At 73.6% G+C, this 57,671-nt stretch carries 48 protein-coding genes, 1 tRNA gene and 2 pseudogenes (2 of these 51 only partly in view); 37 read left to right on the forward strand and 14 right to left on the reverse strand.

Annotated features, from left to right (window positions below):
* The 12 genes from ACQEUR_RS04055 to ACQEUR_RS04110 form a co-directional block, all read left to right on the forward strand.
* On the forward strand, window positions 1-350 hold the 3' portion of the coding sequence (locus ACQEUR_RS04055; protein WP_433025332.1) for a cation diffusion facilitator family transporter. It extends 289 nt beyond the left edge of the window; 350 of the gene's 639 nt are visible here — the last part of the coding sequence; its start codon lies off the left edge, out of view; the stop codon is at window positions 348-350.
* A gap of 113 nt (window positions 351-463) precedes the next feature.
* On the forward strand, window positions 464-796 hold the full coding sequence (locus tag ACQEUR_RS04060) for a PadR family transcriptional regulator (RefSeq protein ID WP_433025335.1): 333 nt from the start codon (window positions 464-466) through the stop codon (window positions 794-796).
* Window positions 793-1,806, forward strand: coding sequence for an HAAS signaling domain-containing protein (locus ACQEUR_RS04065; RefSeq protein WP_433025338.1), 1,014 nt, complete (start codon window positions 793-795; stop codon window positions 1,804-1,806). Before ACQEUR_RS04060 ends, ACQEUR_RS04065 begins: the two co-directional genes overlap by 4 nt.
* Before the next feature lie 208 nt (window positions 1,807-2,014).
* Window positions 2,015-2,701: a dienelactone hydrolase family protein gene (locus ACQEUR_RS04070; protein ID WP_433025341.1), complete on the forward strand. Its 687-nt coding sequence runs from the start codon at window positions 2,015-2,017 to the stop codon at window positions 2,699-2,701.
* 19 nt (window positions 2,702-2,720) lie between these two features.
* Window positions 2,721-3,461 carry a uracil-DNA glycosylase gene (locus ACQEUR_RS04075; protein WP_433025960.1) on the forward strand — a complete coding sequence of 247 codons (741 nt, stop codon included), beginning with the start codon at window positions 2,721-2,723 and terminating at the stop codon, window positions 3,459-3,461.
* 21 nt (window positions 3,462-3,482) lie between these two features.
* On the forward strand, window positions 3,483-4,250 hold the full coding sequence (locus ACQEUR_RS04080) for a DUF4129 domain-containing protein (RefSeq protein ID WP_433025344.1): 768 nt from the start codon (window positions 3,483-3,485) through the stop codon (window positions 4,248-4,250).
* On the forward strand, window positions 4,247-4,831 hold the full coding sequence (locus tag ACQEUR_RS04085; RefSeq protein WP_433025347.1) for a hypothetical protein: 585 nt from the start codon (window positions 4,247-4,249) through the stop codon (window positions 4,829-4,831). The genes ACQEUR_RS04080 and ACQEUR_RS04085 overlap by 4 nt, the downstream gene beginning before the upstream one ends.
* Entirely contained in the window at window positions 4,828-5,841 is a 1,014-nt protein-coding gene (locus ACQEUR_RS04090; protein ID WP_433025350.1) for an AAA family ATPase, read from the forward strand. The genes ACQEUR_RS04085 and ACQEUR_RS04090 overlap by 4 nt, the downstream gene beginning before the upstream one ends.
* 29 nt (window positions 5,842-5,870) lie before the next feature.
* Entirely contained in the window at window positions 5,871-7,325 is a 1,455-nt protein-coding gene (locus ACQEUR_RS04095) for a DUF58 domain-containing protein (RefSeq protein WP_433025963.1), read from the forward strand.
* 155 nt (window positions 7,326-7,480) lie between these two features.
* On the forward strand, window positions 7,481-8,029 hold the full coding sequence (locus ACQEUR_RS04100; RefSeq protein ID WP_433025352.1) for a hypothetical protein: 549 nt from the start codon (window positions 7,481-7,483) through the stop codon (window positions 8,027-8,029).
* A gap of 112 nt (window positions 8,030-8,141) precedes the next feature.
* A complete protein-coding gene (locus ACQEUR_RS04105) occupies window positions 8,142-9,512 on the forward strand; it encodes an NAD(P)/FAD-dependent oxidoreductase (protein ID WP_433025355.1) in 1,371 nt (456 codons plus the stop codon).
* A gap of 221 nt (window positions 9,513-9,733) precedes the next feature.
* Entirely contained in the window at window positions 9,734-10,474 is a 741-nt protein-coding gene (locus ACQEUR_RS04110) for a class I SAM-dependent methyltransferase (RefSeq protein ID WP_433025358.1), read from the forward strand.
* 46 nt (window positions 10,475-10,520) lie between these two features.
* Here ACQEUR_RS04110 and ACQEUR_RS04115 read toward each other — a convergent pair whose 3' ends face one another.
* The gene (locus tag ACQEUR_RS04115) at window positions 10,521-12,359 is read right to left on the reverse strand and encodes a hypothetical protein (protein WP_433025361.1); all 1,839 of its coding nucleotides are present in this window, start codon (window positions 12,357-12,359) and stop codon (window positions 10,521-10,523) included.
* Window positions 12,360-12,459: 100 nt separating this feature from the next.
* Here ACQEUR_RS04115 and ACQEUR_RS04120 point away from each other — a divergent pair.
* The 4 genes from ACQEUR_RS04120 to ACQEUR_RS04135 all read left to right on the forward strand — a co-directional run bounded on the left by ACQEUR_RS04120 (window position 12,460) and on the right by ACQEUR_RS04135 (window position 14,941).
* A tRNA-Leu gene (locus ACQEUR_RS04120) sits at window positions 12,460-12,540 on the forward strand.
* 204 nt (window positions 12,541-12,744) lie between these two features.
* A complete protein-coding gene (locus ACQEUR_RS04125; RefSeq protein WP_433025364.1) occupies window positions 12,745-13,560 on the forward strand; it encodes a Bax inhibitor-1/YccA family protein in 816 nt (271 codons plus the stop codon).
* A 195-nt stretch (window positions 13,561-13,755) separates the two neighbouring features.
* Complete coding sequence (locus ACQEUR_RS04130) at window positions 13,756-14,511, forward strand: Bax inhibitor-1/YccA family protein (RefSeq protein WP_433025367.1); 756 nt, start codon at window positions 13,756-13,758, stop codon at window positions 14,509-14,511.
* An 88-nt stretch (window positions 14,512-14,599) separates the two neighbouring features.
* Entirely contained in the window at window positions 14,600-14,941 is a 342-nt protein-coding gene (locus tag ACQEUR_RS04135; protein WP_433025370.1) for a hypothetical protein, read from the forward strand.
* A 37-nt stretch (window positions 14,942-14,978) separates the two neighbouring features.
* Here ACQEUR_RS04135 and ACQEUR_RS04140 read toward each other — a convergent pair whose 3' ends face one another.
* From ACQEUR_RS04140 to ACQEUR_RS04150, 3 genes are all read right to left on the reverse strand, one after another.
* On the reverse strand, window positions 14,979-16,244 hold the full coding sequence (locus ACQEUR_RS04140; RefSeq protein ID WP_433025373.1) for an acetyl-CoA C-acetyltransferase: 1,266 nt from the start codon (window positions 16,242-16,244) through the stop codon (window positions 14,979-14,981).
* 85 nt (window positions 16,245-16,329) lie between these two features.
* Window positions 16,330-17,127 (reverse strand): SGNH/GDSL hydrolase family protein, encoded by a 798-nt coding sequence (locus ACQEUR_RS04145; protein ID WP_433025376.1) that lies wholly within the window; start codon window positions 17,125-17,127, stop codon window positions 16,330-16,332.
* 28 nt (window positions 17,128-17,155) lie between these two features.
* Window positions 17,156-18,241 (reverse strand): SGNH/GDSL hydrolase family protein, encoded by a 1,086-nt coding sequence (locus ACQEUR_RS04150; protein ID WP_433025379.1) that lies wholly within the window; start codon window positions 18,239-18,241, stop codon window positions 17,156-17,158.
* A gap of 255 nt (window positions 18,242-18,496) precedes the next feature.
* Between ACQEUR_RS04150 and ACQEUR_RS04155 the strand changes: the two genes are divergently transcribed.
* Together ACQEUR_RS04155 and ACQEUR_RS04160 are read left to right on the forward strand one after the other, a co-directional pair.
* A complete protein-coding gene (locus ACQEUR_RS04155; protein WP_433025383.1) occupies window positions 18,497-18,901 on the forward strand; it encodes a YkvA family protein in 405 nt (134 codons plus the stop codon).
* A gap of 149 nt (window positions 18,902-19,050) precedes the next feature.
* On the forward strand, window positions 19,051-20,421 hold the full coding sequence (locus tag ACQEUR_RS04160) for a cystathionine beta-synthase (RefSeq protein ID WP_433025386.1): 1,371 nt from the start codon (window positions 19,051-19,053) through the stop codon (window positions 20,419-20,421).
* An 86-nt stretch (window positions 20,422-20,507) separates the two neighbouring features.
* Here the strand turns inward: ACQEUR_RS04160 and ACQEUR_RS04165 are convergent, their stop codons facing one another.
* Entirely contained in the window at window positions 20,508-21,035 is a 528-nt protein-coding gene (locus ACQEUR_RS04165) for an N-acetyltransferase family protein (protein WP_433025389.1), read from the reverse strand.
* A 44-nt stretch (window positions 21,036-21,079) separates the two neighbouring features.
* Between ACQEUR_RS04165 and ACQEUR_RS04170 the strand changes: the two genes are divergently transcribed.
* Window positions 21,080-21,391 carry an MmcQ/YjbR family DNA-binding protein gene (locus ACQEUR_RS04170; protein WP_433025392.1) on the forward strand — a complete coding sequence of 104 codons (312 nt, stop codon included), beginning with the start codon at window positions 21,080-21,082 and terminating at the stop codon, window positions 21,389-21,391.
* Between the two features lie 37 nt (window positions 21,392-21,428).
* On the opposite strand, the pseudogene ACQEUR_RS04175 reads toward ACQEUR_RS04170, so the two are convergent.
* Window positions 21,429-22,340 (reverse strand): annotated as a pseudogene (locus tag ACQEUR_RS04175) (ribonuclease Z); the annotation flags it as partial.
* Between the two features lie 554 nt (window positions 22,341-22,894).
* On the reverse strand, window positions 22,895-23,557 hold the full coding sequence (gene msrA, locus ACQEUR_RS04180) for a peptide-methionine (S)-S-oxide reductase MsrA (RefSeq protein WP_433025395.1): 663 nt from the start codon (window positions 23,555-23,557) through the stop codon (window positions 22,895-22,897).
* 274 nt (window positions 23,558-23,831) lie between these two features.
* Between msrA and ACQEUR_RS04185 the strand changes: the two genes are divergently transcribed.
* A complete protein-coding gene (locus ACQEUR_RS04185) occupies window positions 23,832-28,163 on the forward strand; it encodes an AAA family ATPase (protein WP_433025398.1) in 4,332 nt (1,443 codons plus the stop codon).
* 4 nt (window positions 28,164-28,167) lie between these two features.
* Here ACQEUR_RS04185 and ACQEUR_RS04190 read toward each other — a convergent pair whose 3' ends face one another.
* Complete coding sequence (locus ACQEUR_RS04190; RefSeq protein ID WP_433025401.1) at window positions 28,168-28,584, reverse strand: HIT family protein; 417 nt, start codon at window positions 28,582-28,584, stop codon at window positions 28,168-28,170.
* Between the two features lie 23 nt (window positions 28,585-28,607).
* On the opposite strand from ACQEUR_RS04190, the gene ACQEUR_RS04195 reads away from it, so the two are divergent.
* From ACQEUR_RS04195 to ilvA, 6 genes are all read left to right on the forward strand, one after another.
* Window positions 28,608-29,066: a barstar family protein gene (locus ACQEUR_RS04195; RefSeq protein ID WP_433025404.1), complete on the forward strand. Its 459-nt coding sequence runs from the start codon at window positions 28,608-28,610 to the stop codon at window positions 29,064-29,066.
* Between the two features lie 222 nt (window positions 29,067-29,288).
* Window positions 29,289-29,675, forward strand: a complete 387-nt coding sequence (locus ACQEUR_RS04200; protein WP_433025407.1) for a hypothetical protein — start codon at window positions 29,289-29,291, stop codon at window positions 29,673-29,675.
* A 127-nt stretch (window positions 29,676-29,802) separates the two neighbouring features.
* Window positions 29,803-30,945, forward strand: a complete 1,143-nt coding sequence (locus tag ACQEUR_RS04205; RefSeq protein WP_433025410.1) for a cystathionine gamma-synthase — start codon at window positions 29,803-29,805, stop codon at window positions 30,943-30,945.
* Window positions 30,946-31,058: 113 nt separating this feature from the next.
* Window positions 31,059-32,459, forward strand: coding sequence for an amidase (locus ACQEUR_RS04210; RefSeq protein WP_433025413.1), 1,401 nt, complete (start codon window positions 31,059-31,061; stop codon window positions 32,457-32,459).
* 106 nt (window positions 32,460-32,565) lie between these two features.
* Window positions 32,566-33,384 (forward strand): DUF4328 domain-containing protein, encoded by an 819-nt coding sequence (locus ACQEUR_RS04215; protein WP_433025416.1) that lies wholly within the window; start codon window positions 32,566-32,568, stop codon window positions 33,382-33,384.
* A gap of 16 nt (window positions 33,385-33,400) precedes the next feature.
* Window positions 33,401-34,636, forward strand: a complete 1,236-nt coding sequence (ilvA, locus tag ACQEUR_RS04220; RefSeq protein WP_433025419.1) for a threonine ammonia-lyase — start codon at window positions 33,401-33,403, stop codon at window positions 34,634-34,636.
* 23 nt (window positions 34,637-34,659) lie between these two features.
* Here the strand turns inward: ilvA and greA are convergent, their stop codons facing one another.
* Together greA and ACQEUR_RS04230 are read right to left on the reverse strand one after the other, a co-directional pair.
* On the reverse strand, window positions 34,660-35,157 hold the full coding sequence (gene greA / locus ACQEUR_RS04225) for a transcription elongation factor GreA (RefSeq protein WP_433025422.1): 498 nt from the start codon (window positions 35,155-35,157) through the stop codon (window positions 34,660-34,662).
* 226 nt (window positions 35,158-35,383) lie between these two features.
* A complete protein-coding gene (locus ACQEUR_RS04230; protein ID WP_433025425.1) occupies window positions 35,384-35,818 on the reverse strand; it encodes a DUF4307 domain-containing protein in 435 nt (144 codons plus the stop codon).
* Window positions 35,819-36,017: 199 nt separating this feature from the next.
* Here ACQEUR_RS04230 and mca point away from each other — a divergent pair, with 199 nt between their 5' ends.
* From mca to purE, 6 genes are all read left to right on the forward strand, one after another.
* Complete coding sequence (gene mca, locus ACQEUR_RS04235) at window positions 36,018-36,899, forward strand: mycothiol conjugate amidase Mca (protein ID WP_433025428.1); 882 nt, start codon at window positions 36,018-36,020, stop codon at window positions 36,897-36,899.
* 51 nt (window positions 36,900-36,950) lie between these two features.
* Window positions 36,951-37,253: a hypothetical protein gene (locus tag ACQEUR_RS04240; protein WP_433025431.1), complete on the forward strand. Its 303-nt coding sequence runs from the start codon at window positions 36,951-36,953 to the stop codon at window positions 37,251-37,253.
* Window positions 37,254-37,468: 215 nt separating this feature from the next.
* Window positions 37,469-40,051: a putative bifunctional diguanylate cyclase/phosphodiesterase gene (locus ACQEUR_RS04245; protein WP_433025434.1), complete on the forward strand. Its 2,583-nt coding sequence runs from the start codon at window positions 37,469-37,471 to the stop codon at window positions 40,049-40,051.
* Window positions 40,052-40,099: 48 nt separating this feature from the next.
* Window positions 40,100-42,094, forward strand: coding sequence for a thioredoxin domain-containing protein (locus tag ACQEUR_RS04250; protein WP_433025437.1), 1,995 nt, complete (start codon window positions 40,100-40,102; stop codon window positions 42,092-42,094).
* Window positions 42,095-42,113: 19 nt separating this feature from the next.
* Window positions 42,114-43,289 carry a 5-(carboxyamino)imidazole ribonucleotide synthase gene (locus tag ACQEUR_RS04255; protein WP_433025440.1) on the forward strand — a complete coding sequence of 392 codons (1,176 nt, stop codon included), beginning with the start codon at window positions 42,114-42,116 and terminating at the stop codon, window positions 43,287-43,289.
* On the forward strand, window positions 43,286-43,795 hold the full coding sequence (purE, locus tag ACQEUR_RS04260) for a 5-(carboxyamino)imidazole ribonucleotide mutase (protein ID WP_433025443.1): 510 nt from the start codon (window positions 43,286-43,288) through the stop codon (window positions 43,793-43,795). Before ACQEUR_RS04255 ends, purE begins: the two co-directional genes overlap by 4 nt.
* A 517-nt stretch (window positions 43,796-44,312) precedes the next feature.
* Here the strand turns inward: purE and ACQEUR_RS04265 are convergent.
* Window positions 44,313-49,512, reverse strand: a pseudogene (locus tag ACQEUR_RS04265) (SCO7613 C-terminal domain-containing membrane protein).
* Window positions 49,513-49,742: 230 nt separating this feature from the next.
* Complete coding sequence (locus tag ACQEUR_RS04270) at window positions 49,743-51,170, reverse strand: UDP-glucose dehydrogenase family protein (RefSeq protein ID WP_433025446.1); 1,428 nt, start codon at window positions 51,168-51,170, stop codon at window positions 49,743-49,745.
* A 397-nt stretch (window positions 51,171-51,567) separates the two neighbouring features.
* Between ACQEUR_RS04270 and ACQEUR_RS04275 the strand changes: the two genes are divergently transcribed.
* On the forward strand, window positions 51,568-54,432 hold the full coding sequence (locus tag ACQEUR_RS04275; RefSeq protein ID WP_433025449.1) for a M14 family zinc carboxypeptidase: 2,865 nt from the start codon (window positions 51,568-51,570) through the stop codon (window positions 54,430-54,432).
* Window positions 54,433-54,642: 210 nt separating this feature from the next.
* A complete protein-coding gene (locus ACQEUR_RS04280) occupies window positions 54,643-55,188 on the forward strand; it encodes an AAA family ATPase (RefSeq protein ID WP_433025452.1) in 546 nt (181 codons plus the stop codon).
* Between the two features lie 39 nt (window positions 55,189-55,227).
* Here the strand turns inward: ACQEUR_RS04280 and ACQEUR_RS04285 are convergent, their stop codons facing one another.
* Window positions 55,228-55,584, reverse strand: a complete 357-nt coding sequence (locus ACQEUR_RS04285) for a hypothetical protein (RefSeq protein ID WP_433025455.1) — start codon at window positions 55,582-55,584, stop codon at window positions 55,228-55,230.
* A gap of 129 nt (window positions 55,585-55,713) precedes the next feature.
* A complete protein-coding gene (locus ACQEUR_RS04290) occupies window positions 55,714-56,043 on the reverse strand; it encodes a hypothetical protein (protein WP_433025458.1) in 330 nt (109 codons plus the stop codon).
* Window positions 56,044-56,301: 258 nt separating this feature from the next.
* On the opposite strand from ACQEUR_RS04290, the gene ACQEUR_RS04295 reads away from it, so the two are divergent.
* From ACQEUR_RS04295 to ACQEUR_RS04305, 3 genes are all read left to right on the forward strand, one after another.
* On the forward strand, window positions 56,302-57,084 hold the full coding sequence (locus tag ACQEUR_RS04295; RefSeq protein WP_433025461.1) for a helix-turn-helix domain-containing protein: 783 nt from the start codon (window positions 56,302-56,304) through the stop codon (window positions 57,082-57,084).
* Window positions 57,074-57,277, forward strand: a complete 204-nt coding sequence (locus ACQEUR_RS04300; protein WP_433025464.1) for a DUF397 domain-containing protein — start codon at window positions 57,074-57,076, stop codon at window positions 57,275-57,277. Before ACQEUR_RS04295 ends, ACQEUR_RS04300 begins: the two co-directional genes overlap by 11 nt.
* Before the next feature lie 128 nt (window positions 57,278-57,405).
* Window positions 57,406-57,671, forward strand: the start of a protein-coding gene (locus ACQEUR_RS04305) for a hypothetical protein (protein WP_433025467.1). 442 nt of this gene lie beyond the right edge of the window; only the first 266 of its 708 coding nucleotides appear in the window; the start codon lies at window positions 57,406-57,408; the stop codon falls past the right edge of the window.

Raw genomic sequence — 57,671 nt, forward strand, 5'->3', positions numbered from 1 at the left:
TGCTCGCCGGGTACGTGGCGGTCGAGTCGGTACGCGCGCTGCTCGGTGCGGACCGGGCCGGGCACTCCACCGTGGGCCTGGTGTTGGCGGCCCTCTCCCTGGTGGTCATGCCGCTGCTCTCGGCCGCGCAGCGGCGGACCGGGCGGGAACTCGGTTCCGCCTCGGCGGTCGCCGACTCGAAGCAGACGCTGCTCTGCACCTACCTGTCGGCCGTGCTGCTGGTGGGGCTGGCGCTGAACTCGCTGTTCGGCTGGTGGTGGGCCGATCCGGCGGCGGCGCTGGTGATCGCCGGAGTGGCGGTGAAGGAGGGCCGGGAGGCGTGGCGCGGCGACGCCTGCGGGTGCTGCTGAGGTGTTAGGCGGGGGCCCTTCCTATACAAAAAGCGATAAGCGGGGGCCCTTCCTTACCGACACAGTGTTCTGTTCTTGACGGTACTGTGGATTGAACAGTAGTGTTTCGGCCCATGGACACGACCCAGTTGCTCAAAGGTGTGCTGGATCTCGCCGTCCTGGCCGTGCTCAAGGACGAGGACGGTTACGGATACGACATCATGCGCCGGCTACGCTCCTACGGCCTTGAAGAGATCGGCGACGCCTCCGTCTACGGCACCCTGCGCAGGCTCTTCCAGGCCGGGCTGCTGACCACCTACGTCGTGCCCAGCGAGTCGGGGCCGCACCGCAAGTACTACGCGCTCAACGCGGCCGGACGCGACCAGCTCGCCCGGTCGGGCAAGGTGTGGCGGGCATTCGCCGGCACAATGGACAGTCTGCTTGACGATAAGGGGATGGCGGCATGACCGTCGTGACTGAGCAGGAGATCGCGAGCTACGTCGGGCGGGTCCGCGCGGCGCTGGCCGACCTGCCACCGGCGGTCCGCGACGAACTGCTCGAGGAGCTGCCCGAGCACCTCGCCGAGGTGGCCGTCGAGGGGGAGGGCTCGCTCACCGAACGGCTCGGCCCGCCCGAGGCGTACGCGGTCGAGCTGCGGGCCGCCGCCGGGGTCGCCGCCCCGGCCGGGGGCGCCAACCTCGACCAGCGGATCAGCGCCGTCGTGGGCAAGGGCCGCGAACGGCTGCGGGCCGTGGACACCCGGCTCGGCCCGGTCCTCGGGTACGCCCGGCTCAGCGAGTTCCTCCGGCTGCTCCGCCCCGCCTGGTGGCTGCTCCGCGGCTACCTGGTCGCGATGCTGGTCACGGTGATGGTGACCGGCGAGCCGTTCGGGCTGCTGCCCCGGCTCGGCGGCAGCACCCTGGCCGCGTTGCTGCTGCTCGCCGCGACCGTGGCCGGCTCGGTCTGGCTCGGCCGACGCAGCGCCACGCTGGGCCGGCGACCGACCTGGGTGCTCCACCTCAGCAGCGCATTCCTGGTCATCTTCGGCCTGGTCGGCTTCTTCGACGCCGACAGCCGGGCCGCCCAGGACGGCTACGGCTACCACGAGGTCTACACCGACCAGTACTCCGGGGTGCGGGACGTCTACGTCTACGACAGCGAGGGCCGCCTGGTCGAGGGGGTGCGGCTCTTCGACCAGAACGGCGAACCGATCCGGCTGGGCGGTCCGTGGTGCGACGAGGCCCGGGAGCGGCTCGAACCCGGCGAGTCGTACGTGGACCCGATGCAGCAGCCGTATCCGTACTGCCCGCAGCACGCGCCGTTCCAACTGCGCGGGCCCGGCCCGAGCGCGACGCCGGCCGCTGTCCCGACCTCCGGGCCGGACCCGGCCGGGACTCCCATCGGTGACCCGTCGGCCAGCCCGTCGGCCGTCCCGACGAGCGAGGCACCGGCGGTGACCCCGACACCGACCAGCTGAACGGGGGCGCCCCGGGGGCGGGGCGGACGGCGACGTGGCGTACACCAGGGCAACAGGAGGTGTACGCCACGTCGCTGTTGGCTTCCGTCCCCCCGGTGGACGTGGCAGGCTACCGGCACACACCCGCGGCGCAAGACCCACCGACCATCGGATATCGGTCGGAAAAACTGTGCGACCAGCCAACGATGACTGACCGACAGGAGGACCGATGGGCGAGATGGTGAGTTACCGCAGCAACGGCGGGACCAGCGAGGGCTATTTGGCACTGCCCGCCGACGGTGCGGGCGGCCCGGCCGTCATCGTCATCCAGGAGTGGTGGGGGCTCGTCCCGCACATCACCTCGGTCGCCGAGCGGTTCGCCGAGGCCGGCTTCGTGGCCCTCGCCCCCGACCTCTACCACGGCACCTCGACCACCGAGCCGGACCACGCGGGCAAGCTCATCATGGGCCTGGCGATGGACCAGGCCGCCCGGGACATCGCCGGGGCCGCCGACTACCTCGCCGAACGGCCGGAGGTGACCGGCAAGGTCGGCTGCGTCGGCTTCTGCGCCGGCGGCAGCCTCGCGCTCTGGTCGGCGACGCTCTCCGACCGGATCGTGGCGACCGCCGGCTTCTACCCCGTACTGCCGTGGGAGCGGATGCGTCCGCAGTGGTCGAACTACGCGGGCAAGGTGGCGGCGATCCACTGCTCCGAGGAGGACGGCACCTCCGCCGCCGAGGGGGTGCAGGCCGCACAGCAGGCGATCCAGGCGGCCGGCGGCGAGTGCACCCTGCACGACTACCCCGGCACCCGGCACGCGTTCTTCAACGACGACCGGCCGGAGGTCTTCGACCAGCCGGCCGCGGCCAGCGCCTGGGCCCGTACCCTCGAACTGTTCCGGACCCGGCTTGGCTGAAACCCGTACCGCGGCGCAGGTGGTCGCCCGCGCCCGGCGGGCGACCGACCTCGCCGACCTCGACGGCGCGGTCGCCGACTGCTTCGCCTGCCCCCGCCTGGTCGCCTGGCGCGAGGAGGTCGCCCGGGTCCGTCGCGCCGCGTTCCGGGACCAGGAGTACTGGGGCCGGCCCGTGCCCGGCCTCGGCCCGGCGGACGCCCGGATCGGCATCCTCGGCCTGGCCCCCGCCGCGCACGGCGGCAACCGGACCGGCCGGATCTTCACCGGCGACCGCTCCGGCGACGTCCTCATCGCCGCCCTGCACCGGGCCGGGCTGGCCAACCAGCCCACCAGCGTGACCGCCGACGACGGGCTGGTCCTGCGGCACACCCGCATGTTCGCCGCGGTCCGCTGCGCCCCGCCGGACAACAAGCCCACCCCGGCCGAGCGGGACACCTGCGCGCCCTGGCTGCACCGCGAGATCGAACTGGTCCGGCCCACGCTGCGGGTGGTGGTCGCGCTCGGCGCCTTCGCCTGGGCGGCGTGGTGGCCGGCGCTCCGGGCCGTGTACGGCGTACCCCCGCCCACCCCGCGACCGCGATTCGGCCATGGGGCACACTGGTCCGGCGACGCCGTTCCGCAGGTCCTCGGCTGCTACCACGTCAGCCAGCAGAACACCTTTACCGGGCGGCTCACGCCAGCGATGCTGGACGAGGTGTTCGCCCGGGCCCGACGCCTGGCCGGGTTGGACGGCGTCCGCCAGGACAGTGGCGCTCGCTAGGAGGGTCGAGGGGCGGTGGCGATGACGGGCGGCCCCTCGGATCGTGCCCGCTCCGGCGACCCCCCGACCCGGTCCACCCTGACCGCCGCCCTGCTGCGCAACTGGTGGCCGCCGGTCGCCGTGGTCGGGTTGCTCGGGCTCGCCGCCCTCGCGTCCGCCAACTCCTCGCTCGGGGTCGGCCGGGTCGAACCGCCGGCCGACATCGTCCCCACCCTGCAACAGCCGGCCGCGCCCGCCGGCGTCGAGGCCACCCAGAGCGCGCCTCCGGCCGCCGCCGGTCCCCACCTGCCGGACTGGATCGCGCTGCTCGGCGCCGCGCTCTGCGGTGCCGTGGTGCTCGGGGTCGTCGTCATCCTGCTCTGGACCCTCGTCCGCGACGTGCTGCGCCGTCGGCCCACGCTGACCAGAAGGCGGCGCGGCCCGGCCCGCCCCGCCGGGCAGGCCACCGAGGAGGTGGTCGCCGCGCTCGACGCCGGACTGGTCGACCTCTCCGACACCGACGGGGACCCGCGCCGGGCGGTGATCGCCTGCTGGGTACGGCTGGAACAGGCGGCCGACGCCGCCGGGGTGGAACGGCTGCCCGGCGACACCCCGACCGACCTGGTCACCCGGCTGCTGCGCGGCGGGCGGCCGGTCAGTGCCGACGTGCTCTCCGCGTTCGCCGAGGTCTACCGGGAGGCCCGGTACGCCACCCACACCGTGGACGAGCGGATGCGCGCGCAGGCGGTCTCCGCGCTGCGCCGGCTGCGCGCCGAACTCACCGCCGAGGTCTCCGAGGTGCCCGGGTGACCTCCAGCGCCAGCATCGACGACCTGCTGCGACACGACGAGGAACCGGCCGGGCCGGTACGCCGGCGCGGCGCCCTGCGCCGGTGGCTGCCGGCCGTCTTCGGCGCGGCGGCCCTCGCCGCCGCGGTCGTCCTCGGGCTGCGCATGGTCGGCGTCGGGGTGTCCGCCCCTGCCGTCTTCGCCGGCTTCCTCGCCCTGATCCTGCTGCGCCGGGTGACCGCCCGACTGGCCCCGCCGCCGCCCGTGCGGATCCGGCTCCCCGGTGGGACGCGCGACTCCGACGAGGCGGACTACAACTGGGCCGCCCGGGACGCCCTCGGCAGCGCCGTCAACCGCTGGGAAACCAAGCTGGCCTGGTCGCAGGGGGAGCCGGAGCGGTTCGCCCGCGGGGTGCTGCCGATGCTCGGCGACCTCGCCGACGAGCGGCTGCGGCAGCGGCACGGCATCACCCGGGCCAGCGACCCGGCCCGGGCCCGGAAGCTGCTGGGCGAGCCGCTGTGGGCGCTCCTCGCCGCCCCACCCAAGCGCACACCCGCGCCGCGCGACCTCGCGGCACTCGTCGCCCCATTGGAGAAGCTATGAACGACGCGGACCAGGTCACCCCGATCGACGTCGGGAAGCTGGCCCATGCGGTGCTCGACCAGGTCGGCACGGTGGTGGTGGGCAAGCGGGACGCGCTGGAACTGGTCCTCGCCGGCATCCTGGCCGGCGGGCACGTGCTGCTGGAGGACCTGCCGGGGCTGGGCAAGACGCTGACCGCGCGCTGCTTCGCCCAGGCGCTCGGGCTGGACTTCCGCCGGCTCCAGTTCACCCCGGACCTGCTGCCCGCCGACGTCACCGGCTCGTTCCTCTACGACCAGCGCACCGCCGACTTCAGCTTCCGGGCCGGGCCGATCTTCACGAACCTGCTGCTCGCCGACGAGATCAACCGTACGCCGCCGAAGACCCAGGCGGCCCTGCTGGAGGCGATGCAGGAGAAGCAGGTCTCGGTGGAGGGCGTCACCTACCGGCTGGACCCGCCGTTCCACGTCCTCGCCACCGCCAACCCGATCGAGTACGAGGGAACGTACCCGCTGCCGGAGGCGCAACTGGACCGGTTCCTGCTCCGGGTCTCGTTCGGCTATCCGGCCCGGGACGAGGAGTGGGACGTGCTGCGCCGCCGGATGGCCCGCCGGCAGGAGGAGGCGGAACTCACGCCGGTGGTGGACGCCGCCGTACTGCGCTCGATGCAGGACGCCCTGGAGAGCGTGGTGGTCGAGGACTCGATCGGCCGCTACATCGTCGAGCTGACCGCGGCCACCCGGGAGCACGCCTCGGTGCTGGTCGGCGCCTCGCCGCGCGGCTCGCTGGGGCTGCTGCTGCTGGCCCGGGCCAAGGCCGCCCTCGCCGGCCGGGACTACGTCGTCCCGGAGGACGTCAAGGCGGTCGCGGTGCCGGTGCTGGCACACCGGATCACGCTCCGCCCGGAGATGTGGCTGCGCCGGGTGGACCCCGCGTTCGTGGTGCACGAGGTCCTGGCGCAGACCCCGGCGCCGGCCAGCGGGGCGCTGCCCAGCTACGCGGGCGGACTGACCGGGACAGCATCGGCGTGAACCCGCCCGCACCGGCCCTGCGACCGGCCGTGCCCGGCCCGCGCCGGCCGGCCGGGCAGACCGACACCGGACCCGCCGCAGAGGCCCCCGCCGAGTGGGCACCGACCCGGGCCCTCGGCCGGGCGGTGCTGCTCACCGGCCTGCTGCTGCTCGCCGGGGCGTTGCTGGGCCGGGTCGACCTGGTCGTCCTGGCCGCGCCGTTCGCCATCGGCACCGCGTACGCGCTGCGCCGCCGTCCGGTGCACCCGCCGGAGGTCGCCGTCGACGCCGAGGACACCAACCTGGTCGAGGGGGGCGCGCTGACCGGCGCGGTCACGGTCGGCAACCTGGACGAGGTCGGCTACGACCTGGTGGTGGTCCGCGCCGCCGTGTCGCCCTGGCTCCGGATCGACGACGTGCGATTCGCGCCGGACGGCGTGGACGCCGACGCTACGGCCGCCGCGCCGGCCGGGGCGGGGGAGCCGACCCCGGTACGGCCGGGGCGGCGGAACCCGCTCGACCGCCCGTACGCGCTGACCGCGCCGGCCGGCACCGCCGTGGACCTGTCACTGGCGGGCGAGTCCCTGCGCTGGGGGCGGCACTCGGTCGGACCGGCGGTGGTCCGCGCGGCCGCCTGCGACGGGTTGCTGGTCAGCCAGCCGGTGATCGGCGAACGCCGCATGGTCGCGGTCTACCCGGTCACCGAGCCGTTCGACGCCGACGAGGCGATGCCCCGGGCCGCCGGCCTGGTCGGCGGGCACCGGTCGCGGCGTCCGGGGGAGGGCGGCGAGCTGGCCGGGGTACGCATCTTCGGCCCGGGCGACCGGCTGCGCCGCATCGACTGGCGGGTCTCGTTGCGGGCCCGGCAACTGCACGTCGCCGCGATGCTCTCGGACCGGGACGCCGAGGTGGTGCTGCTGCTCGACGTGCTCGCCGAGGCGGGTCGGTCCGGCGGGATCCGGGGCAGCGCGTCGGTGCTGGACACCTGCGTCCGGTCCGCGGCGGCGATCGCCGAGCACTACCTGCACCGGGGCGACCGGGTCTCGATGCTGGAATACGGCCCGGCCGCGCGCCGGCTCCGTCCGGCCACCGGCCGCCGGCAGTACCTGACGGTGCTGGAATGGCTTCTCGACGTGCGGGTGGAGCAGTCGCCGTTCGAGCCGTACGACCACGTCTTCGGGCCGCACCTGCTCTCCTCGAACGCGCTCGTCGTGGTGCTCACCCCACTGGTCGACCAGCGGTCGGCGGCGATGCTGGCCCGGCTGGCCCGGTCCGGCCGGATCGTGGTGGCGGTGGACACGCTGCCCGCCTCGGCCACCCCGCCCGGCCGGGCGAAGTGGTCCGAGGTGGCGTACCGGCTCTGGCGGTTGGACCGGGAGAACACCATCGGCCAGCTCCGCGAGCACGGCGTGCCGGTGGTCGAGTGGGCCGGTGCCGGCAGCCTCGACCTGGTGCTGCGGGACGTGGCCCGGCTCGCCTCCGCCCCCCGCCCGGCGCTCCGGTGAGCGCGAGGAGTGAGGGAGCGCAGCGAGTGAGCCCCGCAGTCGCGAACGGAAGCGGGACCGGTGAGCGTGAGGAGTGAGGGAGCGCAGCGAGTGAGCCCCGCAGTCGCGAGCGGAAGGCCGGCCCGGTGAGCGCGAGGAGTGAGGGAGCGCAGCGAGTGAACCGGATCAGGGAGATCTACACCGCGATCGGCCGGGCGACCCTGGCGCCGCTGCTGGTGCGCTGCGCCGTCTTCCTCTGCGCGCTGCTCTCGCTCACGCTGGCGTACCCGGTCCAGGTCTTCGACGTCCGCCTGCTCGGCCTGCTGGTGGTCGCGGCGCTGTTGCCGGCGCTGGCCCCCAAGAAGTTCTGGCCGACCCTGGTGATGCTGGCCGCGGTGGCCGGCTGGGTGGTGGCGACCGGCTGGTTCGACCAGCCGATCGCGCTGTGGCGGCTGCTCGGCCTGGCCACCTTCCTCTACCTGACCCACAGCCTCGCGGCGCTGGCCGCCCTGCTCTCGCACGACGTGGTGGTCTCGCCGGAGGTGCTCGCCCGGTGGATCTCCCGGGCCCTGGCCGTCTGCCTCGGCTCGGCGGTGCTGGCGGTGCCGCTGCTCGCCCTCGACGGGCGGTGGGACGGCGCGGGTTCCGGCCTGGCGCTGCTGGCCGGCCTCGCGCTGGCCGTGTTCGCCGCCGGGCTGCTCGGCTGGCTGCTGCGGCGCCGGTGACCGCCGGCCTCCGGGCCGACGTCAAAGGGGTAACGCGGGTCACTTGGCGTCGTCGCTCACAAAAGGGGCATCTGTCGAGTGTCAAGGCCCCGGCGGGGGAAAGATGGGAGGCGTGAAACCGCAGCGGATCCTTGTGGTGGGTGCCGGACACGTCGGGTTGTACGCGGCCCTGCGCCTGTCGAAGAAGCTCCGGTCGCGGGAGGCCGAGGTCATCGTGGTCGACCCGCAGCCGCACATGACCTATCAGCCGTTCCTGCCCGAGGCGGCGGCCGGCAACATCTCCCCCCGGCACTCCGTCGTGCCGCTGCGGCGCGAGTTGCGCCGCTGCCAGATCGTCTCCGGCACGGTCACCCGGATCGAGCACGCCCGGAAGACCGCCACCGTGCAGCCGATCATCGGCCCACCCCGGGAGATCGGGTACGACCACGTGATCGTGGCGCCGGGCTCGGTCTCCCGTACCCTGCCGATCCCCGGGCTGCGCGAGAACGGCATCGGCTTCAAGACCATCGGCGAGGCGATCTACCTGCGCAACCACGTGCTGGACCGGCTCGACGTGGCGGCCGCCACGACCGACCCGGAGACCCGGCGCTGCGCGCTGACCTTCGTCTTCGTCGGCGGCGGGTACGCCGGCATCGAGGCGCTCGCCGAGATGGAGGACATGGCCCGGGACGCCCTGAAGTACTACCCGGAGCTGAAGCCGGAGGACATGCGCTGGGTGCTGGTCGAGGCGACCCAGCGGGTGCTGCCCGAGGTCGACCGGGACATGGGCGCGTACACCGTGGCGCAGCTGCTCAAGCGCGACATGGACATCCGGCTCGACACCCGGCTGGAATCCTGCGTCGACGGCCTGGTCCGGCTCTCCGACGGGGACAGCTTCCGGGCCGACACCATCGTCTGGACGGCCGGGGTGAAGCCGTCGCCGATGCTGGAGCAGACCGACCTGCCCCGGGACAACCGGGGCCGGATCAGCTGCCTGCCGACCCTCCAGGTGGTCGACGGCGACCGGATCGTCGAGGGCGCCTGGAGTGCCGGTGACTGCGCCGCCGTACCGGACCTGACCAAGCCGCCCGGCGAGTACTGCTCGCCCAGCGCCCAGCACGCGGTGCGCCAGGCGGCCCTGATGGCCGACAACATCCGCGCGGTGATCCGGGGCGGCACGCCGGTGGACTACAAGCACAAGCACGCCGGCAGCGTGGCGAGCCTGGGCCTGCACAAGGGCGTCGCGCAGGTCTACGGCATCAAGCTCAAGGGGTTGCCGGCCTGGTTCATGCACCGGACGTACCACATGAGCCGGATCCCGTCGCTCAACCGCAAGGTACGGGTGGTCGTCGACTGGTCGCTCGCCTTCTTCCTCCGCCGGGAGGTCGTCGCGCTGGGCCAGCTCCACGACCCCCGGGAGGAGTTCGTGGAGGCGGCGGCGCCGGCCGGTGGCGACACCCGGCCGACGGCCGGTACCCGGGCCGGGGTTGACTCCCGGGTCTGAGCGAGCCCACTTCCGCCTGTGCCGGGGGACGGTCTTCGGACCGTCCCCCGGTCCCGTCCCCGCCGCCTTCGGGTAGCCGGGTCCGCGACGGCATGGTTATCCTGTCCCGGCCTTGGTATGCGATGACGAGGAGTCGATATGCCCCCCAGTCGAGTCGTCAGCGCCCAGGAGGGATCAGTTGCCCCGGCGGTCGCCGCCCGGCCAACCACGGGTCCGTCGGCGTGAGCGCCCCCGGAGACCTGCGCGCGCCCGCGACGCTCGCCGAATCCACCGTCCTGCAGTCGGCGGTGCTGGAAGACCTGCGGTCGGCCGTCAACCACAACCGGTGGCTCATCTCGTTGACCGAGCCGTGGCTCGGCGACGACCCGCTGGAGATCGGCTCCGGGCTCGGTGAGGCCGCCGCGCTCTGGGCGGAGGCCGGCCGTTCGGTGACCGCCTCCGAGGCCGACCCCGGCCGGCTGGCCCAGCTGGCGGAGCGGTTCGCCGGCCATCCCCGGGTCCGGGTGCGGGAACTCGCCGTCCCGATCCGGGAGAGCGCCGACTACTCCGCGGTGGTCGCGCTCAACGTCCTGGAGCACATCGAGGACGACGTGGAGGCGCTGCGCGACTTCGCCCGGCTGGTCCGGCCGGGCGGGCGGATCGTGCTCGTCGTCCCGGCGTTCGAGCAGGCGATGAGCAACTTCGACCGGAGGATCGGGCACTTCCGGCGGTACCGGGTCCCCACCATGGAGGCGACGCTGCGCCGGGCCGGCCTGCGCCCGGTCAAGGTGCACTACGTCAACTCGATCGGGCTGCTCGGCTGGATGCTGCTGGTCAAGGCGATGGACGGGCTGCCCCGGGAGGGCGTGCCGCTGAAGATCTACGACCGGTTCTGCGTGCCGGTGCTGCGCCGGGTGGAGGGCCGGATCCGGGTACCGTTCGGGCAGTCCGTCCTCGCCGTCGCGGAGACCCCGGAGCACTGACCGCCCGGCGCCGGCCCGCATCGGCGGACCAGCGGCCGTCCGGCGTTCAGAACCGCCAGATCCACGCGTCGGCGACCTCGGTCGCCGGGCCGTAGAGCCCCTCCAACGTCTGGCGCAGCGCCGGCGCGTTCGGCTGCGAGTGCGCCAGCACCACGCAGGAGGCGCCCCAGAACGCCACGTCCCGGGTGGCCTGCTCGCGGTGCGCCTCGGTGAGAGCCGGCGCCTGGCCGGACGTGGCGACCTCGCTGAGCAGCGCCGAGGTGGGCTGCTTGTAGGTGCCCAACGACGCCTGCCCGCCGGCCGCGTACGGCGCGATGAAGAAGCCCTCCGGCAACCGGAACCCGGCGTTCGCGGCGGCGGCCCAGCGCATCGGGTCCGGCTCCTGCGGGGTGGGCAGCGGCACCGGCACCAGCACCCCGTCGGAGGGCACGCAGTCGCGCCAGTGGCCGGCGGAGATGAACGTCGGCACCGGCGGGCGGTCCATCGTCGGCAGCGGGGTGGGCGCGATCGGGATCAGCGCGGCGGCCACCCCGACCGGCACCATGAACCGGGCCGTGCCCGCCTCCGACTCGCGGGCCCGGTCCAGCGCCAGCACCAGCAGGGTGGCGATGAGGGGTACGAGCACCAGGGCGAACCGCATCGGCAGCGCCCCCTCGATGACCGGCTTCTCCCGCAGCAGCGAGTACGGCGCCCAGGTGTCGGTCCGGACGCCGTCCACCAGCAGCCGGGGGCCGAGCGAGAGCCAAGCGCAGACCAGCCCGGTGAGAACCATCGCGACGACCAGCGGGCGCCGGCCCAGCCACCAGACGAACCCGACCGCGACCAGCAGCAGCGGCAGGCCGAGGAACGTGTTGTACTCCGCCGGGCCGGTGCTCAGCCGGGCGGCGTCGGCCGAGCCGAACAGGGAGAGCGGCGAGATCGCCGGGTAGCTGGCCAGGTCGGCCGAGAAGTGGTCGGGGCTGAACACCCCGTTCGGGACGCTCTGCGGGCCGTAGAACTGCACCCAGAGCGGGTACGCCAGCGCGACGGCGGCCAGGGCCGCGCTGACCAGCAGGCCGAGGAGGAACCGGGGCAGTACCCGCCAGACGTACCGGGGTGCGGAGACGGCGTAGCCGACGGTCATCAGGGCGAGCGCCGCCGCGGTCAGGAACAGCACCTCCTCGCCGACGAAGACCTGGGCGGTGACCAGGGCGGCGAGCAGCACGGCCAGGCCGAGCAGCCGGCGGTTGGCGGGCGTGCCGCCGTCCGGCCGCTCCGGGTCGGCGAGCTGGACCATCCGGACCACGCACCAGACCAGCGCCGGAACCAGCCACTGCGCCGTCATGTGCGGGTGGCTGTTGGACTGGGAGATCATGCCGGGGGCGAAGCCGCAGAACGCCGCCCCGACGAGCGCCGATGCCCGGTGCGCGCGGAGCGTACGGGTGTAGAGGAGGTACCAGCCGATCGCGGTGGCCGCCAGGTTGCCGGCGATGAGTACGGCGAACGTGGTGGCGGCGCCGAACAGCAGGGTGACCGGTGCCAGCAGCAGACCCGGCACGATCATCGTGGCGTTGGTCATCAGGTTGAAGCCGTCCGGCGCGTTGAGCCGGTCGCTGACCAGGGCGAAGTCGCCCAGCAGCATGCGGGCGTCGTTCGCCATGAACCACTCGATGAGGATCTGGTCCTCGGGGTTGAGCGCGAGGGTCCGGGTCGCCGGGTCCAGCCACAGCCCGAAGCTGAGCCAGCCGGCCACGAGCGTGAGGAGCAGGCAGGCGGCCAGGTCCCACCGGTGGCGGCGGAGGGCTCCGGTCCACCGGGCCGTCCGGGTCGGCGGCCGGTCGGCGTCGCTGGCCGGAGTGGCCGGGTCGGCGGCGGCGTCCTGGGCCGCGCGGGCTGTGCTGGTCACGACGTCGACCCTAGTGCCGATCAGGCGACGGGGTGCGCCCGGTGGGCGGGGATTCGCTACCGTGGCAGGCACCGGCACCGATGGTGTCGGGTGCCGCCCTGCCCGGGTGGTGGAAAGGCAGACACGGCCGCCTTAAAAGCGGCTGCCGCAAGGCGTGCGGGTTCGACCCCCGCCCCGGGCACCCGCTTCGCACGCCCGCCGCCCGCGCCCGCGTGTCCGGCGGCCCCCCGGCGGCCCCCTGGCGGCCCGTTCGTCCGGGTCTTTCCGGCCCGTCAGCCCGACCCTCCGGCGTGGTTGGTGACGTGGATCTCCACAACATCGCCGGCGACCATTACCCTGGAAGGGCACGGTCACCGTGCACCGATCCTCCAGGGAGGCTTGAGAAGTGAAGACGTCAAACCCGGTGCTGGCCCGACTCGGCCAGGCGGCCGAGCGGGAACGGGCCGCCGGGTACGCTCCGGCCGGCGCGTACGGGCAGCCCGAGTACGGGCAGGCGTACCCGACGGCTGGAGGCTATCCGGCAGCGCCGCCCACCGTACAGCCCATGTCCATCGACGACGTTGTCGTCAAGACGGTCACCCTGCTCGGCATCACCGGCGCGTCCGCCGCGGCGGCCTGGGTGCTGGTGCCGGACGCGCTCGCCGGCGCGGCCTGGATCGGCGCAGCCGTGGTGGGGCTCGTCCTCGGCCTGGTCATCTCCTTCTCCCGGATGGCGAATCCGGCGCTCATCGTGACGTACGCCCTCGTCGAGGGTGTCTTCGTCGGCATGGTGAGCAAGTTCTTCGAGTCGTTCTACAACGGCATCGTCCTGCAGGCCGTGGTCGCCACCTTCGGGGTCTTCTTCCTGATGGCCGGCCTCTACAAGATGAAGGCGATCCGGGCCACCCGGAAGTTCGTCCGCGGTGTCATCGCGGCGATGGTCGGCGTCTTCGCGGTCATGCTGATCAACCTGGTGCTGTCGCTCTTCGGCTTCAACACCGGGTTGCGGGACGGTGGAGCGCTGGCGATCGGCTTCAGCCTGATCTGCATCGTGATCGCGTCGCTCAGCTTCATCCTCAGCTTCCACGAGGTCGAAGAGGGCGTCCGGATGGGCCTGCCGCAGCGCTACTCCTGGGTCGCCGCGTTCGGCATCCTGGTCAGCCTGATCTGGCTCTACATCGAGATCCTTCGCCTGCTGAGCTACTTCCAGGGCGACGACTGACGGCACCGCCCGTCGAGTTGATCGGACCGACGCCCGCCCCGCTTCCCGGGGCGGGCGTCGTCGTTTCTCCGGCCGGCTCCTCGATCAGCCACTACGCTGAAACCGACATTTCGCCGCACGCCGGTCGTGAGCTGGTCGCGCGGCGGCGGCGGTCACGGCGGCCGGCCGGTGATGGCGATTGGCGGGGGAGTGGGCATGGAGAGCTCGAACCCCGTGCTGACCCGGCTCGACGAGACCGCCCGGGTCCAGCGGCGGGTCCTCGGCACCGCGCCCGCCACCGAGATGACCATCGACGACGTGGTGGTCCGTACCGTCGGGTTGCTGATCCTGACCGGCGCGACCGCCGCGGTCTCCTGGGTCACGCTGCGCGGCGACTGGGTCGGCGTCGCCGCCGTCGGCACCGCCCTGGCCGGGCTGGTGCTGGCCCTGGTGATCTCGATCCGCCGGATCACCAACCCCCTGGTCATCGGCCTCTACGCGGTGCTACAGGGCGGCCTGCTCGGCGTCGCCAGCCGGGGCTTCGAGATGGTCTACCCCGGCATCGTGCTACAGGCCGTGGCCGGCACCTTCGGCGTCTTCCTCGGCATGGCCGTGCTCTACGGCCTGCGGGTGCTCCGGGCCACCCCGCGGTTCGCCCGGCTGGTCGTCGGAGCGCTGATCGGCATCGTGGCGCTGAGCCTGGTCAACTTTGTCATCTACCTGGTCAGCGGCCGGGAGACCCTGGAGATCTACAGCACCACCAGCCAGGTCGGCTGGCTGCCGTACGTCTTCGCGCTGGTCGCCATCACGGTCGGCGCGCTCACCTTCGTCCTCGACTTCGACCTGATCGAACGCGGGGCCCGGGACGGCCTGCCGACCCGCTTCGCCTGGTACTGCGCCTTCGGGCTACTGGTCGGGCTGATCTTCCTCTACTGGCAGATCCTCCGGCTGATCAGCTACATCCGGCGCTGACCGGCTCCGCACCCCGGACGCGGTCGACCACCTCCGAGGACCGGATCGGGCCGGGGCGGGCGGATGCGCGGCCGTAGAATCTGCCCCGATGAAGCCAGCCGAGCCGACCCGACCGGCCGACGCCCTCGCCCGCCAGGTCGAACTGCTCACCAACCAGGTGGGCCACTGGACTCCGCAACGCTGGGCGGCACCGGCCGCCGCCGGCAACACCGCCCGGTCCGACCTGGTGCACCGCCTCGTCCAGGTCCTGGCCAACCTGGCCGCCGACGCGACCGCGGAGCCGCGCCGGGGCGTACCCCGGCTGGAGAACGACCTGGTCCTGCCCGACCAGTTGCGGGTGGTGGCCGGGGACCTGGTCGGCGCGGATCCGCCGGCGCCGGTCCTGACCCGGGCGACCGCCGAGGTGGCGGCGACCCGGCAGGCCCTCTGACCCACCGGCGACCCGGCTCAACCGGCCGGGCGGGTCCTCAGCTCAGCCGCTCCAGCACCATCGCCATGCCCTGGCCGCCGCCGACGCACATGGTCTCCAGCCCCACGCTCCGGTCGTGCCAGTCCAGGGCGTTCAGCAACGTGCCGGTGATCCGGGCCCCGCTCATCCCGAAAGGGTGACCGACGGCGATCGCGCCGCCGGCGACGTTGAGCTTCTCCAGCGGGATGCCGAGCTGCCGGTACGACGGGATGACCTGCGCCGCGAACGCCTCGTTGATCTCGACCAGGTCGACGTCGTCGATCGTCATGCCGGCGCGCCGCAGCGCCTGCCGGGACGCCTCCACCGGACCGAGCCCCATGATCTCCGGCGAGAGCGCGGTCACCCCGGTCGAGACGATCCGGGCCAGCGGGGTGATGCCGAGCTCGCGGGCGCGCTCGGCACTCATCACGACCACCGCCGCCGCACCGTCGTTGAGCGGGCAGCAGTTGCCGGCGGTGACCCGGCCGTCGGGGCGGAACACCGGCTTGAGCCCGGCCACCGCCTCCAGCGTCACCCCCGCCCGGGGCCCGTCGTCGGTCTCGACCACGGCACCGGAGGGCACCGTGACCGGGGTGATCTCCCGGGCCCAGAAGCCGTCCGCGATCGCCTTCTCCGCCAGGTTCTGGCTGCGTACCCCGAACTCGTCCATGTCGGCCCGGCTGACGTCGTACGCCTGGGCGAGGTTCTCCGCGGTCTGGCCCATGGTCAGGTAGATGTCCGGCAGCTCGCCGTCGAGCCGCGGGTCGTGCCAGGTCGCGGCGCCACCCTCGGCCCGCGTCGCCGAGCGGGCCCGCGCCGCGTCGAACCGGGGGTTCTGCCACCCGCCCCCGACCAGTTCCTGCGCCTGCGGCGGCAGCCCGTCGGAGTTGCCCCGGGCGTAGCGGGAGACGCACTCCACCCCGGCGGAGACGAAGACGTCGCCCTCGCCGGCCCGGATCGCGTGGAACGCCATCCGGGTGGTCTGCAACGACGAGGCGCAGTACCGGGTGAGCGTGGCACCGGGGACGGTGTCCAGGCCGAGCAGCGTGCCGACCACCCGCGCCATGTTGAAGCCCTGCTCGCCGCCGGGCAGCCCGCAGCCCAGATAGAGATCGTCGATCTCCGTCGGGTCGAGCTGGGGCACCTTGTCGAGCGCGGCCCGCACGATCGTCGCGGCCAGGTCGTCCGGGCGTACCTCGCGGAGGGAACCCTTGTGCGCCCGCCCGATCGGGGAGCGTGCGGTGGCGACGATGACGGCGTCGCGGGGAGAGAGCGCGGTCGACATGAACCAACGTTAACCCACCGCCGCCGGACGTCCCCCGGCGCCGGACGCGCCGGCCGTGCGGGCCGGGTCAGCCGCGCCGGCCGGGTCAGCCGTGCCGGGTCGCCGCCGCCGCGGTCGCCACCGCCGGCAGCAGCGCGTGCGCCCAGACCCGGTAGCCGTCCGCGGAGGGGTGGTAGCCGTCGTGACAGAGCGTCCCGGCATCGGCCCGGAACACCGGCCCGGTCTCGGCGGCCAGGTCGACCACGGCGCCGCCCGCCTCCAGCACCGCGTCCGCCTGGGCCCGCGCGGTCAACCGGCCGACATACCCTACGAGTTGCCGCAGCGGCGGCGCGATCGCCCGGACCGCCCCGAGATCCGGGCAGGTGCCGACGACCACCCGGACACCGGCGGCGCGCAGCCGGCGTACCGCCGCGCCGAGATGGGCCGCCGCGTCACCCGGCCGGCGCAGCCCGGTCGCGTCGTTGGCGCCGACCAGGATCACCGCCACGTCCGGGTGTTCGCCGAGCAGCGCCCGGGCCACCTGGGTGGCGAGATCGGTGGAACGCGAGCCGGAAACCCCGACGCTGGAGAGCCGGACCTGCCGCCCGCCACCCGGGGTCCCGACCCCCTCGGCGAGCAGCCGGGCGAGCTGGCCGCCGACCGTGTCGCCGACCCGGTCCACCCCGACGCCGAGAGCCGCCGAGTCACCGAGCAGGACCAGCCGCAGCAGCGGCGCGTCGACCCGGCCCACGGTGGAGCGCAGGGCCAGCCCCAGCTCCGGCTCGGCGTACCGGCGGGTGCGGGCCAGCACCGCCTCACCGGCGAGCAGCACCACCCCGCCGACCGCGCTCGCGACCAGCGCGAACGTACCGGCCCTGACGATCCGTCCCGATGTGCCCGTCACCCCGGCACCCCACTCGTCGCTCGTCGCGTCATGCCCGATCCTCTACCGTGGACGGCCTCGTTGTCACCCCGTCCAGCGGTGCCGTCCCGAGGACCCCCTCTGCCTCCCCGGAGCGGGGATGGCCGAACCGTGGCCGGCGGCGGCGCAGCTGCGCCCACCGCCCGCCCGGGCCCCGGTCCCGGCCACCGACCCGGACACCCCGGACCTCCGTACCCGCGTGCCGGGCCGCCTCGTACGCCGCCGCTGGAAGAGACCGTACGCCCGCGGCGCCGAGCGGGGCGGTGCGCCGCTCCGCCCCCGAGCCGAGCGCGGCCAGTACGGTCGGCAGCAGCGCGGCGGCCGCGATCGCGTACCCCTCGGCGGAGGGGTGGAAGTGGTCCCACGCGAACATCCGGGTCGGCTCGGCGGCGAACCGGGGACCGAGCAGATCGCCGAGGGAGACCGTCCAGCCGCCCGCCTCCACCACGGCCATCGTCTGCGCGGCGGCCATCTGCCGGCTCCACTGCCGGGCCAGCCAGCGCAGCGGCGGCTTGATCGGCTGGATGGCGCCCAGGTCGGGGCAGGTGCCGACGACCACCTCGGCGCCGGCGGCCCGCAACCGTCGTACCGCTTCCACCAGGTGGCGTACCGCGACCGCCGGCGGGGTCCGGTTCGTCACGTCGTTGCCGCCGATCAGGATCACCGCCACGTCGGGCCGCCGCTCCACGGCCGCGTCGACCTGCGGGCGCAGTCCCGAGGAGAGGCAGCCGACCACGGCGTACCGGTACAGCCGGACCGGTCGGCGCAGCCGCCGGGAGGTGCCGGTGGCGAGCAGCGCCCCGGGCGTCTCCCGGGGCCGGTGCACCCCGTAGCCGGCGGCGGAGGAGTCCCCCAGCACCACCATGGTGATCGGCTCGCCCGGGAACTTGGCGCCGTAGATGCCGTCCCCGCGCGGCGGCGGCGCCTCGGCCAGCGGGATCACCCGGCGTGCCGCCCGAGCCTGCCCGACGAGCAGCGCGGTCGCGGCGGCACTGCTCATCGCGGTGAGGCCCACACCCAGGGCGGCGAGCTTCGCGACCCGGCGGGCCACCCGCCACGACGTTCGCTTCCGCACCCTCGAACCGGCCGGACTCATCAAGGCCCCCCGCCCATCCTGTCCATCCCCGCGACCTTTGAGATTATCTCGGCGGTCGCGGCCGCGCTGTCGGCGTCCTGCCTCTCGGCCGAACAGCCGCCCACCCGGGCCGCTCCCGCGCCGGTCACACCCCCGATCCGGGCCGTCCGCCGGCCGCCGACCGTCAACTTGCCGTCGATGAGGCATCGGTCGGGCGTCCACGGGGCAATAGGTTGCGGACGGATGCATCATGGGGGCGAAGAGGGAGGGGCGGAAATGGCAACCAAAACACTCAGGCGGGCCGCGGCCTTCAAGTCGCTGGCCCGGGCGTTGACGTCCGGCGCCCGGGGTGGGCCGTCACTGGGCAGGCGGCTGGCCGCGCTGCCCCGGATGATCCGGGCGACCATCCGGGGCGACTACGACGCCGGTCTGCGGCTGACGCTGATGACCGCCGCGACCGCCTACATACTGTCACCGGTCGACGTGGTGCCCGAGCTCATGCTGGCCGTCTTCGGCCTCGCCGACGACGCGCTGATGGTGGCCTGGCTGGCCGGCAGCGTCCTCTCCGAGACCGAGCGCTTCCTCGAATGGGAGTCCCGCCGGGACTCCGTGATCCCCGGCGACGTGCTGGACGGCGATCCCGCCCGGGCGACGGGCCGGGCCCGGGCGCCGCGACGCTGAGCTGACGATCCCCGCCCACCTGCCCGTCCGTCGACACGTAGGCTGGCGCTGGACATCGGATCCTTCGCCCGGCCGCACGCCACCAGCACCGACCTGTGCCCCGGCCCGCGCCGTCCGGCCGGCGAGCAGTCTCGAAAGGGCACAGCGACGTGCGCTACTACGACAACGTCGTCGAAATGATCGGCGACACCCCGCTGGTACGGCTCCGCAACGTGACCGCCGGCATCTCGGCGACCGTGCTCGCCAAGGTGGAGTACTTCAACCCCGGCGGTTCGGTCAAGGACCGGATCGCGCTGCGGATGGTCGAGGAGGCGGAGTCGGCGGGGCTGCTCAAACCGGGCGGCACGATCGTCGAGCCGACCAGCGGCAACACCGGCGTCGGCCTGGCGCTGGTGGCCCAGCTCAAGGGCTACCGCTGCGTCTTCGTCTGCCCGGACAAGGTCAGCGAGGACAAGCAGCACGTGCTGCGGGCGTACGGGGCCGAGGTGGTGGTCTGCCCCACCGCCGTCGCCCCGGAGGACCCCCGCTCGTACTACAACGTCTCCGACCGGCTGACCCGGGAGATCCCGGGCGCCTGGAAGCCCAACCAGTACGCCAACCCGGCGAACCCGCGTTCGCACTACGAGACGACCGGCCCGGAGCTGTGGGAGCAGACCTCCGGCCGGATCACCCACTTCGTCACCGGGGTGGGCACCGGGGGCACCGTCTCCGGCACCGGCCGCTACCTCAAGGAGGTCTCCGGCGGGGCGGTACGGATCATCGGTGCCGACCCGGAGGGTTCGGTCTACTCCGGCGGGAGCGGCCGGCCGTACCTGGTCGAGGGGGTCGGCGAGGACTTCTGGCCGGAGACGTACGACCGGACGATCTGCGACGAGATCGTGGAGGTCTCCGACAAGTCGTCGTTCGAGCTGACCCGGCGGCTGGCCCGGGAGGAGGGGCTGCTGGTCGGCGGCTCCTGCGGGATGGCCGTGGTGGCCGCCCTGGAGGTGGCCCGCCGGGCCGGGCCGGACGACGTGATCGTGGTGCTGCTGCCGGACGGCGGGCGCGGCTACCTCTCGAAGATCTTCAACGACGACTGGATGGCCCGGTACGGCTTCATGGCCACCAGCGCGACCGGGGCGACCGTCGCCGACGCGCTCGGCAGCAAGCCGGGTGCGATCCCGGAGCTGATCCACGTCCACCCGACCGAGACGGTCCGGGACGCGATCGACTACATGCGGGAGTACGCCGTCTCGCAGCTTCCGGTGCTCAAGGCCGAGCCGCCGGTGGTGACCGGCGAGGTGGCCGGCTCGATCGCCGAACGGGACCTGCTCGACGCGCTCTTCACCGGGCAGGCCCATCTGCACGACACCATCGAGCGGCACATGGGGCCGCCGCTGCCGATGATCGGCGGCGGGCAGCCGGTCAGCGAGGCGGTCGGTCTGCTGGAGAAGTCCGACGCCGCGCTGGTGCTGGTGGACGGCAAGCCGAAGGGTGTGCTCACCCGGCAGGACCTGCTCGCCCACCTCGGCGCCCGCTGAGGGGCGGCGCGATCGGTGTTAGGAGGGGGCCCTTCCTATCGCTTTTTGTATAGGAAGGGCCCCCTCCTAACACCCGGGGCCGGCGGCTACGGCACGGGTCGGACGTATCGCACCTGCCAGGTCGGGGCGGGGCCGATGTCGCCCTCCCGCTCGACGCCGTCCGGCCGCCAGCCACCCCGGGCGTAGAAGTCCCGGGCGTGCGTGTTCTGCGCCAGCACCCAGAGCACGGCCCGGCGCCAGCCCCGGAGCCGGAACGTCGCCAGGGCGTCGACCATCAACGCCCGGCCGGTACCGCGACCCTGCTCGGCCGGATCGAGGTGGATCGCGTACAGCTCGCCGACGTCGGGACCGGCCGAGTCGGGCTCCTCCGGGTCGTGCGGGCCCACATAGCTGAAGCCGACCAGCCGGCCGTCGCGTTCGGCGACCGTCAGCAGGTGGCTGTCCCGCTCCCACGACCAGCGTTCGGTCCAGTACTCGCCCATCGTCTCGGCCGAGACCGCGGCCAGCGCCTCGGCGGGCAGGAAGTCCCGGTACGCCGCCGAGCGCGAGCGCTGGTGCAGGGCGCCGATCGCCCTCAGGTCGCCGGCGACCGCCGGGCGCAACATCAACGTCATCCGTCGAGCGTAGTAACCTGGTCGATATGGTCACCTGGGACAGAGTGTGTGATCTGGTGTCGGTGCTACCCGAGGTGGAACAGGGCATCTCATACGGGACTCCCGCCTGCAAGATCCGCGGGAAGCTCTTCGTCCGGCTGCTGGAGGACGGCGAGCGGATCGCGATCTTCACCCACGAGCGGGAGGCGCTGGTCGCGGCGGCTCCGCAGACCTACACCGTGCCGCCGCACTACCTGAACTATCCGATGGTGGTGGTCGCGCTGGACACCGCGGACCCGGTCGAACTGAGCGAACTGCTCGCCGAGTCGTGGCGGATCAGGGCCCCCAAGCGCCTGGCGTCGGCCCTTCCCCGCTGACCGTCGCCGGTGCCGCCGGTGCCGCCGGCCCGTCCGGTCGACGGCTCGGCACCGGCACCCGCGACAGGTCCTGCGCCACCACGAGATCGCCGTCGAAGTGCGCGCGGGCCTCGTCGGCGAACCGTTCCGTCACGCCGTACCGCTGGGAGAAGTGGGTGAGCACGAGCCGGCGTACCCCCGACTCGGCGGCCACCCGGGCGGCCTGGGCCGCCGTGAGGTGCCCGACCTCGGCGGCCAGCGCGGCGTCCTCGGACAGGAAGGTCGACTCGATCACCAGCAGGTCGGCCCGGTCGGCCAGTTCGAAGACCTCGTCGCAGAGCCCGGTGTCCATCACGAAGCCGAACCGCTGCCCCGGGCGGGGTGCGCTGACCGCCGCCAGCGGGACCCGGCGCCCGTCGACGTCGGCGTGGCCGGTGCGGATCAGCTCGCCGACGGCCGGCCCACGGATGCCGTACGCGGCCAGCCGGTCGGGCAGCATCCGGCGCTCGTCCGGCTCCACCAACCGATAGCCGTACGTCTCCACGGGGTGCCGCAGCCGGCGGGCCTCCAGCCGGCCGGCGGTGGTCTCGAAGCCCTGCCCGTCGCCGGTCACCGGCAGTTCCCGCAGTTCGGCGGTCTCGTGGAACGAGCTGGCGTGCCGCAACCGGGCGAAGTAGTGGGCGCCGCCGGCGGGGAAGTGCGCCTCGACGGGGCACGCGACCCGGTCCAGCGACAGCCGCTGGACCACGCCGGGCAGGCCCAGGCAGTGGTCGCCGTGGAAGTGGGTGACGCAGATCCGGGTCAGGTCGCCGGTCGCGATGCCGGCGTGCAGCATCTGCCGCTGGGTGCCCTCGCCGGGGTCGAAGAGGATCACCTCGCGGTCCCAGCGCAGCAGGTAGCCGTTGTGGTTGCGGTGCCGGGTGGGCACCTGGCTGGCCGTGCCCAGCACGGTCAGCTCGCGTACCGACACGGCGCGTCCTTCCGGGCGGGATCTGCCGGGGGGTGTTGAGCTGTGGGAATGGTCGACCCCCGGGGTCCACATGACCATCGTCATGCGGCCGCCGGCTGGACTGGGCCGGCGCCCCGGGGGTCGGGTGGCTGCCGTGGATTCGCCGTTACCGCTGCCACACGGTCTCGACGCTGTACACAAGCCCCGCTCCGGAGAGCGGGAACCGAGCTGTCAAGGACAGCGGCTAGCGGACAGCCACCTCACGAGTCCCATTGCTATACAAAGCTCGGACCACCTCCCTTCCCGTGTACGGCCACGCTATCCAGTCGTGCTCCGCCCCGGCAACGTTTTTTGCTCACACCCCGCCCACCCCACCCCCACCATCGCGATGATCAGGGGATGGTTCGCGCGTGTCGTCGGCGTGTCGGGTGCGCAGCTCCCTGATCACCGCGATCTTGCCCCGGCGGCAGGGCGCGGCGAGGACGCGGCTGGGGGCGCGGCAGGGGGCGCACGACGAGCCGCGCCGGGGGATCCCCAGCGCGGCAGCGGTGCGTCCTCGTCGTGTCCGGTGCGGGCTACGCCCCGGTGCGGGCCACGCCGACCGGGCAGGTCATCCCGTTCGGGCCGTGGTTGCAGTAGCCGCCCGGGTTCTTCGTCGGCGCCAGGTACTGCTGGTGGTAGTCCTCGGCGTAGTAGTACTCGCCGAGCTTGCCGATCTCGGTGGTGATCTCACCGCGGCCGGCCGCCGCCACGATCGGCGCGAACGCCTCCCGGGAGGCCTCGGCCGTCGCCAGCTGCTCGTCGTCGGTGACGTAGATCGTCGAACGGTACTGGGTGCCCACGTCGTTGCCCTGGCGCATGCCCTGGGTCGGGTCGTGGTTCTCCCAGAAGACCTTCAGCAGATCCGCGAAGCCGATCTTCGAGGGGTCGTAGACCACCTGCACCACCTCGGCATGGCCGGTGCCGCCGGAGCAGACCTCCTCGTACGTCGGGTTCGGGGTGTAACCGCCCGCGTAACCCGCCGAGGTGGAAATCACCCCCGGCAGGGTCCAGAACAGGCGCTCCGCGCCCCAGAAACAGCCCATGCCGAAGACGGCGACCTTCGTCCCCTCGGGCCACGGGCCCTTCAACGGGGCCCCGAGCACCTCGTGCCGGTCGGAAACCGGCATCGCGAGTGGCCGGCCGGGCAGCGCCTGGTCGGGGGCGGGCAGCTCGGCCTTCATACGCCGTAGGAACACGGTGGGACTCCTCTCGTACCTCTGCCGGGTGTAACGCGGCACGGCAACAGATCCTTACCCCCGCTGACGGCCGGCAGGCCACCGGGATGGGGCCGGCCGCCCGCCCGGTACCGCGTCGACCCGGCCGGTTCGTCCCGACTTGCCCGGCGAGCCGGGGCCGCTTGACCCCCGTGGTACCCATGAGGCGGCTGCTCCCGATGTGGCGCGGCACACGGACAGTCGATCACGATCGGGGACCGCGATGCCCGACAACGGCGGAGGCGACGCAGCGCCGGTGTCCACGCCGGACGACGGTCCGCGGCCGGCGGCGGTGGAGCGGGCCCGGCGGGGCGTGCGGGAGTGGGTGCGGTCGGCCGGCCGGCGGACCGGCGCGGGGGTGCGGGCGGCGACGCCGTACGGCATCTTGGCGTTCCTCGCCGCCTCGGCCGTCGCCCCGGTGGCGGGTGCCGGGCTCGGCGCCTCCGGCGCGTTCGGTGCCGCGCTCGACCAGGTGGGTGGGCTCGGCAGCAACTACCTGGCCGACGTGCTCGCCGGCACCGCCGAGCGGATGCGGGGGCGCCGGGCGACCGAGGAACAGTGGCGGGACGCGGTCGCCGAGGCGCTGCTGCCCCGCCTGGAAACCGCCGACGAGCGGGGGCGGTTGCTCCGGGCCGAGGTGGCCGAGGTGCTCCGGGCGGTCGACGCGGTCGGGGTGGCGCTGGACGAGTCGGTACGCGCCGACGTCGGGTGGCAGCGGGCGCTCGCCGACGCCTTCCGGACCCTCGGCTCGGACGTCGGTGAGCTGCGCTGGATGCTGACCGAGGTCTCCGGTTCGCTGGACCGGGTGCAGGCGCTGCTGGTCGAGCAGAGCAGCGAGCTGCGGCAGCAGATGAGCATCGTCCGGCAGTCGCTGGTGACGGTCACCCAGCGGCGCGCCGAAGCCTCCGGATCGGTGCCCGGGGCGACGGCGGGGGAGGAGCCCGAGCCGTCGCCCGACGGCGACGAGGACCCGTACCCGGGACTGGCGAGCTTCCAGGTGGAGGACGCCCGCTGGTTCTTCGGCCGGGAGGCGGCGGTGTCGCTGCTGCTGGCCCGACTGGCCGAGCAGACGGTCGGCGCCGGCCCGCTGGTGGTGGTGGGGGTCTCCGGGGCGGGGAAGTCGTCGCTGCTGCGCGCCGGCCTGCTGCCGGCGGTGGCGGCCGGCCGGCTCGGCGCCGAGGCGGCGGCCTGGCCGTGGCTGCTGCTGACCCCCGGCGCGGACCCGCTCGGTGAGCTGCTCCGCCGCACCGCCGCGCTGGCCGCACCGGCCCTCCCGCCCATGCCGCCGGGGTCGATGGCGCCGGTGGTGCCGGCGGAGTCGACCGGGCCGGCGGTGCCGGCGGAGCAGACCGGGCCGGAGGTGCCGGCGGAGTCGACCGGGCCGGCGGTGCCGGCGGAGTCGACCGGGCCGGCGGTGCCGGCGGCGCCCGCCGGAGTGGATCCGGCGGTGGTGCGGCGGGCGCCGGAGCGCTTCGGTGAGCTGGCGGCGCGGGCTGCCGGGGACGCGGGACGACTGCTGATCGTGGTCGACCAGTTCGAGGAGTTGTTCAGCCGCTGCGCCGACCCGGCCGAGCGGGAGGCGTTCGCCAAGGCCCTGGCCAACGCCGCCCCGGCGCTGGTGGTGCTCGCCGTGCGGGCCGACTTCTATCCACAGTGCACCCGGTTGGCGCCGCTGGCGCCGGTGCTGGCCGACGGGCAGCTGGTGCTCGGCCCGATGGACGCCGACGAGCTGCGCCGGGCCGTCGAGCGACCCGCCCGGTCGGCCGGACTCACCGTCGAACCGGGCCTGGTGGAGCTGCTCATGGGCGACCTCGGCGCGCGCCCCGGCGAGCCGTACGAGCCGGGCGCACTGCCGCTGCTCGGGCACGCGCTGCGGGCCACCTGGGCCCGGCGGGAGGGCCGACGGCTCACCGTGGCCGCCTACCGGGGCACCGGGGGCATCCAGCGGGCGCTGGCCGAGACCGCCGAGCGGATCTACACCGAACTGGACCCCCGGGACCGGGACGCGTTGCGGGCCGCCCTGGTCAGCCTGGCGGCGGTCGCCGAGAACAACGCCGTGGTACGCCGCCGGGCCGGCCGGAAGTCGGTCGACCCGGCGGTACTGGACCGGCTCGTCGCGGCCCGGCTGGTCACCCTGGACGAACTCAGCGTCGAGATCAGCCACGAGGCGCTGCTCACCGGCTGGCCCCGGCTGGTGGGCTGGCTGGCCGAGGCGCGCGAGGAGATCCTGCTGCGCCAGCACCTGACCGGGGCGGCCCGGGACTGGGTGACGGCGGGCGAGGACCCCGAGGCGCTCTACCGGGGCGCCCGGTTGGCCCGGACCCGGGAGTGGGCCGCCGGGCGTACCGACCTGAGCGGTGACGAACGGCGGTTCCTGGACGCCGGGGTGGCGGCGGCCGAGGCGGCGCAACTGGCCCGGCGCCGCAACGTACGCCGGCTGCGCCAGCTCGTGGCCGGGCTGACCGTGGCGCTGGCGCTGGCGACCATCGGCGGGGTGATCGCCCTGGACCAGCGCGGCGAGGCGGGCGACCGCGAGGCGCAGGCGCGGTCCAGCCAACTCGCCGCCGAGTCGCTGGTCGCCGCCGATACGGACTATCTGGCCGCCACCCGGCTGGCCGTCCAGGCGTGGACCACGTACCGGACCCCGGAGGCCCGCGGCGCCCTGCTCTCCGCGCAGATGCTGAGTGAGGTGAGCCAGCTTGGCACCGAACCGGGCGGGCGGACGGTGGGGCTGAGCCCGGACGGCGCGCTGGCGGCGGTCGGACACGAGGACGGCACGGTGCGGCTCTGGGACACCGGCACGTTGCGCCGGGTCGGCACGGACCTGCAGGCCGGCGCCGAACCCGTGCCGTGGGTGGCCTTCTCGCCGGACGGCCGATTTCTGGCCACCTCCACGCTGGAACAAAACAGCCTGCGGATCTGGGAAGTGCCGAGTGGCCGGCTCCGGCACACCCTGCCCGGCCTGGGCGGGCATGCCTGGCGCCCCGACTCCCGCGCCGTGTTGGCCAGTCGCTTCGAGCCAAGGCAGACCCACGCCGAGATCGGCGTCTGGGACCCGGTCAACGGCCGGCAGACCGGAGTCATCCCGAGCGGAGACCTCTACCTGGGCGAGTCGTTGGCGGTCAGTAGCGACGGCCGATACGTCGCGATGGCCGGCCTCCTGACCCGGGGCGGGGCGCAGGGGCGGGTGTGGCGGCTCGCTGACGGTAAACCGGTGGCCGACATCCCCGGTGCGGGGAGGGTGCTCTTCGCACCGGACGGCAGCCTGGTCACCGGCACGCACCGCGGTCAGATCCAGCACTGGGCGGTGCCGTCGGGCCGGCAGTTGCGGTCGTACACCTCCGACTCCGACACCGAGACCGATCGACCGCTCATTCGGCTCGCGGTCACCCCGGACGGCACACTGATCGCCCCCGGCCGGTCGCCCGGCTACCTGGACATCTGGGAGGTACAGAGCGCGATGCCGGGTGAGCCGTACCCAGGTGTTGCCGGCTCTGTGCTGGACATCGCGGCCTCGGCCGACGGGCGGGTCATCGCTGTCACCGGTCCCGAGGAGCCGCCAATGCTGTGGCGGAACCCGTTCAACCGGTTGAACCATGTGGGGACCGTCATGGACGTGGCGTTCCACGGGGCCGGGCAACGGGTCGCCAGCGGCACCACCGACGGCAGCGTCCGGCTCTGGGACCTTGCCACCCGGTCGCTGGCGGCGACCCTGAGGCATCCCGCGATGCCGACCGACCTGGCCTACGCCCCGGACGGCACCTTGGCCACCACCGATGGCGGTGGCACCGTGCGACTCTGGGACGCCTCCGGCCGGCAGCGCGTCGCTGTCACGCTCGGCGAGGGGGTGACGACAGACAATGTCTCCTACGCCGCCGACGGCTCACTGCTGGCGGTCAGCACGGCACCGCCGAACCGCGCGGGAGACGACCGTCCCACGAAAGTACACCTGCTCAATCCCGATACCCTGCACGAACGCGGCACGCTCGACCTCGGGAAGACCAGGTCGGCCGAGCTGTCACTCAGCCCGTCCGGCGACCGGTTGGTCGTCGCTCTGGCGCCGTCCGCCTCCGGAACCCCCGGCCCCGTCAGACCTGCACGGTTGCGCAGTTGGCGGACCAGCGACCTGACGCCACTGGTCGACCGGGACGCCGGACAGCAGTATTTCACCGACCTCACGCTCAGCCCGGACGGGAAGCTGCTGGCCGTCACCGGGACGAATCAGCGGGTCGAACTGCGCGACGCCGCCACCCTCGAACCGGTCGGCCCGGAGGGCTTCGCGCACACCGCGCCGGTACGCGCCGTCGCCTTCTCACCCGACCAGCGGCTACTGGCCACCGCGATTACCCAGGATCCCGTGGTCCGGCTCTGGGACGTCCGGACCGGCGCGGTCGTCGCCCGGCTGCACAGACACGAGGCCAATCCAAACGCTGTCGCCTTCCACCCGACCCAGCCGTTGCTGGCAACCGGGGGGCCGGACACGACGGTCCTGCTCTGGGATCTCGATCCCGACCGTGTCGTCCGCCAGCTCTGCGCGACCCTGATCCAGGCCGGCCGGGCCGACGGGCTGGACTGCCCGGGCGGGTAGCCGGTCAGTCGGCCAGCGCGGCGGCCACCCGGTCGGCGTACGACTGCGCCTCGGCGCCATCGGCGTACTTGGTCCGGGGCCAGAAGAAGCCGCGCAGGCCGTCGCCCTTCGTCCGGGGTACGACGTGGGTGTGCAGGTGCGGCACCGACTGGGAGACCCGGTTGTTGATCGCGACGAAGCTGCCGCCCGCGCCGAGTCCCGCCTCGACGGCGCGGGCGAGCCGCTGGACCAGGGCGAAATATCCGCCCACGGCGGCGGTCGGTAGATCGGTCAGCGTCTCCACGTGGGCGTGCGGCACCACCAGCAGATGCCCTTTGAAGACCGGGCGCGTGTCGAGGAACACGATTCCGTCAGGGGAGTCCGCCACCCGGAACGCCGGCACCGTACCCGCCACGATTCCACAGAACACACAGTCCGCCACCCGGGCAGACTAGCGGGATCTTCATGCCAGAGCGGGAAGCGGCACGCCTGGAGTTGGTTGACGCATTCGATGGCATGGTCAGCCGCATCGACGGCCGAATGATGTCGGGGCCGACGCCTTCCTTCAGGGAGCTCTCGCGGGCGCTTCGGTTCCCGAGCTATTTCGGCTACAGCTGGGACGCGCTTGATGAGTGCTTGGGCGACGTGCGGTGGTTGGATAGAGACGCGATACTGGTGGTAACTGAACATGGTGATGCGTTGGTGGCTACCGCACATCTGCCGATGTTGGTGGATGTCCTCTGTTCTGGCAGTGAGCGGGCGGGAGCGAGTCATGACGAAGACGGTGTAGCTCTTGATCGTGTCCCAACGGCGTTGCATTTCGTCATCTTGCTGGAGCAAGGAAATCTTGAGGAGATTGCCCGTCGGTTGCGCGGAATCGAACGTAGACAAGTGGCCGTTAGCACCTGTCTGGCGATCTCATAGCGCGTCCAGCGGTCAGCGTTGACTCGAAGTGCTTTCATGGCTTCGAGACAGAGTGGCCTGCATCGGAGGTTGTGGGGTGCGGTTGTCTGCCCGGTAGTGAGGTCGGTGTCACTGAGAGCCGCGAGTTGCGGGCCGCTGGGGCAAGTGGCGATGGAGACGATAGCGACAATGCCCGGGACATTGATGGGAACGTTCCTCAAAGCCACAGCGTGTGGGGATCGTGTGGCGATTGACCGGTCGCGGGAGGAACTGGGCCGTACCAGGTGGGTGGACGCGGCTGCCGTCGTCAATATGGCGCTCTCCGCCGCGCTCGACCTCGCTCTGGGTGGCCGGCTGCGACTGTTCGCCGTGCCGAAGATCGCGGTCCAGACCGTGCAGACCTTCAAGAAGGCGGGATCTCCGTCCCGCCGATGTGGAGCGTGTGATCAGAGCGTCTCTCGGCCAGGATTTCTCGCTGGACAGATGTCGGGGGCGCAGGTGGAGACCATCAAGATGCTGGTATTCGCCACCATCGTCCGGCGGCGACTCAACCTCGAGCAGTTGGACACGTTCATCGAGGAGGTGGAGCGGTCGGCACGCGACGCGGGGTACGAGCCGACGGCGGCCTAGCTGTTTGCTACCCCACGTCTCCTCTGAGCGCCGCGACCTCTCTGCTGGCCACCGGCCGACCCGGCCGGAACCGCCACGATCCCGGACGGCGCGTCGCCCGCCACCAGGGCGGACTAGCCTCACAGAAATGAGTCACGGCTTCGAGACACTTGCCATCCACGCCGGCCAGGAGCCGGAGCCCCGCACCGGGGCGGTGGTGCCGCCGATATACCAGACCAGCACCTACGCCCAGGACGCCGTCGGAGCGCCCCGGCTGGGTTACGAGTACAGCCGGTCCGGCAACCCGACCCGGGACGCGCTCCAGGAGTGCCTGGCAGCGCTGGAGGGCGGCCGGGTCGGGCTGACCTTCGCCAGCGGGCTGGCCGCCGAGGACGCCGTGCTGCGCGCGCTCTGCGGGCCGGGAGACCACGTGGTGATCCCGGACGACGCGTACGGCGGCACGTACCGGATCTTCGCCCGGGTCACCCAGCGGTGGGGGTTGACCTGGACGCCCGCCCGGATCTCCGACGTCGAGGCGGTACGGGCGGCGATCCGCCCCGGCGAAACGAAGATCATCTGGGTGGAGACGCCGACCAACCCGCTGCTCGGCATCGCCGACATCGCCGGGCTGGCCTCGGTGGCCCACGACGCCGGCGCCCTGCTCGTCGTCGACAACACCTTCGCCTCGCCGTACCTCCAGCAGCCGATCGCGCACGGCGCGGACGTGGTGGTGCACTCGACCACCAAGTACGTCGGGGGGCACTCCGACGTCGTCGGCGGTGCCCTGGTGACCGCGGACACCGGGCTGGGCCAGGAACTGGCGTACCACCAGAACGCGATGGGCGCGGTGAACGGCCCGTTCGACGCGTGGCTGACCCTGCGCGGGGTCAAGACCCTCGGCGTACGGATGGACCGGCACTGCGACAACGCCGAACGGATCGCCGACTACCTCACCGGGCACCCGGCGGTGTCCCAGGTGCTCTATCCCGGCCTGCCCGAGCACCCCGGCCACGAGACGGCGGCCAAGCAGATGCGCCGGTTCGGCGGCATGATCTCCTTCCGCGCCGCCGGCGGCGAGGAGCAGGCGGTACGGATCTGCAACCGGGCCAAGCTGTTCGTGCTCGCCGAGTCGCTGGGCGGGGTGGAATCCCTGATCGAGCACCCGGGCCGGATGACACACGCAAGTGCCGCCGGCTCGCCGCTTGAAGTTCCCGCCGATCTCGTGCGACTGTCTGTCGGCATCGAGACCGCCGACGACCTACTCGCGGACCTGGAGCAGGCGCTCGGCTGACCGCTGTCCGGGCGCGCGTACCGGGCGGGCCGTGGATGTCGCGGCCGGCCCGGCCATGCGCGCAGGGCGACCCCGCCCGCCCGGACGGCCCTGCGGGACGAGCCGATGGGGAGGTGGCCGTGCAGGACATCATGCCGACCTGGGTGGGCGCGACCGCGAAGCAGATCGCCCGGGCGGTACGCCGGGGTGACGCCTCCGCCACCCAGGTGGTGGCGGACCACCTCGACCACGTCGCCCGGGCGGATCGCGAGCTGTCCGCGTTCCGCATGGTGCGGGGCGGTGAGGCGATCGTCGAGGCGGAGAAGGTCGACGAGCAGGACGACCTGGCGAACCTGCCGCTGGCCGGGGTGCCGGTGGCGATCAAGGAGAACACCCCGGTGGCCGGCGTGCCGACCTGGAACGGCTCGGCGGCGGCCCGTACCCCGGTGGCCGAGGAGGACCACGAGGTGGTCCGCCGGCTGCGCGGCGCGGGCGCGGTCATCGTCGGGGTGACCCGGATGCCGGAACTCGGGCTCTTCGCCTTCACCGACGACGCAACGGCGGTCACCCGCAACCCGTGGCGGACCGACCGTACCCCCGGGGGTTCGTCCGGCGGTGCCGCCGCCGCCGTCGCCTCCGGCATGGTGCCGATCGCCCAGGGCAACGACGGGTTGGGTTCGATCCGGATCCCGGCCGCCTGCTGCGGGCTGGTCGGGCTCAAGCCCGGCCGTGGCGTGGTGCCCTGCCAGCTCGGCGTGGACGACTGGTTCGGCCTGGCCGAGCAGGGCATCCTGGCCACCACGGTGGCGGACGCGGCGGTCGGCTTCGCCGTGCTCGCCGGACGTCGCCCGGACAAGCTGGTGCCGCCGGAGCGGCTGCGGGTCGCGGTCTCGCTGCGCTCGCCGGTCTCCGGCGTACGGCCGGACCAGCCCAACCGGGACGCGGTGGCCGCCGGTGCCCGGCTGCTGGCGGCGGCCGGCCACGACACCGTCTCGGTCGACCCGGTCTATCCGAACGCGCTGGGGCTGCGCGGCATCGCGACCTGGCTCGCCTGCGCCGCGCGCGCGGTGCGGGAGGACGGGCTGGACCCGCAGACCCTGCAACCGCGTACCCGCCGGCACGCGGCGCTCGGCGCCTGGGCGGAGCGCCGGGGCCTGGTCCGGGAGCAGGACCGGGCCGGCTGGCGGGAGCGGTCCATCGGCTTCTTCGCCGACCACTCCGTCGACCTGCTGCTCACCCCGGCGCTGGCCACCGCACCGCCCCCGGCCGACGGTTGGGCCGGCCGGTCCTGGTCGGCCAACCTGCTGGCCTGCATCCGGTACGCCCCGTACGCCGGGCCGTGGAACATCGCCGGCCTGCCGTCGCTGGTGGTCCCGGTCGGGTTGCGCCCGGACGGGATGCCGGTCGGGGTGCAGCTCGTCGGTCCGCCCGGCTCGGAGCTGCTGCTGCTCGGCGTGGCCGGACAGTTCGAGCTGACCGCCCCGTGGCGCCGGCACGCGCCGGAGTGGCCCCGGGTGGCGACCCCGGCCGGCTGACCCGGCCCCGCCGGCCGGCGGCCGATCGACGGGAAAAGGGATCACCCTCGGCCCACTTCTCCACTACTGTGAGCGCGCTTTGTCAACCGGTTGAGGACGGGGTCCAATGCGTTGCCACACCTGTGCCGCCGAGGTCGCGGCCGGCAGATCCGACTGTGACACCTGCTTCACCCCGGTCGGGCAACCGCCGGTCCGGCCCGACGTGCGCACCTACTCCGTACGGGTGCCCGGACTCGCCGCCTCGGTCGCGGTCGCCCTGGCGATGCTCGCCGCCGCTGCCGCGCTGCTCTCGCCGGCCCTCGGGGCCCGGTTGGCCCGCCGCGCCGAGCGGGACGGCGACATCGCAGCGCTCGACCAGGCCGCATACCTGGAGACGGTCCTGGGGCTCGGGCAGATCGCCCTCGTCCTGGCCGCCGCCGTGCTGGTGATCATCTGGTTCTACCGGGCCTACCGCAACCTGGACGCGTTCCCGGGCGCGGGATCCCGGCTGGCCGCGGGGTGGGCGATCGGCGGCTGGTTCGTCCCGGTCGTCAACCTCGTCGTCCCGTTCCGGGTGATGGCCGACGTCGCCCGGGGCAGCCTGTGGCGCCTCACCACCCCGGCGCTGGTCTGGGTCTGGTGGCTGAGTTATCTGGTCTACCTCGGCGCCGACCGGCTGGTCGCCCGCGCCGACCTCGCGGCGTACATGGCCCTGCCGCACCCGAGCCGGCCGGGCGGCTTCGCCGCGTACGTCGACTACTACGACCGGGCGCTGCTGGTGAACCTGGTGCCGCTGGTCGCCGGTGTGGTCGCGGCGGCGTCGTTCGTGCTGCTGGCCCTGCGGATCTCCCGGGCCCAGGAGGCGCGGATCGACCTGGCCCGGCCGAGCGCGCCTGTGATGCCCGGCATGGCGGTGGAGGCGGTGAGCCCCGCCCGGTCGGGGTGATGCGACGATCGGGGGCATGAGGACCGGGGGTACCACGCAGCTGGTCGGGCTCGCCGAGGTCACCGCCGCCCGCGAGCTGCTCGTCGGGATCACCCGGGTCACCCCGCTGGAGCCGTCCCGGCCGCTCTCGGCCGCGCTGGGCGGGCCGGTCTGGCTCAAGGGCGAGCACGTGCAGCGCGCCGGGTCGTACAAGGTCCGCGGCGCGTACGTGCGGATCGCCCGGCTCTCCCCCGCCGAGCGGGAACGGGGCGTGGTGGCGGCCAGCGCCGGCAACCACGCCCAGGGGGTGGCGCTCGCCGCCGGGCTGCTCGGCGCCACCGCCACGGTCTTCATGCCGGTGGGCGCGCCGCTGCCCAAGGTGGCGGCCACCAAGGGGTACGGCGCCCGGGTGGAACTCGTCGGCAGCACCGTCGACGAGTCCCTGGTCGCGGCGCAGGACTTCGCCGAGCGCACCGGCGCGGTCTTCATCCACCCGTTCGACCACCCGGACGTGATCGCCGGGCAGGGGACCGTGGCGCTGGAGATCCTGGAGCAGTGCCCCGAGGTCCGCACGATCGTGGCCGGGGTCGGCGGCGGGGGGCTGATCTCGGGGATCGCGGTGGCGGCCAAGGCGCTGCGCCCCGACGTACGGGTGATCGGGGTGCAGGCGGCCGGGGCGGCGGCGTTTCCGCCCTCGCTGCGGGCCGGTGAGCCGCTACGGCTGTCGACGTACGCCACCATCGCCGACGGCATCGCCGTGGGGCGCCCCGGCGAGATCACGTTCGCGCACGTGAGCAAGCTCGTGGACGAGGTCGTGACGGTTTCCGACGACGACATCTCCCGCGCCCTGCTGATGCTCCTGGAACGGGGCAAGCAGGTGGTGGAGCCGGCCGGGGCGGCCGGGGTGGCCGCGCTGCTGGCCGGGGCGGTCGAGGTGGACTCCCCGGTGGTGGCGGTGCTCTCCGGCGGCAACATCGATCCGCTGCTGATGCTCCGGGTGATCGAGCACGGGCTCGCCTCGGCGGGCCGCTACCTGCGGATCACCGTCCGCTGCGCCGACCGGCCGGGGCAGCTCGCGTCGCTGCTGACCCAGATCGCGGAGCACCGCGGCAACGTGGTCGACGTGGTGCACCAGCGGCAGAACCCGCACCTGGGCCTGGGTGAGGTGGAGGTCGCGCTCTCCGTGGAGACCCGTGGGCCGGAGCACTCCGACCGGCTGATCAGCGCCCTGCGGGGCAGCGGGTACCAGGTGGCGATCGCCCAGCCGGGCTGAGCCGACCGGGCGATCACCGCCGGTCAGCCGCCGTACGCCTCGAACCGGACCACGGTGACCTTGATCTCCGCGCCGCTGGGCGCGGTGTAGGTCACGGTCTGCCCGGGACGGGTGCCGAGGATGGACTTGCCGAGCGCCGACTCCGGGCTGTAGACGGTCAGGTCGGTGGTGGCGGCGATCTCCCGGGAGCCGAGCAGGAACGTCTCGGTGTCCTCGGTGTCGTCGTCGAAGTGGATCGTGACGACGCAGCCCGGCGCGACCACGTCGGCGGTCGGCTTCTCGCCGACCTGGGCGGTGCGCAGCAGTTCCTGGAGCTGGCGGATCCGGAACTCCTGCTTGCCCTGTTCCTCGCGGGCGGCGTGGTAGCCGCCGTTCTCCCTGAGGTCACCCTCTTCGCGACGGGCGTTGATCTCCGCGGCGATCGCCGGACGGCCAGCGATCAGCTCGTTGAGCTCCGCCTGCAGCCGGTCGTAGGCCTCCTGGGACAGCCAGGTGGCCGCCTCGCGGTCGGTCTTGGACACAGACGATCTCCTCGGGTAGTGGTCGGACAGGACGAATTACCAAGTTACCAGTGCGCTACACACCGGACGCCACGTCATTTATCGGCTGGGCGTGGCCGGGGATATCCGGAAAGCCCCAGCGGTTATCTCCGCCGGAGCGGGGCGCATTCGGCGAATGCCGCTCACATATCACGGCCGCTCCGCGCCGACCACCGAATTGCGCCCGGACGACGGGCGGCTCGCCGACTCAGTCGGGGGCCCGGCAGCGGAGTACCTCGCCGATGATGGGCCGCCCGGTCGTGGCCAGCCGGTGTCGTGCGACCGGGTGTCGTTCGCCGGGTTCGGCGACCACGCGTACCTCCTCCCGGCCGACGACGGCGCCGTCCCGGGAGCGGGCCTGCACCACGCAGATCGCCGAGCCGCCGGTCGGCACGGTCACCCGGAAGTCGATCACCACCTGCGACTCGGTGACCCCGGTGTAGGTGATCACCTGCGCGTCGTAGGTCGGGTCGCCGTACATCCGGTAGAGCCGGAAGGCGATCCCGCCCATCGTCACGAGCAGGACGGCCACCAGCAGGGCGAGGAGCCAGGGCCGGCGGGTCCGGTGCGCGCGCCGGCGGCCGTACCGGCCGGGTGGGAAGACCGGGGCGGTTGGTACGACTGTGGCGGGCGTCTCGGGCACCGGAGGCGATCTCCTGGGACTGATGTCGGTGGCGTCGGCAAGAATGGGTAGGTCCATCTTCTCAGCCGAAGAGCGGGCCCGGGCCGGCAGGTCGGCCGGAGCACCCGGTCGGCCGGGCGGACCGAGCGGTCCGCCGGTGGTGGTCGGACAGGTCAGCGGGGGGCCGGGGTCGATCCGGCACGACGAGGGAGCACCGGAGTTGGCAGAGCAGCTACGTCTGATGGCCGTGCACGCCCATCCCGACGACGAGTCGAGCAAGGGCGCGGCGACCATGGCGAAATACGTCGCCGAAGGCGTCCAGGTCCTCGTCGTCACCTGCACCGGCGGTGAGCGGGGCAGCGTTCTCAATCCCAAGCTCGACCGCCCGGATGTCTGGGCCAACATCGCCGAGATCCGCCGGGCGGAGATGGACGCCGCCCGGGCCATCCTCGGCATCGACCAGGCCTGGCTGGGCTTCGTCGACTCCGGGCTGCCCGAGGGCGACCCGCTGCCGCCGCTGCCGGAGGGCTGTTTCGCGTTGCAGGACGTGCAGGTCGCGGCCGCCCCGCTGGTACGCCTGATGCGCGAGTTCCGCCCGCACGTGGTCACCACGTACGACGAGGAGGGCGGCTACCCGCACCCCGACCACATCATGTGTCACCGGGTCAGCGTGGCGGCGTTCGAGGCGGCCGGGGATCCGGAGCGCTATCCGGAGGCGGGCGCGCCGTGGCAGCCGTTGAAGCTCTACTACGACATCGGCTTCTCCAAGGCCAAGATCACCGCCCTGCACGAGGGGATGCTGGCGGCCGGGAAGGAGTCGCCGTACGCGGAGTGGCTCCAGCGCTGGGAGGACCGGCCGGACAAGGGCCCGCGGATCACCACCCGGGTCGACTGCGCCGCCTACTTCCCGGTCCGGGACGACGCGTTGCGCGCACACGCCACCCAGGTCGACCCGGACGGCTTCTGGTTCCACGTGCCGATGGAGTTGCAGCGGCGCGCCTGGCCGACGGAGGACTTCGAGCTGGTGCGCTCCTTCGTGGAGAGTCCGCTGCCGGAGTCCGACCTCTTCGCCGGGGTGCGCGAGACCGCCCAGGCCGGCTGACCCCAGCGGGGCGTACCGTAGGGGGCAGTTCGCACATCGGAGGGTTTCGTCATGCTGACCGCTGCACAGGTGCTCGCGGAGAACAACTTCGGGGACACCCGGACGGGTGGCCTGGCCGGGCCGATGGGCCTTTTCCTGATCACCCTGCTGGCGATCGCCACGGTGCTGCTGATCCGCAACATGAACGCACGGCTGCGCCGGCTGCCCGACCGGTTCCCCGAGCAGCCGACCGACGGGCCGGGGCAGGACGATCGGGCCGACCCGGCGCTCACCGAAACGGTCGCTCCGGAGGAATCTGGTGGAAGCGCTCCCAGTGCTCCCCACCTCGACGGGAACCGTCCTTCCGCGCCATGATCCCGGCTAATCCGACCCCGCGCCCCCTGTTGCGGCCAATCGGATTGCCTTAGCCTTCCGCCGGGGGACCAAAAGTCCCCGCACCGTGCGCGGAAGGGGGCGCCGATGATCTCAAGACCCGACGCCCGGCGGTTCGTGCCGCCCCGACCCGCCCCGCGCCCGCTCCCAGTGACCGGCGGCGATCCGTGACGTCCGGCCAGCCGCCGGCGCCATCCGTGACCCCCGAGCCGCCCGCCGGGCGGTCCGGCGCGCCGGCCGGCGCCCCGTCGGCCCCCGACCGGGTGCGCGTGCTCACCCTCGTCACCCTCGCCGCCGCACTCGCCGCCGCGGTGGCCGGTTTCGCGATGCCGGCCCGGCTCCCGCCCGACGACCCGGTGCCGTGGCTGGCCCGGTTCGGCATCGCGGTCGGCGTCCTGGCGATCGCCCAACTCGCCCGGCTGCGGTTCCGGGTCGGCTCGGGCAGCGTCTCGGTCACCTGGGGCGAGGCGGCTCTGATCATCGGCCTCTATCTGGTGCCCGCCGGCTGGCTGCCGGCCGCCGCCCTGCTCGGGGTGGGACTGGGCTGGTCCCTGCTGACGATCTTCTCGGACCGCCGTCCGCTCCTCGACGTCGTACACGTCACCGCGTCCCTGGCCGCCGCCGTCGCGCTGGCCACCGCCGTCAGCACCGCCTTCGGGGCACCGTTCGGCGCCGGCCTGACGCCGCCGCTGGCCGGCGCGCTGGCCCTCGGCGCCCTCACCTACCTGCTCGTCAGCGCCTGGCTCGCGGCGCTGACGATCGCACTGCGGCACGGGTCGCGGCCGGGCCCGCTGCTGCTGCGCGCCCTGCGGGGCAAGTCGCTGATGTTCGTCGGCAACGTGCTGGTCGGGCTGGCGGTCGTGGCGGTGGTCGAGCGCGATCCACGCTGGCTGCTGCTGCTGCCGCCCGCGCTGTGGCTGCTACAGCAGACGTACAGCCATCGGCTGCGCGCCGACGACGAGCGCCGCGCCTGGCGGGCGCTGGCCGAGGCGATCGGGGCACTCAACCAGCTCAACGAGCACGCCGTGGCGACCGCCGGCGTGACCGGCGCGCTGGAGATCTTCGGCGCGGAGCGGGCCGAGGTGGCCGCGGTGGGCGGCGACGACCGGTGGCGGCGCTACCTCGGCGAGCCCGGCAGCGAGGTGGTGCACCGCGAGCTTCCCGAGGGGGAGCGTCCAGAGCTGGCCGCGTCGCCGACCGACCGGCCCGACCACGCCGAGCCGGTCCTGACCCGCCCGCTGGTGGTCGGCGCGGCCCGGGTCGGCGAGCTGCGGGTCCAGTTCCCCACCTCGGCCCCGCCCGGCCGGCGCGAGCGGGACGCCATGTCGGCGTTCGGCGACGCGCTGGCGGGCGCCCTGCACGACGCCGTCACCCACCGCGAACTGCGCCGGGTGACGGCACGCTCGTCGTACGACGCGGTGCACGACACGCTGACGAACCTGGTCAACCGGGCGGCGCTGCTGAGTCGGGGGGACCTCGCCCTGCACCGGCTCGGCCACGAGCATCCGGTGGCGCTGCTGCTGCTGGACATCAACCACTTCAAGGAGGTCAACGACACCCTCGGTCACGCGGCCGGCGACGAGCTGCTCCAGGTCACGGCCGATCGGCTCGACGCGCTGACCCGGCCCGGCGAACTGCTCGGCCGCCTCGGCGGGGACGAGTTCGCCCTGCTGATCCCGTCGCCCGGGGTGCTGACCGGTGCCGGGGCGCTGGGCGACCACCGGTCGCCGATGGCGCAGGTGCTGCGCCGGGCCCGGGAGATCGTCGAGATCCTCGCCAACCCGATCGAGGTCGCCGGGGTGCGGATGTCGGTCGAGGTGTCGGTCGGCGTGGTGGTGGCCGGCGCGGGCACCGCCGACATGACCGAGTTGCTGCGCCGGGCCGACATCGCCATGTACCAGGCGAAGCAGGGCGGCGGCAGCATCGCCTCGTACGACAGCGCCCGGGACGAGGCGAGCACGGACAAGCTCGCCCTCCTGGCCGAGCTGCGTGAGGCGCTGGGCGTCGACGACCAGCTCGAACTGGCGCTCCAGCCGGCGGTCGACCTCTGCACCGGGGAACCGACCGGGGTGGAGGCGCTGATCCGGTGGCGGCACCCGCGGCGCGGCCGGCTGAGCCCGGCGGAGTTCGTCCGGGCGATCGAGGGCAGCGAGCTGCTCGGCGCCTTCACCCGGTACGTGGTCGACAAGGCGCTGGCGGTGGCGGCCGACTGGGCCCGGCACGGACTCGACGTACCGATCTCGATCAACGTGTCGGCGCGCAGCCTGCTCGACCCGCGACTGCCGGCCGAGGTGGCCGAGTCACTGCGCCGGCACCAGGTACCGGCGCACCGGCTGGTCCTGGAGATCACCGAGACGGTGGTGATGAGCGAGCTGGAGGTCATCGACGAGGTGCTCGCCGCGCTCCGGTCGATGGGCGTGCAGTTGGCGGTCGACGACTTCGGCACCGGCTTCTCCTCGCTGACCTTCCTGACCCGCATCGAGGTGGACGAGCTCAAGGTCGACCGCTCGTTCGTGATGAAGATGGCGGAGTCGCCGGAGGCGGCGGCGATCGTCCGGACCACGGTCGACCTCGGGCGCGAGCTGGGCCTGCGGGTGGTGGCCGAGGGGGTGGAGACCGCCGACCAGCGCGCCGCCCTCGCCGAGCTCGGCTGTACCGCCGCTCAGGGCTACCACTTCTTCCGGCCGATGCCCTCGGACAAGATCGTCGCGGTGCTCCGGTCGCTGCTCGACACCGCCCAGGTCCGGATCTTCCCGCTGCGCGCCGACGGCGCCTCCTAGCGACCGCGTCGGCGAGCCGGGCCGGCCCCGCGGGGTTATGGTCAACGGGTGAACCGACTGGCCGACGCCACCAGCCCGTACCTGCTACAGCACAAGGACAACCCGGTCGACTGGTGGCCGTGGACGGCCGAGGCGTTCGCCGAGGCGCGGCGCCGGGACGTACCGGTGCTGGTCTCGGTCGGTTACGCGGCCTGCCACTGGTGCCACGTGATGGCCCACGAGTCCTTCGAGGACGCCGCGGTCGGCCATCTGCTCAACGAGAACTTCGTCTCCATCAAGGTCGACCGCGAGGAGCGGCCGGACGTCGACGCCGTCTACATGACCGCGACCCAGGCGATGACCGGCCAGGGCGGGTGGCCGATGACGGTCTTCGCCGCCCCGGACGGCACCCCCTTCTTCTGCGGCACGTACTTCCCGAAGGTGAACTTCGTGCGGCTGCTCCAGTCGGTCACCGAGGCGTGGCGGGACCAGCGGGAGGCGGTGCTGCGCCAGGGCGCCGCGGTGGTCGAGGCGATCGGCGGCGCCCAGGCCGTGGGTGGCCCGAGCGCGCCGTTCACCGCCGAACTGCTCGACGCCGCCGCGGACCAGCTCGGCAAGGAGTACGACGGGGTCAACGGCGGCTTCGGCGGCGCGCCGAAGTTCCCACCGCAGATGAACCTGCTCTTCCTGCTCCGCCACCACCAGCGCACCGGCTCGGAACGGGACCTGGAGATCGTCCGGCACACCTGTGAGGCGATGGCCCGGGGCGGCATCTACGACCAGCTCGCCGGCGGCTTCGCCCGCTACTCGGTGGACGGACACTGGACGGTGCCGCACTTCGAGAAGATGCTCTACGACAACGCCCTGCTGCTGCGGGTCTACACCGAGCTCTGGCGGCTGACCGGCGACGCGCTGGCCGGCCGGGTCGCGGCGGAGACCGCCGGGTTCCTGCTGGACGACCTCGGCACCGAGGCCGGTGGCCTCGCCTCGGCGCTGGACGCCGACACCGAGGGCGTGGAGGGTGCGACGTACGCCTGGACCCCGGGTCAGCTCGTCGAGGCGCTCGGCGCCGACGACGGCGCCTGGGCCGCCGACCTGTTCAACGTCACGTCGGAGGGCACCTTCGAACACGGCAGCAGCGTGCTGCGGCTGGCCCGGGACATCGACGACGCCGATCCGGCGGTGGCGGAGCGCTGGCAGCGGGTCCGGGCCGCGTTGCGCGAGGCCCGCGACCGGCGGCCCCAGCCGGCCCGGGACGACAAGGTGGTGGCCGCCTGGAACGGGCTGGCCGTCACCGCGCTGGTCGAGTACGCGACGTTGACCGGGGATCCGGTCAGCGCCGCCGGCGCCACCGCGATCGCCGAGGTGCTCGCCGAGCGGCACCTCGTGGACGGGCGGCTGCGCCGGGTCTCCCGGGACGGCCGGGTCGGTGAGCCGGCCGGGGTGCTGGAGGACTACGGCTGCGTGGCCGAGGCGTTCTGCGCCGTGCACCAGCTGACCGGGGACGGTCGCTGGTTGCGGCTCGCCGGCGAGCTGCTGGACACCGCGCTGGCCCGGTTCGGCACCGGGCACGGCGGGTTCTACGACACCGCCGACGACGCCGAGCAGCTGGTGAGCCGTCCGGCCGACCCGACCGACAACGCCACCCCGTCCGGACTGTCGTCGATGGCGGCGGCGCTGGTGGCGTACTCGGCGCTGACCGGCGAGGTGCGCTACCGGGAGGCGGCCCGGGCGGCGCTGGAGACGGTGGCGCCGATCGCCGCCCAGCACGCCCGGTTCACCGGGTACGCCGCCACGGTCGGCGAGGCGCTGCTCTCCGGCCCGTACGAGATCGCGGTGGCCACCGCCGAGCCGATTGGTGATCCACTGCTCGTGGCGGCCCGCCGGCACGCCCCGCCCGGGGCGGTGCTGGTCGCCGGCGAACCGGACCGACCGGGTGTCCCGCTGCTCGCCGGCCGCCCGATGCGCGACGGCGTCGCGACCGCGTACGTCTGCCGGGGTTTCGTGTGCGACCGGCCGGTCACCGACCCGGACGACCTGGTGGCGCAGCTCCGGTCCGGATGACGTTAGGCTTGCCGGCGCTATGGATTCCCGCACGGGTCTGCCCGTTGTCGGCATGGTGGGCGGCGGCCAACTGGCCCGGATGACCCACCAGGCCGCGATCGCCCTCGGCCAGTCACTGCGCGTGCTGGCGCTCAGCCCTTCCGACGGCGCCGCGCTGGTCGCCGCCGACGTCCGGTACGGCGACCACACCGACCTCGCCGCACTGCGTGACTTCGCTCACGGCTGCGACGTGGTGACCTTCGACCACGAGCACGTGCCGACCGGGCATGTCCGGGCGCTGGCCGAGGCCGGGGTGGCGGTCTACCCGCCCGCCGACGCGCTGCGGTACGCCCAGGACAAGCGGGCGATGCGGGAGCGGCTGTCCGAGCTGGGCGCCCCGGTGCCGCCCTGGCGGCCGGTGGCCGGGCCGGCGGACCTGGTCGAGTTCGGTGACCGGGTCGGCTGGCCGGTGGTCCTGAAGGCGGCCCGGGGCGGCTACGACGGCCGGGGGGTGTGGGTCGTCCGCGACCCGGCCGAGGCGGCCGAGCTGGTCGAGCGGCTGCGTGCCGCCGGCACCGAGCTGATCGCCGAGCAGCGGGTCGCGCTGCGCCGTGAGCTGGCCGTACAGGTGGCGCGGTCGCCGTTCGGGCAGGTGGCCGCCTATCCGGTGGTCGAGACCGTGCAGCGGGACGGGGTCTGCGTGGAGGTGCTGGCCCCGGCGCCGAGGCTGCCCGAGGAGGTCGCGCTGCGCGCCCAGCAGCTCGCCATCGACCTGGCCACCGCGCTGGGCGTGGTCGGGCTGCTCGCGGTGGAGCTGTTCGAGGTGACCGGCGTCGACGGCGAGCCGGAGCTGGTGGTCAACGAGCTGGCGATGCGTCCGCACAACTCGGGGCACTGGACGATCGAGGGCGCTCGTACCTCGCAGTTCGAGCAGCACCTGCGGGCGGTGCTCGACTATCCGATGGGGGACACCACGCTGACCGCCCCGGTGGTGGTGATGGCGAACGTGCTGGGCGGCCCCGACGGCGGCATGTCGATCGACGAGCGGCTGCACCACCTCTTCGCCGAGGACCCGGGGGTCAAGGTGCACCTCTACGGCAAGCAGGTCCGGCCCGGCCGGAAGATCGGGCACGTGACGGTGCTCGGCGACGACCTGGAGAAGACGCGGTCCCGGGCCGTCCGGGCCGCCTGGTGGCTCCGGGAGGGCCGGGCATGAGCGGGCGGGCTCCGATCCAGGTCGGGCTGATCATGGGTAGTGACTCGGACTGGCCGACCATGGCGGAGGCCGGCAAGGCCCTCGACGAGTTCGGCGTCGGTTACGAGGTCGGCGTCGTCTCGGCGCACCGCACCCCGGTCAAGATGATCGAGTACGCCCAGGCCGCGGCCGGCCGGGGCATTCAGGTGATCATCGCCGGTGCGGGCGGCGCGGCGGCCCTGCCCGGCATGGTGGCCTCGGCCACCCCGTTGCCGGTGATCGGGGTGCCGGTCCCGCTCAAGCACCTGGACGGGCTGGACTCGCTCCTCTCCATCGTGCAGATGCCGGCCGGCATCCCGGTGGCGACGGTCTCGATCGGCAACGGCCGCAACGCCGGGCTGCTCGCGGTACGGATCCTCGGCGCGGCCGACGAGGCCCTCCGGGACCGGATGGCGGCGTTCCAGGTCGAGCTGGAGCGGGTGGTGGCTGACAAGGAGGCCCGGCTCCGCGCCACCCTGGGGGCATAGCGGCCGGGGTGTGAAGTGCTCCTGGGCGACCTGTAGGGCTGCCCCGTCTGTGCGCCCACGGCTCGCCGGCCGGCCGGGCGTGACTCGCCGGGCCTGCCGGGCGGTCGGGGTGCGGGGTGCTCCTGCGGGACCTGTAGAGCTGCCCCGTCTGTGCGCCCAGGTTTCGGCGGCCGGCCGGGCGTGACCCGCCTGACCCGCCAGGCCCGTCGATCGGCCGGCAGCGGGTTGTCCCGTCTGTGCGCCCAGCTCTACAGGCGCCCAATCCGTCGGTTGCCGCTCGTCCGTGCGCCGAGCCCGACACGCGCCCAGCCCGACATCCAGCCGACCCGCCGGGCGCCCCGTCTGTGCGCCGAGCCCGACATTCAGCCGACCCGCCGGGCGGCCCCGTCTGTGCGCCCAGCCTTACAGGCGCCGGTCGACCAGGCGCCGGTCGACCAGGCGCCGGTCGGCCGATGGGTCCGGTCGGCCAGGTGGCGGGCTGGCAGGCGCAGTGCCACGGCGGCCGAGGGCCGGCGGGCTACCGCATGCCGCGCAGCGAGCGCAGCCGGTCCTGGGTGCGGCGGCGGTTCTCGTTGCTCGCCCCGAAGGCCAGCAGCAGCAGGCCGACCGGGATCAGCACCAGCCACGGGCCGAAGCTGAACAGCGCCCGGAGCGCCCCGATGGCGGTGACGACCGCGCCGACGATCACCGGTGCCTGCTGGCGCCGGTAGGAGCCGAAGATCAGCGTCGCCACCCCGCCGAGCAGCAGCAGCACCTGCCGTACCGGATCGTTGTTGCCGGCGATCACGATCACCAGGGTGGGGAGGAACGCCGCCACCAGCGCCGGCCCGTACGCCACCCAGCTGCTCAGATCGGCGCGGTGCCGCAGTTCCAACAGCCCCACCAGCAGGGCGAGCAGCGCGAAGGGCAGTGTGTACGCCTCCGGCAGCGCGACGTCGGCGACCGCCATCATCACCCACCAGGCGACGATCTCGCAGCCGACCGCCGACCAGAAGAGCGTGCGCCGCTCGACGGTGCTGCGGTACGGCCGGGTGGCGGCCACCCCGAGCACCGCGCCCCACGCGGCGAGCAGCGCGGCGAGGTGCCGGGGCGAGTCGTAGGCCAGCGCGGCGGCGATGAGGGCCGCGCCGTAGCCGCTCCACTCCACGGCGGTCGCCTCGCGGACCGCCTCCGGACGGCGCAGCCGGGGCAGCGACGTGGCGAGCAGCAGCAGTACCGCACCCACCCCCAGCACGCCGAAGGCGGACCAGACCGGCGCCAGCCCGGCGACCAGCCCGGCGGTGAAGACGAAGAGCTGGGCCTTGACCGAGGCGAAGAGCCAGCCGAGGATCCGGGCCCGCTGGGTCCGGCCGCCGATCGCGGCGACCGCGCCGACGCCCACCGCGGCACCAAGGGTGAAGAGGGTGAGTTCGCGGGTGGCGAGCGCGCCGGCCAGCCCCGCCCCGCCGGCCGCCAGGCCGATCGCGAAGACCAGGATCCGGGTCAGCCGCAGCGAGCGGGCCCGCTCGGCCTCCGGCGGCGGCGGAGTCAGGGCCAGCCCCAGCATCGAGATGGTGAAGACCGCGAGGGCGGCCATCGTGCTGTTCGGCCAGCCCATCCCGAGCGAGATCGGGGCGATGAGCAGGGTGACCGCCGCGCCGGGGAGCACCACCGGGATCGCCCGGGCCGGCCGCCCGTTGCCGAACCCGGTGGCGGCCAGCCCGGCCGCGACGGTGAGCAGGAGCGCCGCCAGCACGTTGCCGGGGTGGACCGCACCGGCCTGCGGCCCGGCCAGTTCGGGCGGCGGGCCGTCCCAGATCCGGGTGAGCGTCTGGTACGGCTCGACCAGCGCGGCCACCAGGGCCGGGGCGAGGGCGGCCACGGCCAGCGCGGTCGGCAGCGCGGCGGCGACCATCGCACCGACGGCCGGGTTGACCGACCAGCGGCCCGGCCGGTTGGGCTCGGGCAGCCGGCGGAACGCGCCGCCGAGCATCACCGACCAGCGGCGGACCGGCTCGCGCAGCGGACTCGGCGCCGGGGTGACCGCCCGGACCAGCTCGGCGAGTACGCCGAGCAGTACGGCCGCGGCGGCGTACACGCTCCAGGGGAGGTCGGTGAAGAGTGCGGCGAGCGCCCCCGAGGTCGCGCCGCCGACGATGCCGACCGTCGCGAACGGCAGGTACTGCGGGACGTGCCGACGGACCATCGCCATCACGGCGACGCCGAGGCTGGCGCCGGCGAGCGTACCGAGGATGACCACCTGGGCGGGCCAGCGGAGGGACGCGGCGAGCGCAGCGAGGCAACCGGGGAGCGCGAGCAGCGCGCCACCGGCGGCGAGGCCGCCGATCTGCGCCAGGTGCGGCGGCAGCGTCCAGGAGTCGGCCTCCTCGGCCGGACCGGTCAGGGCGCCGACGATCCGGGCGAGGGCGGCGACGACGGCCCCGATCAGCAGGACCATGCCGAGCGCGGCGGCGGTGGTCCACGGCCGTACCAGGCTCGCCCCGACGGCGTGCAGGGCGACCACGGCGGCGACGGTGGCCCGGGCCAGGCCGGCGCGGGGATCGGCGGCGACCACGGCGGTCACGCCGTAGACGGTGGCGACCGCGCCGCCGACCACGATCGGGGACCACCACGGCAGTCCCAGCGCGGCCGGGGTGCCGATGGTGGCCAGCCCGACACAGACGCCGGCCACGTCGTAGGCCCAGGGGCGGGGCAGGGCGATGGTGGCGGCCGCGGCCAGCAGCACCAGCGCGACCGGGGCCTGCCAGCCGGCGCCGACGGTGCCGACCGGCCAGCCGGTGAGGTCGGCCTCCCAGAGCCGGCCGGGGGCGGCGAGCACCCGCAGCCCGCCGCTGAGCGCCGTGTAGCCGGCGATGAGCGCGACGACGCCGCCGCTGAGGGCGAGCCCGAGGACCGGCCCACGCCGCCAGTCGGCCGGCATCGCCCGGACTCCGGCGGCCACCACCAGGACCACGAAGCCGGCAGCGGCCAGTTCGACGCCGTCGCCGAGGATCCCGGAGATCCGGGCCAGGGTGCCGATCAGGGCGGCGGTGACGGCCGCCGCGGCGATGTCCGCCCCGTCGAGCAGCCGGTCGGCCCGCCGCCCGCTGTCGATCGACGGCGCCAGGAGCAGGAGTACGGCGGCGACCAGCACCAGACCGCCGACCCAGGTGTCGGCGAAGGTGGCGCCGGGCGCCCCGAAGGCGGCGGCGGTGACCGCGAGCGCGCCGAGCCCGGCGCCGACGGCCAGCGGCAGCGGGATCTGCCGTCGGGAGACCTGGGTTATGGCGGCGTACCCGAGGACGGCGCAGACGGCCAGGAAGCTGGCCGCGAGGACCGGCTCGGTCGCCTCGCGTACGGAGGTGGCGGTCGGGGTCGGGTCCATCGGCACCGTCGCCGCCACGAACGACGCCACCGCGAACATGCGCGAACGCCGCACCGCCGGCCGCCCACTGCGCGACCAGCCCGGCGCAGCGGCCCAGGGTGGCGGTCGGGACGGTCGGGGCCAGGGCGATCAGTGCCCCGGCGATCGCGAGCGCGAACAGCACGGCGGCGGTGAGCCCGGGCCGGGCCACCGAGGCCGCGGCTCCGGCGAGTCCCAGCGCGGCCGCCGCGACGGCGTGGGTCAGCGCGGCGCGACGGGTCTCCGCGGCGAGGCCGGCCAGACCGATGCCGATCCCGACCAGCACCGGTGGCCAGGGAGCCGCCGCCCAGGGCAGGCCGAACGAGGCCGGCGCCGACAGCGCGGTGAGCGCCGCGCCGATAACGGCGAACTCGCGCCGTACCTCGGGCGGGGAGGCGAGCACCGCGGCGATGGTGAGCAGCAGCGCACTCGCGGTGAGCTGCCAGGACGTCGGGTCGACCCCGGTGGCCAGCTCGACGGGGTACCGGGCGAGGTCGGCCTCCCAGACCGGGAGCGCGGCCCGGATCGGCGCCACGGCCGCCCGCAGGGCGCCTCCGGCCACCAGCGCGCCGATGACCACCAGGGCGGCGGCCGAGGCGAGCTGCGGGCCCCGGCGGGCCGCCTCCGGCACCACCCGTACGCCGACGCCGGTGATCGCGATGACGGCGGCGATCACCAGCAGGGCCTGTCCGGGGAGCGCGACGGCGGCGATCCGCCCGGCGGCACCGATCACGGCCAGCGTCATGATCGCGCCGCCGATGTCCGGCAACGGCGCCTGGCCCAGGGTGAGCGTGCCGGCGAGGCCGACGGCGGCGGCGAGCAGCAGGACCAGGCCGGCCCGGGCCGCGTCCGGTACGGTCCCGGCCTGCACCAGCGCGGTGACCGCGTAGACCAGGGCGGCGGCGAAGGTCAGCCAGTGCAGCGTCCAGGTCAGCTCCCGCAGCCACGGGGCGACCGGCGGCCGTACCGCCGGGGCCGCCGGCGCACCGGGTCCGTCGGGTACCGGGTCCAGCCCGAGGTCGGCGTCGTTCCCCCGGCGGGTCTCGCCCCGGCGAGCCTCGCCCCCGAGGGCCTCGCCCCCGAGGGCCTCGCCCCGGCGGGCCTCCCCGCGCCCGGGGTCGTCCCCGCGCAGCGGGCCGTCGCGCAGGTCGCGATCGTCGACCCGCAGGACGGCGTCGGCCTCCTCCGGCGAACTCTCCGGCCGGTTGGTGCCCGCCCCGGGCCGGGCGGCGGGCGCGTCCGGTGCGGCGGGATCCTCCGGCCGGGTGCCGGTCGACGCCCGGCCGGCCGGGGCGGCGGCCGGTGCGCCGGGGCTCCGGGTGCCGGCGCCGAACCGGAACCGGCCCGGCCCGCCGGTGAGTCGTCCGTCGTCGGTGAGCAGCCGGGCCAGGTAGAGGTCGGCGAGCGCCACCGCGGTCAGTACGGCGGCCCAACCGGCGGGCCCGTGGATCCACTGGTACGTCAGCAGCGGCAGGACCGGCTGGAGTGCGATCACCACCGTGTACCGGGGGGCGTTCAGCCCGGTCGCTCCCGCGTACGCCCCGGCGACGGCGGCGGTGACCAGGCAGGCGAGCCCGGCGAAGGTGGCCCCGGAGAGCGGGCCGTCGCCGAACCGTTCCACCGTCCAGAGTGCGTAGCCGATCAGCGGCACCAGGAGCAGGCCGACGGCGGCGATGGTCTCGGCGGTGGCGATCAGCCCGCGCCGGGCGATCCGGGGCGCCACGGCCAGCATCAGCGCGGTCGCCAGGAGCAGGATGGTGACCCGGCTGAAGGCGTCCAGCGTACTGATCGCGACCGCGGCGAAGACCACGGCCGAGACGCCGAGCAGCAGCGCGCCGAGCCCGAGCAGGATGTTCTGCACCTCGCGGCTCGACGCCTCGGGCCGGTTCACCGGTTCGATGTCCGGCAGCGGCTCCGTCGGGGGCGGGGGCGGCGGGGGAGGCGGGGTCCAGCCCTGGCCGCCGCCGTTGCGGGGCTGCCGGGGGACCCGCGACGGGCCGGGCGTACCCGGTGTGCCGGGGGCGGTCGCCGACGCCGGGGCGGCCGTCGGTGGGCGGCGGTTGGCCTTGCGGCGCAGCACCCGGCGGGGCTTGGTGTTCTGCTTGCGCCGCTGCTCGTGCGACAGGATGTCGCGCTGGAAGAGCGCCGCCTGCATCTGGGAGGCGATGGTCTTCTGCTCCTTGGCGATCGCCGCCTCGCGGATCTTCATCTCGGCGATCGAGCGCTCGATCCGGGCCAGGTCGTCGGCCCACTGCGGCTGTTCCGCCCCGCACTGTGGACAGACCGGCGCCGCCTCGATCTCCCGGCCACACGAGGAGCACTGGTACGTACTCACGGCACCTCCTCCTGGCCGGCGGCGCTGCGTCACGGGCTTCCCCCGGAAGCATGCCCATAGCGGGCAACCGTTGAACAGTCCCCGGTCGTGGGGCGATTTCCGGCTGAGGAGATCCTAAAAGGCCGGCCGCGTACCCGGTCGGGTACGCGGCCGGCAAGTCGGCGCGAAATTTACGGTCGTCGGGGTCCGGTGCCGGAGCCCGCCGCGGGGCTCAGCGGCTCCGGCGGGATTCAGGGGCGGCCCATGCCCCGGTATTCCCAGCCGGCCTGGATCCACAGTCCCGAGTCGAGGCAGTTGCGGCCGTCCACGACCCGCCGGCCGGCGGCCAGCTCGCCGAGGGCGACCGGGTCGGCGTTGCGGAAGTCGGCCCACTCGGTGAGTACGCAGACCAGGTCGGCACCGCGTACCGCGTCGATCATGCTCGGCTCGTAGCTCAGGTCGGGGCGTTCCCGGCGGGCGTTCTCCATGCCCTGCGGGTCGTAGACCCGCACGTCGGCGCCGGCCTTGTGCAGCGCGGCCGCGACGGCGAGCGACGGGGCGTCCCGGACGTCGTCGGAGTTGGGTTTGAAGGTGGCGCCGAGGACCGCGATCCGGGTGCCGGACAGGTCGGGGCCGGCCGGGCCGTAGCGGCGGCCGAGCAGCTCGGCGGCGAGCTGGAGCACCCGGGTACGCCGGCGCAGGTTGATCAGGTCGACCTCGTGCAGGAACCGCAGCGCCTCGCCGGCGCCCAGCTCCTGGGCGCGGGCCTGGAACGCCCGGATGTCCTTGGGCAGGCAGCCGCCGCCGAAGCCGACGCCGGCCTGGAGGAAGCGGTTGCCGATCCGCGGGTCGTAGCCGATCGCCCGGGCGAGCTGGGTGACGTCCCCGCCGGCGACCTCGCAGACCTCGGCCATCGCGTTGATGAAGGAGATCTTGGTGGCGAGGAAGGCGTTCGCGGCGACCTTGACCAGCTCGGCGGTGGCGAAGTCGGTCACCACGAGCGGGACCTCGCGGTCCTCGGTGGCGGCCAGGTCGAAGACGCCCTTGTGCGCGGAGTAGAGCATGCCGTTGGCCCACTCGCTCTTGACCCCGACCACGATCCGGTTGGGGCGCAGCACGTCCTCGACGGCAAAGCCCTCCTGGAGGAACTCGGGGCTCCAGGCGACCTCGACGCCGAGGTCGGCCGGGGCGTGCTTGCCGACCAGCTGCTCGATCCACTCGGCGGTGCCGACCGGCACGGTGGACTTGCCGACGATCAGCGCCTTGCGGGTCAGGTGCTGGGAGAGCCCGGTCACCGCGGCCTCGACGTACGACAGGTCGGCGCCCATCCCGTCGGCGCGCTGGGGGGTGCCGACGCAGATGAAGTGCACGTCACCGAAGGCGGCCGTCTCGGCGATGTCGGTGCTGAACCGGAGGCGGCCGGCGGCCAGGTTGCGCCGGAGCAGCTCGTCGAGGCCGGCCTCGTGGAACGGCACCTGGCCGTCGGCCAGCTTGGCGATCTTCTCGGCGTCGACGTCGAACCCGATGACCTCGTAGCCGAGTTCGGCGAAGCAGACGGCGTACGTCGCGCCCAGGTAGCCGGTCCCGAGGAAGGTCAGCCGCGGGCGGGAGGCGCCGGACGGAGGGGTGACCGCGGGGATCGCCGGCATGGGCTGAGTGCTGGGGTACGGAATCGTCACGCCTGTCTTCTCCGCTCGCAGTAGCGGCGCTTCCTTGCGTCGCGGTCGGGAGTATCAGCGCCGGAGGAGAGCGCCGATGTCGGACATTGTGGGCCTTGCACACCTCGGGTCGTGGCTGCGCGGTCGGCGAGTCGGCCGGCCGTGCGGGCGACGACAAGGGCTGAGCCTACGCGGACCGCGCTGGCCGTCGCACCTTCGGTCGCCATGTTCACAGCCGGCGCCGACGCCGCCGACGGAGGTCGGCGGATGGGGCTATTCCCCCGATTTTAGGCGCTAGGCGTGTTTCACGGCTCGGTCGATTCGTCGTCCTTGAAGATCTTGACCGCCGGAAATGGCTGGTCATAGGCTCCGAGCCACCCTTACGCCCGATTCTCCGAGAAGGGAACACGAACTTCAGATGACACTCTGGAAGTTCCCCCCGAAGTCCCTCTCCAGATCCACGCTCTCCCGGCGGCTCGGCGGTGCCGCCCTGGCCCTGGTCCTCGCCCCGCTGCCGCTGCTGCCGGGCACCCCGGCCGCCGCCCAGCCCGACGGCCCGGCCGGCGCCTCGTCCGGCCCGCGCGGGTGCAGCCAGAACCCGGCCGCCCGGCTGGCCGACGTACCCAGCCCGGAGGCGCATCTCGGCTTCCCGCTCGGCGTCGGGCAGGAGCGGGTGGTCACCGACGACGAGATCCGCTCGTACCTCGGTGCCGTCGACGGCGCCTCCGACCGGGTGGTGACCGGCACGCTCGGCACCAGCGTGCTCGGCCAGACGCTGCCGTACGCGATCGTCTCGGACCCCGCGCACCTGCGCCGGGGCGAGCTGGAGGAGATCGCCGAGGAGATCCGGGCGCTGCGCGACCCGCGCCGGCTGTCGGACCGGAAGGCGGCGGAGACCGCCGCCCGGGGGCCGGCGATCGTCTACGTGACCGGCAACGTGCACGGCGGGGAGAAGAGCGGTGGCGACGCCGCGCTCAAGACCCTCTACGAGCTGGCCGCCGGGCTCTCCTGCGAGGTACGGGAGCGCAACGAGAACCTGGTCACGATCATCGTGCCGACGCAGAACCCGGACGGCCGGGACGCCACCCGGCGGCAGAACGAGTACGGCTTCGACCTCAACCGGGACTGGTTCGCCCGGACCCAGCCGGAGACGGACGCCAAGGTCGACCTGCTGCGCCGGTACCCGCCGCAGGTCTTCGTCGACGCGCACGAGATGGGCGGTCTGGAGTACTTCTTCCCGCCGAACGCCGACCCGATCCACCACGAGATCCCCGGCGAGGCGGTCGACTGGATCAACCGGATCGGCGCGGCGAACGCGGCCGGCTTCGGCTACAACGGCGCCTGCACCGACACGGTGACCACCGAGTGCTACTTCAACTACGACACCTACGACATGTTCTTCATGGGGTACGGCGACACGGTGCCGACCACCGGCTTCGGCGCCGCCGGCATGACGTACGAGAAGGGCAGCTCCTCGGCCGTCCAGGACCGGGTGCAGCAGCAGTTCAACACCCAGTGGGCGACCCTGGGCTGGGCGTCGGCCAACAAGCGCGAGGTGCTGTCCGGCTACTACAAGATCTGGAAGGACGCCCTGGCACAGGGGCGGGCCGGCGCGCTGGAGCCGAACGAGGTGGTCCAGCCGACGAACGAGGTCCAGTTCCCGGTGCCGGACGTGACCGTCCGGTCGTACTTCCTGCTGCCGAACCGGCAGCTCGGCGACGTACGGCAGCTCGTGGAGCGGCTGCGCGGGATGGACGTCGAGGTCTACCGGCTCACCCGGTCGGCCACGGTGCCGAACGCGCGGATCTTCGGCGGGCGCTCCGCCCGCAACCTGACGGTGCCGGAGGGCGCGTACTGGATCCCGATGGAGCAGCCGCAGAAGCACTGGATCCAGGCGATCATGGGCGAGGACCCGTACGTGCCGTTCCCGTACTTCTACGACGTCTCGTCGTGGAGCAACCCGCTGCTGATGGGCGTGGAAACGGTCTACACCGGTGACCGGCTCTCGCCGAGGGCGGAGCGGGTGCGGGACATCGACGGCGGGCGCACCTGGGTGGCGCCGCGCCACGGCTCGTACGCGTACCCGCTGGACTCCGCGGCGGCGGCCGAGCTGACCTTCACGCTCCTCGGCGCGGGCGTCGAACTGCGGCGCGACCAGGCCACCGGCGTCGTCACGCTGCCGGCGGCGGCGCTGACCCCGTCGCGGGACCGGCTCGCCGAGTCCGCCGGGGTGACCCTGACGGCCCGGCGGAGCGCGCCAGCCGGCACGGTACTGCGCCGGCCCGACGTCGGCCTCTTCGGCGGCACCGGCATCTCGACCACCGCCGGCTCGCACGGCGAGGCCCGGTACGTCCTCGGCAAGCGGTGGGGGCTGGACCTTACGCCGGTGACCACGGCGGACATCAACGAGAACACGCCCGCCTTCACCGGCCGTACCGTCCTGCTGGTGCCGGACGGCAGCAGCCCGACCGGTGGGCTCACCGAGGCCGGCCAGGCCAACCTGCGGACCTGGGTGGCCGGCGGCGGCACCTACCTGGGGCTGCGCAACCAGGGCACCCGGATGGCCCGGGCGGCCGGTCTCACCTCGACCACCGAGCTGCCGAAGCCGGCGGACTACCAGGTGATCGGTTCGCACCTGCGGGTCGACGTGGACCGGAGCAGCCCGGTGGGGCTGGGCCGGCCGGCGGAGGACTTCGAGTTCAACAACGGCGACTCGATCCTCAGCCCGAGCACCACGGGTAGGAACGTGCTGCGGTACCCGGCCGACGAGCGGTTCTGGTTCAACGGCTACACGGTGCACGCCGACGTGCTCAAGGGCACGGCGGCGCTGGTGGACGAGCCGACCGGGTCCGGGCGGGCGGTGCTGTTCGCGTTCAACCCGCTGTTCCGGGCGTACAACGAGAGCGGCCTGCACCTGGTGGCCAACGCGCTGCTCGCCCCGGCGACGGGTCCGGCCGCCTCGGCGTCACCGGGCGCGCGGGCCACGGCGACCCCGCCGGCCGTACCGTCGGCGCGGGCCGCCGCTGCGGCGGCACCGGTGCCGGAGAACCTGGGCGGACAGTGGCGGCCGATCACCATCCAGGTGCCGGCCACCGATCTGTCCCGGGCTCGGGCGCTGGTCGCCGAGCACGCCGGGGACGTCCGGGTGGCCACGGCGAACGACTCGGCCTACCTGACCATTCCCAACCCGGAGGGTCTGGCGGCCGACGAGCACCCGTTCCTGCGTGACCTCGTCCGCGAACTGCGGGCGGCGAACATCCCCCTGCGCTCCATCGTGGCCTAGCTGTTGGGCTAGGTGTAAGGAAGGGCCCCTTCTTATCGCTTTTTGTATAGGAAGGGGCCCTTCCTAACACCCCATCCGGTGATCTCGTAAAGTTCGGCCGGCTATAACGGGCCGAACTTTACGAGATCATGAAGCGGTCGACATCAGCGCCAGTTGGTCGGGGGGCGGGGTGTGGCGGCTGGGCTCCTTCTGCTGGTTAGGCTCGGCTCCGTGATTGTCTGGTTGAACGGGACCTTCGGCGCCGGTAAGACCACCACCTCGAAGGAACTCGTACGACTGGTTCCGCAGGCGCGGATCTTCGACACGGAGCAGGTCGGCTACCTGCTGGAGCATGTGTTGGGCGTACCGGTCACGGACTTTCAGGACTGGCCGCCGTGGCGGACCCTGGTCGTGGAGACCGCCGCTCAGCTTCTGGCCTTTACCGGCGGGGTGCTCGTCGTGCCGCAGTCGGTTCTGGTGGAGCAGTACTGGATGGAGATCCGCGCCGGTCTCGACAGGGCCGGCATCCCGGTTCGGCACTTCGTGTTGCACGCCGAGCGGGACATCCTGGTCCGACGGATCGAGACGGACACGGTCGAGACCGGTGCTCGACAGTGGCGTCTGGACCACCTCGATGCCTACGAAGAAGCTCGTGGCTGGCTGAGCCGCGAAGCCGAGGTGGTGGACACGACAGGGGCTCCGGCCGCGCAGGTCGCGCAACGCATCGCGGCGGGGCTGACGGGGACGTCATCGAGGGTGTCAGACCGAGGGGCCTGAGGCGCGGGGGACGTACGCCAGCATCGCGGTCGAAGGCGGTCAGGGCGGGTCCCGGGGCGCCCAGCCCAGGAAGCGGGTCGAGAGGTCGACCGGGTCGACGCCGGGCAGGTCGTGCAGCGCCCGGTGGAGCTGACAGGCCAGGTAGATCATCAAACCGACCCGGTCGTTCCGGTACGCGAGCAGCAACGACAACCGGGCCGGCTGGCACGGCCAGGGGGCGCCGCAGCCACGGCATCGAAACGACGGCCGGGCGGGTACGTGGGCGCGGAATCGGGCGTGCGGCCCCCGGATCTCGGCGCCACCGTCGGCCGTGTCGTGCGTCGGCTCCCGGGTCGGGTCGGCCGGCTCGTGCCGGCTCGTCCGGTCGGGTGTTCTCGGGTCGGTCTCGCCAGTCACGGCCGGCCGACCTGTCGGATGTGCTCGCCGTGCCAGGCGCGGTGGGCCTGGGCGGGCGTGAGCCGGCCGGCCCGCCCGTTGCCCAGCTGAGACCAGGTCGGAGCGTCCCAGAGCGGCCGCTCGTTCCGGCTACCGGCGCGGGCCGGTGGGCATCCGGGGTCGGGAGAGCCGGCGCGGGCCGGTGGGCATCCGGGGTCGGGAGAGCCGGAGCGGGCCGGTGGGCATCCGGGGTCGGGAGAGCCGGAGCGGGTCGGTGAGCATCGGGGGTCGGGAGGGGCCGCCCGGTTCGGTGGGTGTCCGGGGTCGGGAGAGCTGGCGCGGGTCGGTGGGCGTCCGGGGCCGGGGCGGGAGTGGTCCGGATCGGGGGAGCCCGTCGGTCGGGTCGGGCCACCGGGCACCCCTGCACCGGGCCGGCAGCGGGGGCCGGGCCAGCGGCGTCCGCAGGCGCAGAAATACCACAGGAAATACCAGGCGCGGCGATGCCGTATCTGTGCACGGTGCCGTTTTGGCATTGATCTTTCCTCCTTCCGGGATTGGACGCGGGAGGTCACCCGATTGACGTCGGGCGACCTTCCCGCGCGGTTCCACCCGGCGTCCTTTTCCGCGAGCGGTTCCGCTGAATCCAGGGTGGACTTTTCCCGTCCCGATCCGGTAGGTAGGAGGGGGCCAATTGACATCGGTAAGGATTCACCCAACGGCGGTAAGGACGGGTAGGACATGAGCAGTTCTCTGGCCATGGCGTTGCGGCACCTGCGCTCCGCAAAGGGGCTGACCCAGGAGCAGGCCGCCGAGGCGATCCGGGTCTCCGCGTCGCTGATCGCCGCGTTCGAGACGGACCGGCGGATTCCGCTGCCGGACACCGCGCAGCGGCTGGATCAGCTCTTCGGCTCGGGGAACCTGGTCGCGACGATGGCGGCGGAGGCCCGCCGGGGCGCCGCACCGGAGTGGTTCCGCCCCTTCGGCGACTACGAGCGGGAGGCGGTGGCGCTCCGCACCTTCGAGCCGCTCTACGTGCCCGGCCTGCTCCAGACCGAGGCGTATGCCCGAGCGGTGCTCGCCGGTGGCCTGCTCGACGCGGAGCAGGCCGAGGCGCGGCTCGCGATCCGGCTGGATCGGCAGGCCACCATCCTGGACGGTCCGCGCCCGCCGCTGGCCACCTTCGTCGTGGACGAGGCGGCGTTGCTCCGCGGTGATCCCGAGATCATGCGGGAGCAGGTGGCGCACCTGATCGAGCTGAGCCACCGGCCCCGGGTCTTCCTACACCTGGTGCCGTTCAGTGCCGGGGTCTACGTCGGGCAGAGCGGCGCGTTCGCCCTGGTTACGCTGGAGGACGGCGCGGACGTGGCGTTCATGGAGGACCAGTTGACCGGTCGGCTGATCCCCGAACCGGAGCCGCTAGCCATCCTCGTCCGGGCCTGGGACGGAGTACGCTCGGTGGCACTTCCCCGGGACCTGACCCGTGCCGCGCTCTCGAAGATGGTGGATCGACATGACCCGTGACGTATACGTCTGGCGGACCTCGTCGCGCTCCAACTCGAACGGCGGCAACTGCGTCGAGGTCGCCGACAATCTTCGCGACGTGGTGGCGGTGCGGGACAGCAAGGACCCGCAGGGGCCGGTGCTGAGCTTCGGCCCGGTGGCCTGGCGGGCCTTCGTCCGCGACGTCGCCCCCGCTGACCGAGCCCTCCGCTGACCGAGGCCCCCGCTGACCGAGCCCCCGCCGACGGGGCGCAGCGGCCGCCGTTCGCGGTGCGGGGACCCCTCCCCAGACCCGGCGATACCGTTGCGTCCTCGAACGTCAATGTCTGACGGGAGGATCTGGTGCAGACACGGACCGCCGGTCGGGTGCTCCGCAAATACCGGCTACGGCCGAAACAGCTGGTGTTCATCACCCTCTTCCTCGGGGCGCCGGGCATTCCGTTGGTGCGTTCGATCGTGCCGGAGCCGGACCTGCCCCTGACGTTCAAGGTGTCGATGCTCGTGCTGATCAGCACGGTGTACCTCGGCATCATCTGGTTCTGGCGGGTGGCGACCATCGTCTACCAGGACCACATCGTGGTACGGCAACTGTTCTGGACGCGCAGGAC

Source organism: Plantactinospora sp. CA-290183, assembly GCF_050936375.1.
In the GTDB taxonomy this organism is placed as follows: domain Bacteria; phylum Actinomycetota; class Actinomycetes; order Mycobacteriales; family Micromonosporaceae; genus Plantactinospora.

Excerpts from the sequence above, each read along its gene's own strand:
- ACQEUR_RS04135 (WP_433025370.1), top strand. The coding sequence starts at position 14,600 with ATGAAGCCAGCCGAGCCGACCCGACCGGCCGACGCCCTCGCCCGCCAG.
- ACQEUR_RS04155 (WP_433025383.1), top strand. The coding sequence starts at position 18,497 with ATGGCAACCAAAACACTCAGGCGGGCCGCGGCCTTCAAGTCGCTGGCC.
- ACQEUR_RS04090 (WP_433025350.1), top strand. The coding sequence starts at position 4,828 with ATGAACGACGCGGACCAGGTCACCCCGATCGACGTCGGGAAGCTGGCC.
- ACQEUR_RS04130 (WP_433025367.1), top strand. The coding sequence starts at position 13,756 with ATGGAGAGCTCGAACCCCGTGCTGACCCGGCTCGACGAGACCGCCCGG.
- ACQEUR_RS04275 (WP_433025449.1), top strand. The coding sequence starts at position 51,568 with ATGACACTCTGGAAGTTCCCCCCGAAGTCCCTCTCCAGATCCACGCTC.
- ACQEUR_RS04140 (WP_433025373.1), bottom strand. The coding sequence starts at position 16,244 with ATGTCGACCGCGCTCTCTCCCCGCGACGCCGTCATCGTCGCCACCGCA.
- ACQEUR_RS04300 (WP_433025464.1), top strand. The coding sequence starts at position 57,074 with ATGACCCGTGACGTATACGTCTGGCGGACCTCGTCGCGCTCCAACTCG.
- ACQEUR_RS04195 (WP_433025404.1), top strand. The coding sequence starts at position 28,608 with ATGCCAGAGCGGGAAGCGGCACGCCTGGAGTTGGTTGACGCATTCGAT.
- ACQEUR_RS04165 (WP_433025389.1), bottom strand. The coding sequence starts at position 21,035 with ATGACGTTGATGTTGCGCCCGGCGGTCGCCGGCGACCTGAGGGCGATC.
- ACQEUR_RS04295 (WP_433025461.1), top strand. The coding sequence starts at position 56,302 with ATGAGCAGTTCTCTGGCCATGGCGTTGCGGCACCTGCGCTCCGCAAAG.
- purE (WP_433025443.1), top strand. The coding sequence starts at position 43,286 with ATGAGCGGGCGGGCTCCGATCCAGGTCGGGCTGATCATGGGTAGTGAC.
- ACQEUR_RS04205 (WP_433025410.1), top strand. The coding sequence starts at position 29,803 with ATGAGTCACGGCTTCGAGACACTTGCCATCCACGCCGGCCAGGAGCCG.
- ACQEUR_RS04080 (WP_433025344.1), top strand. The coding sequence starts at position 3,483 with ATGACGGGCGGCCCCTCGGATCGTGCCCGCTCCGGCGACCCCCCGACC.
- ilvA (WP_433025419.1), top strand. The coding sequence starts at position 33,401 with ATGAGGACCGGGGGTACCACGCAGCTGGTCGGGCTCGCCGAGGTCACC.
- ACQEUR_RS04240 (WP_433025431.1), top strand. The coding sequence starts at position 36,951 with ATGCTGACCGCTGCACAGGTGCTCGCGGAGAACAACTTCGGGGACACC.
- ACQEUR_RS04215 (WP_433025416.1), top strand. The coding sequence starts at position 32,566 with ATGCGTTGCCACACCTGTGCCGCCGAGGTCGCGGCCGGCAGATCCGAC.
- ACQEUR_RS04065 (WP_433025338.1), top strand. The coding sequence starts at position 793 with ATGACCGTCGTGACTGAGCAGGAGATCGCGAGCTACGTCGGGCGGGTC.
- ACQEUR_RS04150 (WP_433025379.1), bottom strand. The coding sequence starts at position 18,241 with ATGAGTCCGGCCGGTTCGAGGGTGCGGAAGCGAACGTCGTGGCGGGTG.
- ACQEUR_RS04060 (WP_433025335.1), top strand. The coding sequence starts at position 464 with ATGGACACGACCCAGTTGCTCAAAGGTGTGCTGGATCTCGCCGTCCTG.
- ACQEUR_RS04255 (WP_433025440.1), top strand. The coding sequence starts at position 42,114 with ATGGATTCCCGCACGGGTCTGCCCGTTGTCGGCATGGTGGGCGGCGGC.
- ACQEUR_RS04070 (WP_433025341.1), top strand. The coding sequence starts at position 2,015 with ATGGGCGAGATGGTGAGTTACCGCAGCAACGGCGGGACCAGCGAGGGC.